52 protein-coding genes and 2 tRNA genes (1 of these 54 only partly in view) are annotated in these 57,171 nt (G+C 64.6%); 27 read left to right on the top strand and 27 right to left on the bottom strand.

Translation table 11 applies throughout. From position 1 onward, the window contains the following. On the top strand, positions 1-1,421 hold the 3' portion of the coding sequence (locus H6718_28450; protein MCB9589378.1) for an SEL1-like repeat protein. Its footprint begins 1,156 nt before the window's first position; only the last 1,421 of its 2,577 coding nucleotides appear in the window; its start codon lies off the left edge, out of view; its stop codon occupies positions 1,419-1,421. Between the two features lie 22 nt (positions 1,422-1,443). Here the strand turns inward: H6718_28450 and H6718_28445 are convergent, their stop codons facing one another. Then, positions 1,444-2,199 carry a hypothetical protein gene (locus tag H6718_28445; protein ID MCB9589377.1) on the bottom strand — a complete coding sequence of 252 codons (756 nt, stop codon included), beginning with the start codon at positions 2,197-2,199 and terminating at the stop codon, positions 1,444-1,446. Between the two features lie 202 nt (positions 2,200-2,401). On the opposite strand from H6718_28445, the gene H6718_28440 reads away from it, so the two are divergent. Next, positions 2,402-3,034 carry a penicillin-binding protein activator LpoB gene (locus H6718_28440; protein MCB9589376.1) on the top strand — a complete coding sequence of 211 codons (633 nt, stop codon included), beginning with the start codon at positions 2,402-2,404 and terminating at the stop codon, positions 3,032-3,034. 38 nt (positions 3,035-3,072) lie between these two features. Next, positions 3,073-4,641, top strand: a complete 1,569-nt coding sequence (locus H6718_28435; GenBank protein ID MCB9589375.1) for a hypothetical protein — start codon at positions 3,073-3,075, stop codon at positions 4,639-4,641. 9 nt (positions 4,642-4,650) lie between these two features. Here H6718_28435 and H6718_28430 read toward each other — a convergent pair whose 3' ends face one another. Genes H6718_28430 through H6718_28420 form a run of 3 tightly spaced genes read right to left on the bottom strand, consistent with a single transcriptional unit; the run spans position 4,651 to position 7,826 of the window. Beyond that, entirely contained in the window at positions 4,651-6,609 is a 1,959-nt protein-coding gene (locus H6718_28430; protein MCB9589374.1) for a hypothetical protein, read from the bottom strand. Next, positions 6,606-7,424, bottom strand: coding sequence for a PspA/IM30 family protein (locus H6718_28425; protein ID MCB9589373.1), 819 nt, complete (start codon positions 7,422-7,424; stop codon positions 6,606-6,608). The genes H6718_28430 and H6718_28425 overlap by 4 nt, the downstream gene beginning before the upstream one ends. Positions 7,425-7,427: 3 nt before the next feature. Then, positions 7,428-7,826 (bottom strand): YbjN domain-containing protein, encoded by a 399-nt coding sequence (locus H6718_28420; GenBank protein ID MCB9589372.1) that lies wholly within the window; start codon positions 7,824-7,826, stop codon positions 7,428-7,430. A gap of 150 nt (positions 7,827-7,976) precedes the next feature. Here H6718_28420 and guaB point away from each other — a divergent pair, with 150 nt between their 5' ends. Beyond that, the gene (gene guaB, locus H6718_28415; protein MCB9589371.1) at positions 7,977-9,428 is read left to right on the top strand and encodes an IMP dehydrogenase; all 1,452 of its coding nucleotides are present in this window, start codon (positions 7,977-7,979) and stop codon (positions 9,426-9,428) included. A 96-nt stretch (positions 9,429-9,524) separates the two neighbouring features. Here guaB and H6718_28410 read toward each other — a convergent pair whose 3' ends face one another. The 4 genes from H6718_28410 to H6718_28395 form a co-directional block, all read right to left on the bottom strand. Beyond that, positions 9,525-10,565, bottom strand: coding sequence for a hypothetical protein (locus tag H6718_28410; protein MCB9589370.1), 1,041 nt, complete (start codon positions 10,563-10,565; stop codon positions 9,525-9,527). A gap of 99 nt (positions 10,566-10,664) precedes the next feature. Then, a complete protein-coding gene (locus tag H6718_28405; GenBank protein MCB9589369.1) occupies positions 10,665-11,180 on the bottom strand; it encodes a hypothetical protein in 516 nt (171 codons plus the stop codon). A 383-nt stretch (positions 11,181-11,563) separates the two neighbouring features. After that, positions 11,564-11,800: a hypothetical protein gene (locus H6718_28400; GenBank protein ID MCB9589368.1), complete on the bottom strand. Its 237-nt coding sequence runs from the start codon at positions 11,798-11,800 to the stop codon at positions 11,564-11,566. Between the two features lie 300 nt (positions 11,801-12,100). Continuing rightward, positions 12,101-12,718 (bottom strand): TetR/AcrR family transcriptional regulator, encoded by a 618-nt coding sequence (locus H6718_28395; GenBank protein MCB9589367.1) that lies wholly within the window; start codon positions 12,716-12,718, stop codon positions 12,101-12,103. Positions 12,719-12,890: 172 nt separating this feature from the next. Here H6718_28395 and H6718_28390 point away from each other — a divergent pair. The 4 genes from H6718_28390 (at position 12,891) to H6718_28375 (ending at position 14,288) form a co-directional block, all read left to right on the top strand. Beyond that, a tRNA-Ser gene (locus H6718_28390) sits at positions 12,891-12,977 on the top strand. A gap of 106 nt (positions 12,978-13,083) precedes the next feature. After that, a tRNA-Ser gene (locus H6718_28385) sits at positions 13,084-13,170 on the top strand. A 319-nt stretch (positions 13,171-13,489) separates the two neighbouring features. Further along, positions 13,490-13,771 carry a hypothetical protein gene (locus H6718_28380; protein ID MCB9589366.1) on the top strand — a complete coding sequence of 94 codons (282 nt, stop codon included), beginning with the start codon at positions 13,490-13,492 and terminating at the stop codon, positions 13,769-13,771. A gap of 151 nt (positions 13,772-13,922) precedes the next feature. Continuing rightward, complete coding sequence (locus H6718_28375; GenBank protein MCB9589365.1) at positions 13,923-14,288, top strand: hypothetical protein; 366 nt, start codon at positions 13,923-13,925, stop codon at positions 14,286-14,288. A 31-nt stretch (positions 14,289-14,319) separates the two neighbouring features. On the opposite strand, the gene H6718_28370 is transcribed toward H6718_28375, so the two are convergent. Then, positions 14,320-15,072 (bottom strand): fumarylacetoacetate hydrolase family protein, encoded by a 753-nt coding sequence (locus tag H6718_28370; protein ID MCB9589364.1) that lies wholly within the window; start codon positions 15,070-15,072, stop codon positions 14,320-14,322. Between the two features lie 132 nt (positions 15,073-15,204). Here H6718_28370 and H6718_28365 point away from each other — a divergent pair, with 132 nt between their 5' ends. Then, a complete protein-coding gene (locus H6718_28365) occupies positions 15,205-16,140 on the top strand; it encodes a hypothetical protein (GenBank protein ID MCB9589363.1) in 936 nt (311 codons plus the stop codon). A gap of 24 nt (positions 16,141-16,164) precedes the next feature. Here H6718_28365 and gcvPB read toward each other — a convergent pair whose 3' ends face one another. From gcvPB to H6718_28330, 7 genes are all read right to left on the bottom strand, one after another. Further along, on the bottom strand, positions 16,165-17,703 hold the full coding sequence (gcvPB, locus tag H6718_28360) for an aminomethyl-transferring glycine dehydrogenase subunit GcvPB (protein MCB9589362.1): 1,539 nt from the start codon (positions 17,701-17,703) through the stop codon (positions 16,165-16,167). Positions 17,704-17,855: 152 nt separating this feature from the next. After that, positions 17,856-18,512 (bottom strand): hypothetical protein, encoded by a 657-nt coding sequence (locus H6718_28355; GenBank protein ID MCB9589361.1) that lies wholly within the window; start codon positions 18,510-18,512, stop codon positions 17,856-17,858. 10 nt (positions 18,513-18,522) lie between these two features. Next, positions 18,523-19,614, bottom strand: a complete 1,092-nt coding sequence (locus H6718_28350; protein ID MCB9589360.1) for a tetraacyldisaccharide 4'-kinase — start codon at positions 19,612-19,614, stop codon at positions 18,523-18,525. A gap of 27 nt (positions 19,615-19,641) precedes the next feature. Next, the gene (gene hemC / locus H6718_28345) at positions 19,642-20,550 is read right to left on the bottom strand and encodes a hydroxymethylbilane synthase (GenBank protein MCB9589359.1); all 909 of its coding nucleotides are present in this window, start codon (positions 20,548-20,550) and stop codon (positions 19,642-19,644) included. After that, on the bottom strand, positions 20,547-21,875 hold the full coding sequence (locus tag H6718_28340) for a glutamyl-tRNA reductase (GenBank protein MCB9589358.1): 1,329 nt from the start codon (positions 21,873-21,875) through the stop codon (positions 20,547-20,549). Before H6718_28340 ends, hemC begins: the two co-directional genes overlap by 4 nt. 19 nt (positions 21,876-21,894) lie before the next feature. Next, complete coding sequence (gene ccsA / locus H6718_28335) at positions 21,895-22,710, bottom strand: cytochrome c biogenesis protein CcsA (GenBank protein MCB9589357.1); 816 nt, start codon at positions 22,708-22,710, stop codon at positions 21,895-21,897. Between the two features lie 4 nt (positions 22,711-22,714). Beyond that, positions 22,715-23,155 carry a hypothetical protein gene (locus H6718_28330; protein MCB9589356.1) on the bottom strand — a complete coding sequence of 147 codons (441 nt, stop codon included), beginning with the start codon at positions 23,153-23,155 and terminating at the stop codon, positions 22,715-22,717. Between the two features lie 235 nt (positions 23,156-23,390). On the opposite strand from H6718_28330, the gene H6718_28325 reads away from it, so the two are divergent. Then, complete coding sequence (locus H6718_28325; protein MCB9589355.1) at positions 23,391-24,020, top strand: hypothetical protein; 630 nt, start codon at positions 23,391-23,393, stop codon at positions 24,018-24,020. A gap of 1 nt (position 24,021) precedes the next feature. On the opposite strand, the gene H6718_28320 is transcribed toward H6718_28325, so the two are convergent. Continuing rightward, entirely contained in the window at positions 24,022-25,395 is a 1,374-nt protein-coding gene (locus H6718_28320) for a LysM peptidoglycan-binding domain-containing protein (protein ID MCB9589354.1), read from the bottom strand. 70 nt (positions 25,396-25,465) lie between these two features. After that, the gene (locus H6718_28315; protein MCB9589353.1) at positions 25,466-25,888 is read right to left on the bottom strand and encodes a hypothetical protein; all 423 of its coding nucleotides are present in this window, start codon (positions 25,886-25,888) and stop codon (positions 25,466-25,468) included. 127 nt (positions 25,889-26,015) lie between these two features. Between H6718_28315 and pssA the strand changes: the two genes are divergently transcribed. From pssA to H6718_28290, 5 genes are all read left to right on the top strand, one after another. Next, the gene (gene pssA, locus H6718_28310) at positions 26,016-27,023 is read left to right on the top strand and encodes a CDP-diacylglycerol--serine O-phosphatidyltransferase (protein MCB9589352.1); all 1,008 of its coding nucleotides are present in this window, start codon (positions 26,016-26,018) and stop codon (positions 27,021-27,023) included. Positions 27,024-27,091: 68 nt separating this feature from the next. Further along, complete coding sequence (locus H6718_28305) at positions 27,092-27,901, top strand: NrdH-redoxin (protein ID MCB9589351.1); 810 nt, start codon at positions 27,092-27,094, stop codon at positions 27,899-27,901. A 27-nt stretch (positions 27,902-27,928) separates the two neighbouring features. Further along, positions 27,929-28,849: a LysR family transcriptional regulator gene (locus H6718_28300; protein ID MCB9589350.1), complete on the top strand. Its 921-nt coding sequence runs from the start codon at positions 27,929-27,931 to the stop codon at positions 28,847-28,849. Positions 28,850-28,952: 103 nt separating this feature from the next. After that, positions 28,953-29,705 carry a hypothetical protein gene (locus H6718_28295; GenBank protein ID MCB9589349.1) on the top strand — a complete coding sequence of 251 codons (753 nt, stop codon included), beginning with the start codon at positions 28,953-28,955 and terminating at the stop codon, positions 29,703-29,705. A 154-nt stretch (positions 29,706-29,859) separates the two neighbouring features. Then, complete coding sequence (locus tag H6718_28290) at positions 29,860-30,648, top strand: arginyltransferase (protein ID MCB9589348.1); 789 nt, start codon at positions 29,860-29,862, stop codon at positions 30,646-30,648. Between the two features lie 45 nt (positions 30,649-30,693). Here H6718_28290 and H6718_28285 read toward each other — a convergent pair whose 3' ends face one another. Together H6718_28285 and H6718_28280 are read right to left on the bottom strand one after the other, a co-directional pair. Next, positions 30,694-31,872 carry an alanyl-tRNA editing protein gene (locus tag H6718_28285; GenBank protein ID MCB9589347.1) on the bottom strand — a complete coding sequence of 393 codons (1,179 nt, stop codon included), beginning with the start codon at positions 31,870-31,872 and terminating at the stop codon, positions 30,694-30,696. A gap of 143 nt (positions 31,873-32,015) precedes the next feature. After that, entirely contained in the window at positions 32,016-32,417 is a 402-nt protein-coding gene (locus H6718_28280) for a hypothetical protein (GenBank protein MCB9589346.1), read from the bottom strand. A 495-nt stretch (positions 32,418-32,912) separates the two neighbouring features. Between H6718_28280 and H6718_28275 the strand changes: the two genes are divergently transcribed. The 4 genes from H6718_28275 to H6718_28260 all read left to right on the top strand — a co-directional run bounded on the left by H6718_28275 (position 32,913) and on the right by H6718_28260 (position 37,002). Continuing rightward, positions 32,913-33,587: a TetR/AcrR family transcriptional regulator gene (locus H6718_28275; GenBank protein ID MCB9589345.1), complete on the top strand. Its 675-nt coding sequence runs from the start codon at positions 32,913-32,915 to the stop codon at positions 33,585-33,587. 23 nt (positions 33,588-33,610) lie between these two features. After that, positions 33,611-34,513 (top strand): phytanoyl-CoA dioxygenase family protein, encoded by a 903-nt coding sequence (locus H6718_28270; GenBank protein ID MCB9589344.1) that lies wholly within the window; start codon positions 33,611-33,613, stop codon positions 34,511-34,513. 216 nt (positions 34,514-34,729) lie between these two features. After that, complete coding sequence (gene astB / locus H6718_28265; protein ID MCB9589343.1) at positions 34,730-36,070, top strand: N-succinylarginine dihydrolase; 1,341 nt, start codon at positions 34,730-34,732, stop codon at positions 36,068-36,070. Next, complete coding sequence (locus H6718_28260) at positions 36,067-37,002, top strand: serine/threonine protein kinase (GenBank protein MCB9589342.1); 936 nt, start codon at positions 36,067-36,069, stop codon at positions 37,000-37,002. The genes astB and H6718_28260 overlap by 4 nt, the downstream gene beginning before the upstream one ends. A 23-nt stretch (positions 37,003-37,025) precedes the next feature. Here H6718_28260 and H6718_28255 read toward each other — a convergent pair whose 3' ends face one another. Next, entirely contained in the window at positions 37,026-38,102 is a 1,077-nt protein-coding gene (locus H6718_28255) for a hypothetical protein (protein ID MCB9589341.1), read from the bottom strand. A 132-nt stretch (positions 38,103-38,234) separates the two neighbouring features. Between H6718_28255 and H6718_28250 the strand changes: the two genes are divergently transcribed. Both H6718_28250 and H6718_28245 read left to right on the top strand, forming a co-directional pair. Further along, positions 38,235-38,978 (top strand): hypothetical protein, encoded by a 744-nt coding sequence (locus tag H6718_28250; GenBank protein ID MCB9589340.1) that lies wholly within the window; start codon positions 38,235-38,237, stop codon positions 38,976-38,978. Between the two features lie 17 nt (positions 38,979-38,995). After that, positions 38,996-40,993: a serine/threonine protein kinase gene (locus tag H6718_28245; GenBank protein ID MCB9589339.1), complete on the top strand. Its 1,998-nt coding sequence runs from the start codon at positions 38,996-38,998 to the stop codon at positions 40,991-40,993. Between the two features lie 13 nt (positions 40,994-41,006). On the opposite strand, the gene H6718_28240 is transcribed toward H6718_28245, so the two are convergent. Continuing rightward, complete coding sequence (locus H6718_28240) at positions 41,007-42,353, bottom strand: hypothetical protein (GenBank protein MCB9589338.1); 1,347 nt, start codon at positions 42,351-42,353, stop codon at positions 41,007-41,009. 93 nt (positions 42,354-42,446) lie between these two features. Here H6718_28240 and H6718_28235 point away from each other — a divergent pair, with 93 nt between their 5' ends. Next, the gene (locus H6718_28235; protein ID MCB9589337.1) at positions 42,447-43,478 is read left to right on the top strand and encodes a serine/threonine protein kinase; all 1,032 of its coding nucleotides are present in this window, start codon (positions 42,447-42,449) and stop codon (positions 43,476-43,478) included. A 7-nt stretch (positions 43,479-43,485) separates the two neighbouring features. Here the strand turns inward: H6718_28235 and H6718_28230 are convergent, their stop codons facing one another. Together H6718_28230 and H6718_28225 are read right to left on the bottom strand one after the other, a co-directional pair. After that, positions 43,486-44,025, bottom strand: a complete 540-nt coding sequence (locus H6718_28230; GenBank protein MCB9589336.1) for a gamma-glutamylcyclotransferase — start codon at positions 44,023-44,025, stop codon at positions 43,486-43,488. A gap of 43 nt (positions 44,026-44,068) precedes the next feature. Further along, positions 44,069-45,337, bottom strand: coding sequence for a serine hydroxymethyltransferase (locus tag H6718_28225; GenBank protein ID MCB9589335.1), 1,269 nt, complete (start codon positions 45,335-45,337; stop codon positions 44,069-44,071). Between the two features lie 275 nt (positions 45,338-45,612). Here H6718_28225 and H6718_28220 point away from each other — a divergent pair, with 275 nt between their 5' ends. Both H6718_28220 and hemL read left to right on the top strand, forming a co-directional pair. Next, positions 45,613-49,320, top strand: coding sequence for a protein kinase (locus tag H6718_28220; GenBank protein MCB9589334.1), 3,708 nt, complete (start codon positions 45,613-45,615; stop codon positions 49,318-49,320). Between the two features lie 80 nt (positions 49,321-49,400). Continuing rightward, a complete protein-coding gene (hemL, locus tag H6718_28215) occupies positions 49,401-50,675 on the top strand; it encodes a glutamate-1-semialdehyde 2,1-aminomutase (GenBank protein MCB9589333.1) in 1,275 nt (424 codons plus the stop codon). A 150-nt stretch (positions 50,676-50,825) separates the two neighbouring features. Here hemL and H6718_28210 read toward each other — a convergent pair whose 3' ends face one another. Both H6718_28210 and H6718_28205 read right to left on the bottom strand, forming a co-directional pair. Continuing rightward, on the bottom strand, positions 50,826-51,083 hold the full coding sequence (locus H6718_28210) for a hypothetical protein (protein ID MCB9589332.1): 258 nt from the start codon (positions 51,081-51,083) through the stop codon (positions 50,826-50,828). A 477-nt stretch (positions 51,084-51,560) separates the two neighbouring features. Then, entirely contained in the window at positions 51,561-53,630 is a 2,070-nt protein-coding gene (locus tag H6718_28205; GenBank protein MCB9589331.1) for a glycine--tRNA ligase subunit beta, read from the bottom strand. Positions 53,631-53,782: 152 nt separating this feature from the next. On the opposite strand from H6718_28205, the gene yacG reads away from it, so the two are divergent. Continuing rightward, a complete protein-coding gene (gene yacG / locus H6718_28200; GenBank protein ID MCB9589330.1) occupies positions 53,783-53,962 on the top strand; it encodes a DNA gyrase inhibitor YacG in 180 nt (59 codons plus the stop codon). A 77-nt stretch (positions 53,963-54,039) separates the two neighbouring features. Here the strand turns inward: yacG and H6718_28195 are convergent, their stop codons facing one another. Beyond that, on the bottom strand, positions 54,040-55,074 hold the full coding sequence (locus H6718_28195) for a ketoacyl-ACP synthase III (GenBank protein MCB9589329.1): 1,035 nt from the start codon (positions 55,072-55,074) through the stop codon (positions 54,040-54,042). Positions 55,075-55,233: 159 nt separating this feature from the next. Between H6718_28195 and H6718_28190 the strand changes: the two genes are divergently transcribed. Both H6718_28190 and H6718_28185 read left to right on the top strand, forming a co-directional pair. After that, positions 55,234-56,133 (top strand): Hsp33 family molecular chaperone HslO, encoded by a 900-nt coding sequence (locus tag H6718_28190; GenBank protein MCB9589328.1) that lies wholly within the window; start codon positions 55,234-55,236, stop codon positions 56,131-56,133. 58 nt (positions 56,134-56,191) lie between these two features. Next, a partial coding sequence (locus tag H6718_28185) for a metallophosphatase (protein MCB9589327.1) occupies positions 56,192-57,171 on the top strand: 980 nt, incomplete at its 3' end.

Below are 57,171 nucleotides of genomic sequence, written 5' to 3'. Positions count from 1 at the left end.
ACGAAAAGGGCTTCGACCTCAGCATGGACAAGGCGCGCTCAGTGGCACTTTACCGCCGTGCTTGCGACGGGGGGTTGCCTGTCGGTTGCCTCAACCTCGGCATCTCGTATCAGTACGGAAACGGCGTCACGATAGATACGGGGCGGGCGAAGGAGCTCTACGAGGTGTCCTGCGAGACGTCCGCTGAGACGTGCGGGCTACTAGCAAACCTCTACTACGATGGTATCGAAGTTGCCCAAGACTACGGCCAGGCCGCAGCGCTATTCCGCAAGGCCTGCACGAGTGCTCGCTCCGAACGGTCGGATGAAGCGTGCCGTAGGCTTGGCTGGATGTACATCGTGGGCAAAGGGGTCGCGAAGGATGTTTCCGCAGGAATTAAGCATTTGACCACGGCCTGCGAAGATGGTCACGGACCAAGCTGCAACGCGTGGGCGAGCCTGTATGACAAGGGCGAGCACGTTCCAAAGAGTGAGCTAAGCGCCGCTGCGATCCACGAGAAGGCCTGCGAGAGGGGAGTCGGTGATGCGTGCTCGAGCCTCGGCTATGCCTACGAGCTCGGAAAGGGCGTCGCCAAAGACCGCAATCGAGCGGTCAAGTTCTATCGGCGCTCGTGTGAACTCGAAAGCGGAGTGGGTTGCCACAACGTCGCAAAGACCTCGGCGTCTCAATACTCCAAGGAGTACGAACGACTGATGGAAGCGTCGTGTTCCTACGGATACGCCAACGGGTGCTACGAGCTCGGAGTCGCCCAGTGGCGTCACAAGAAGCCGGAGGCCATCGCCACCATCGAGGACGCCTGTAACCGTGACCCATCGCGCGCTTGTACGTGGCTCGCTTGGAACCACCCAGACCCCGCCAAGCGCGCGTCCTTCGCAGAGTATGGCTGCGGAAAGGACGTCATTGATGCCTGTTACATGGCTGGAAGACTCCAGCGAGCAACGAGTCCCGTGCGAGCTGCGGTGTCGTACGACAAAGCCTGCGTCGGCAAACACGCAGGAGCCTGTGTCGAACTGGCAGCGCTTTATGAGAAGACTCCAGAGCTCGCCTCGGGTGATCGCGCCGCGGCGCTCAGGAAGCAAACCTGCTTCATCGAAGCAGAAGCCAGAAGCGCGTTCTACAACTGCAGAGCCGAGTGGGCTGAAGAACTGTGCGACGCGCGGGTGGAGAGCTGCGTCCAGTACGCGTGGAAGATCGCTCAGGGCACCCATGGTCAGCAGAAAGACCCCAAGCTCGCCTTGAAGCTCTGGCGCAAGGGGTGCGACGGCAAGAACTCCAATGGTTGCTGGGGGCTCGCGGACGCCTACGAGAAGGGCTGGGGTGTAACCAGGAGCAAAGCCACCGCGCGCAAGTACGTCAAACAGGCGGCTGAGTACGGTGCGACACCCGTCGACGTCGAGAAGCGCCTGCAGGCGCTCAAGTAGTTCCGCCAGGAATCAAGCCGGCTCAGTTGGCGTAGACCACCGCGCAGCGCTGATTGATGCACTCTGCCGAAGCGTCGCTCGGATAGCCTGGCGTCGGGCACTCCGGGCATGGAATCCCGTTTCCGCACTGGTTTTGCTCGATGGTGCCGTGGGCCACCGCGATCAGCTGATCGGGACTTGGGGCGCACGCTTCGCAACACTGGGAGCCCCAGCGCAGCTGGCAATCTTCAGTGCGCTCACAGCCCACCAGCTTGTCGTCGTCGTAGACATTCACTCGCTCACAACGCCCGGCGCGGCAGATGGCTGTGAAGTTTCCCGGTAGCTGCGTGATGCAACTTGGGCAGTCGATGGTCGAGCAGCGGTCGCCGTAGAACGCCGACTCGAAACTCGAGTTGATCGGGATGAAGTCCTCGAGCTTGGGCTCGCTGCAGTAGCCGCAGCAGTTGGACGGCACGAGGAGGCACTGACCTGGACCGGTGCAGTTGGCGTACTCACTGGGGACCCCTCCGGCACCACCGTTTCCGGAGCCGCCCGCTGTCCCCGTTCCGCCGTTGCCAGCGGCTCCGCTCCCCGCGGTGCCCGTCCCAGCGGCGCCACCACTTGCCGTCGCACCGCTGCCCGCGTTGCCGCCGTCGCCCGCGGCCGCTCCAGCACCTGCGCTACCGCCGCTCGCGTTTCCGCCGGTGCCAGCGCCGCTGGTGAAGCTATCTCCGCCGCACGCCGTCCATCCAAAAGCGGCGCCCATACACCCCGCAATCACCCAGCGTCCCAACCCCATGAGGACCTCCGATCAAGCAAAGCAACGGCTCGGCTGCGAGCCGCCTATTGCTCAAGGGTGCCACAAAACGCGCTGAAATCTCCGAGAACGCCGGGAGCACACAGTGGCAGTGGAACAGCGGCACCAATCAGGCGGTTTCAACCCCTTGCTCACACGTGCAAATGCCCCCAAAAAACTCCTCGGGAACGCGCACCTTTTGGAGATGCCCATGATCCGACGACTTGCTTCGCTCTCGAACCGCGCCATCGCGCTCAGCTTCAGCCTCGCCCTCGTGGGCACCACGGCGCTCCCCGCGTGTGGCGGGCCCCAACCCGTGCGCGGTGAGGAGGTCGAAGGCTTGGATGACGAGGCGTTCAGCACCGGGCTCGACCGCCGTGATCTCGAGAAGATGCTGAACGAGAACATGAAGGTGCTGCAGTCGAGCGCCATCATCCAGCGCTGGGAAAATGAGAAGAGCCCAACCATCGCTGTGTTGCCACTCAAGAACGAGACCAGCGAGCACGTGGACAGCGCCCTCGAGTCGCTGATGACCGATATCGAGACGCGGCTGGTGAACGCAGGTCACGTCACCGTGATCAACCGCGAGCTGCAGCCTCAGCTGATCGAGGAGATCCGCAGTCAGTACTCGGAGGCCTTCGATCAGTCGAACATCGCCCGCTGGGGCAAGCAAATCGGCGCGCGCTACTTCGTCACCGGAAAGGTGTACAGCGCCGACGAACGCAAGGAAGACGAGCGCCGTGTGCAATACTTCTTGTTCCTTCAGATCATCGACGCCGAGACGAGCGCGACGGTCTTTCAGAACAAGACATCGGTGACCAAGGCGCTGGTCAACTGAACCCTGAGCGCGCGAGTCACCTCGTGCCGCAATGAGCCATGTCGCCTCCCCTCCACTACTCACGTGGCTTGAGCCGCCTTGTCGTTGCCCTGGGGATCAGCCTCTCGGCGCTAGGCTGTGCTGGGCACTCGAGCAGGACCGAGGGCGCCCGCGACGCACTGGACGCGAATCGACCAAAGCAGGCGCTGGCGCTACTCAACGAAGAGCTCGAAGTCGACAGCGCGAAGCAGCAGCCCGACGACCTGAGCGGGGACAACGCCTTGCTCTTGCTCGACCGCTCCATGGTGCTGCAACAGCTCGGCAAGTACTCCCTTAGCAGCGCCGACCTGCAGGCGGCGGACAAGGCGGTGGACCTGCTGGATTTGAGCCGTGGCACGGCCGACGACATCGGCAAGTACCTGTTCAGCGACGACACGGGCCCGTACAAAGCGCCGCCCTACGAGAAGCTGCTCATCAACACCATGAACATGGTGAACTACCTGGTGCGTCACGACCTGAATGGCGCCCGGGTCGAGGCGCGGCGCCTGGCGGTGATGCAGCAGTATCTGAAGGAGCACGAAGGTCAGGGCGCAGCGCTGACAGGGCCCGGCAGCTACCTGGCAGGCTTCACCTTCGAAAAGAGCGGCCGCGCCGACGAGGCGCTGCGCTACTACGACGAAGCATTACAATACGGTAATTACAAGAGCCTCTACCCCGTGGTGCGCCGGGTGGCCGCGGAAGGGAGCTATCGCTCGCCGCGCATCCGCAAGATCCTGGAGACGGCTCCACAGACGTACAACGGCGCGCCGCCGCGGCAGGACGACAGGCAGCCGCGCCCGGTGCCGAGCCCGTACTTCGCCGTGGAGGTGGACCAAGGCGCCAAGCCCGATTCGCCTCCCCCCCAAGATCCAGACCAGAGCACGAGTAGCCAAGACGTCGACGCGGGTGAGCAAGCCGACGCGGGCGCCAAGCCAGAAACAGCACTCCGCCCGGAAACGCCTCTCAAGAAGCTCCCCAAGCCGACGGAAATCTTGGTCGTCATCAACTACGGCCGGGTACCCGCCAAGGTAGCCAAGCGCATCCCCATTGGCCTCGCGTTGACCTGGGCCGCAGGGCACATGGGGCCGGGTCAGGAGGCGCAGGCGAATCGCTTGGCGGCTCAAGGCTTGGTGACCTGGATCAACTACCCGGCGCTTGGCAAAGCGCGAGGGCAGTACGAAGTCCCGGAGTTCTCCATCGACGGTGAGCCAGCGCCCCTCGAAGCCGCGATTGGCATCGACCTCGAGGCACGTGCCGCGTGGAAAGACGCGGAGGGCGCGGTGATTGGTGCTGCGATCACCCGCATGATCTCCCGCGTCGTCGCAGGCGAGGTGGCCCGCACCGCCGCCGGGCGAGACAATATCTGGGGCATCTTGTTGTCCCTTGGCACCCAGGCGACGCTCACCGCGGTCGACACGCCGGACACACGCAGCTGGGCGCTGCTCCCCGCGCGCATGGCCATCGGGCGCCGCGTGGTTCGCCCTGGCGTGCATCACGTGACCCTCGGCGCCCGAGGCAACTACAAGGCCGCAAAGCTCACCCTGAAAGAAGGCGGCTGGGCGGTGCTGAATCTGACCGTACTGAACTGAGCGCTGAGGCTACTGGCGCTTGAACGCGCCACCCTCGTAGCGGTAGTCGAGCTGAGTTACCGAGCCCCAGGGCAGCAGCAACGGCTCGAGGCCACCTGCAGTTCCCGTTTCCACAGGGAACGGATAGCTGGCCTTGTCCCAGCCCACCACACGGCCCGCCTTGAGCTGCAGCTCAAAGCCCTTCTTCAGCGGCTTGAAGAGCAGGCTGCCGATCACGCGCTTGTCTTCCAGGGTGCGGCCGGTCTCCGCACCGAAGATACGCGTGAGCGACTCGGCGCCCACCTCGTAGACGAGGAATGCGTGACGCTGGACGACGATGCCGCCGAACTCTTCACTGGTCTTCGTCTTGAGCGTCGCGCGCACCAAGATCTCCGCCTTGCCGTCCCCGGTCAGGTCCTTCGCGGTGACGTGGACGATGTCCTCCGCGGCCTTGGCGGGCAACGTGATGTACGCAAAGCCCGTTCCCCCGCGGTAACCTTTGCCGAAGACGACGACATCCAGCCCGTGCACCAACACGCGCTCCATCTCCGGACCGCCGTACACGTTAGTCACGAAGTCGAAGCGCGGCTTCTCCTTACCGACCTTGCGTGACTTGCGATACAGCGCGTACACCTGATCTTGCAGCTCATCGGCGGAGGGCGGTCGCGGCGCTGGAGGAGGCGGCGGCCCGGAGGTCGTCGCGCTGCCACCCGTCTTGGGTGCGCTGCCAGCGCTGGTCAGGCGCGGCTTGCCCTTCTTCTCGTCGACTTGCTTGAACTGCTTGCCGTCCCAGCCAAAGCTGCGTTCAGCGATGCCATCCCAGGGCAAGAGGGTCGCGCCCATCTCGCTCTGCTGTGCCTCGCGGAAAGAGCCCTGGTCCCAGCCCTCGGCGGCGTCGTCGGCAATCACGATCGCCTTCTTGCCGCCGACGGTCTTGATGCTGACCTTGTTCTGGATCTTGCCGTCCCCGGTGACAATCCCCGTCTCATGCTCGAAAGCGACGAAGGGCTCGCCCTTTGCGGAGACGCTCATCACCTCCAAGTACTCGCGGTAGTCGCTATCCGTGCCGACCCGCTTGCGATACACGATTTCCGCGCGGCCATCGCCGGTCAGGTCTTCCAGCTCCAAGTAAGGCACCATGCTGGCGTTCTTGACTGAGAGGTCCTTGTAGAAGAACTGCTTCCCTCCGCGGTAGCCGGCTCCAAGAATCGTCAAGTAGCCACCGTAGAGCGCGACTTGCTCGAGCTGTGAGTCGCCGCTCACGTTGCCGTAGACGGCTTTGTCGGGGTTTGGCCCGAGAGACTTTGGCCCGAGCAAGCTCTTGTCCAGGCCTTGTTCGTTCTCGAAACGAAGGGGAGGCATCGCCATCCCACCACTCGCGTCGCTGGTTCCGATGATCGCCTTCTGTTTGCCACCGGCGTAGTCGACGTAGCGCACACTGCCGTGCAGGCCGACCCGCAGCTTCTTGGTGGCCGGCAGTGAGGACCATGGGATCGACGCCTCGATGTCGATGCCGCCTTCCGTCGCGGCTTCGACCAGCTTGGCCCCAGGCACCGCGCGGCCGCCGCGGAGCTTCACGGCGCCCGCGCTCTTGCCCGGGATCCCGCTGTAGAGCCACAGGTCGTAGCTGGTGTAGCCGCCACCGGGCTTCGGCACTGCGATGGAGAACTCGACGCGGTCCTCGTTCGCTCCCATGGTTGGGGTGCGCACGATCTCCGAGTCCTTGATGGTCACCGCAACGTAGAGCGCCTTGTCGTCGTACGCGATGCCGACCGCCGCGCGATCGCCACCCGCGCTGCCGCTGATGGTTTGGGAGAGCTTCGTGAAACTCCCCCACTCTTTCAGCCAGCCGTCGATGGAGACCTTCTTGCCCGCGGTCGAGTTGGCGTTCAGCGTCGCCCCTGCTGCCTGCGCGCTCGACGCCGTGAGGAAACAACACGCGGCACCAAGCAGCCAGGCTGCGGCGCGCCCCCGAGTACGCTGACTCATCGCTTCAACCTGAGCTCTGCAGCCTGGTGCTCCGCTTCCAGCTCTTCCAGAGCCCGCGCCAGCTCTTCGCGCTCGGCGTCGTCCAGCTCTTCGTACTCCTGCTCGACGCGCAGCGGCTGCGCCTCCTGCTCTGGTTCCTCAGGGATCAGCCCCATCTTGCGCTTGAGACTGACGAGGTCGTCTTCCGCGCCGGCGGTCATCTCCAGCTGGGCGAAGCGCTCCTTCAGCACATCACCGGAGTATTCCTCGGCGAGCTCTGCACCGGCCTCGGCCTCGGCCTCGACGCGATTGATCTCGTTTTCCATGCGGTCGAACGTCTCGAACGCGCTGGCGTTCTTCAGGCCGCTCATCGTGGCCTGGATCGCCTTCTGAGCCTCCGCGCGCCGCTTGCGCGCGATCAGCAGCGCCTTCTTGCGCTTGGCCTCTTCGATCTTGTTGTTGAGCGCGCGCAGGGCAATCTTGAGCTGGTCGACGGCCGCTTTTTGTTTCTGCCATTGCAGCTTGAACTGCTCCGCGAGGTTGTCGTGCTCCCGCTTGCGGGCGAGCGCCTCCTTGGCGAGGGCGTCGTCACTCGCACGCACCGCCATCATCGCCCGGCGTTCCCACTCCGCGGCGTTCGAGGCCTCTTGCTCCGCTTGCTTGGCGAGCTTCTTCTCGTCCGCGATGGCGACAGCGACTTGCTTCTTTGCCTCGTGGAGCTGCTCGTTCATGTCGAGCACGACTTGATTGAGCATCTTCTCCGGATCCTCGGAGGTGCTGATCATGTCGTTGATGTTGGATTTGATGAGGCGGGCGAGCCGCGCGAAGATCCCCATGACTCAGCTTTCCTTCCCCTCGACCATGCTGCGCAGGCCTGGGACATGTTCCGTGAGCGCCAGATCCATATCTGCCAAGATGGCTTCGAGCTCATTCAAGTCCATGTTGGCGAGCTCGAGCGCGGCGGTCAGCACGATGCGCTGATCCTCCAAGGCATACGAGGAATGCAGCAGGTCACTGGCGTTGAGCTCGAGCAGGTGGCGAAACAGCTTCGCCTCCGTTGGCGCATCGTTGTTCGGCGCCGGCCCAACATCGACCTGCGCGACCAACACCGGCTGAGCGACCCTCAGCGCAATGGGTGGCCGGTGCGGTCCAGCGCTCACCAAGTACGTCCCGTCCTCGCTCCGCTCGAAGCCACGCTCGAGCTTGTTGAGGTACCCCTCTAGAACCTCGTTTGACATGTGGGCGGAGCCTACCACGAGGGCCGGCCGCGCAAGGCTCGAGCGCGCCTCCGAAGCTGCTGCCGGAGACGGGTGCGGGGGTGGGGGTTAGGCGCGTTGTCTCGGCGATTTCGGGGCGGCGTGGGCCAGCCCCGTAGTGTAGGCTTGGCCATGTTTGAGACCGCTTTGCGCGAGTGTTTGACGTTCGACGACGTCATGCTCCTCCCCGCCTACAGCGAAGTGCTCCCGGCAGACGTCGACGTCACTTCGCGACTCACCCGCAAGATCACGCTGAACACGCCGCTGCTCAGCGCCGCGATGGACTCCGTGACGGAGAGCCGCATGGCGATCGCCATGGCACGCCAGGGTGGCCTCGGCATCATCCACAAGAATCTTCCGCCCCAGCTACAAGCGAGTGAGGTGGACCGGGTGAAGCGCGCGGAGAGCGGCATCATCACCGACCCGGTGACCTGTAATCCCAGCCAGTCCCTGCGCGAAGCCTTATCGGTGATGGAGCAGCACAACATCTCTGGCGTGCCGGTGGTTGAAGGCACGACCCCGGTTGGGATCCTCACCCACCGCGACATTCGCTTCGAAAAGAACCTCGATCAACCCATCAGCGCGCTGATGACCACGAAGCTCGTGACGGTGCCACCGGGCGTCGCGGCGGAGGACGCGCGGGAGCTCCTGCACAAGCACCGCATCGAAAAGCTCCTGGTGGTCGAAGGTGGCAAGCTCGTCGGACTCATCACCATCAAGGACCTGATGCAGGCCGAACGCAATCCCCTAGCCCTGAAGGACGAGCGCGGTCGCCTACGCGTGGGCGCGGCGATTGGCCCCGGCGCCGACCGCGAAATCCGCACGGATGCGCTGGTGGAGGCAGGTGTCGACCTCTTGGTGGTGGACACCGCACACGGTCACTCGAAGGGCGTGCTGGATGCCGTGCGTGAGACCAAGCGTCGTCACCCACATCTCGAGGTGATGGGCGGCAACATCGCCACCGCAGCCGCCGCTCAGGCACTGATCGACGCTGGCGTGGACGCGATCAAGGTCGGCATTGGCCCGGGCAGCATCTGCACCACGCGCATCGTCGCTGGCATCGGGGTCCCTCAGATCACCGCCATTGCTGACTGCGCCGGCATCGCCAAGAAGCACGGCGTGGCGGTCGTGGCCGACGGCGGCGTGAAGTTCAGCGGTGACGTGGTCAAGGCCATCGCCGCCGGCGCCTCCGCCGTGATGATCGGCTCGCTCTTCGCCGGCACCGACGAGTCGCCCGGCGACCTCGTGCTCTATCAAGGGCGCAGCTACAAGGTCTACCGCGGTATGGGCTCCCTCGGCGCGATGAAGAAGGGCAGCAAGGATCGCTACGGCCAGAGCGGCACCGCCGACGAGAAACTGGTTCCCGAGGGAATCGAAGGTCGCGTGCCCCACCGGGGCAACGTCGGCTCGATCTTGTCGCAGCTCGTCGGTGGCCTACGCGCCGGCATGGGCTACACCGGCGGCGCCACCATCCCCGACATGCAGGAAAAGGCGCAGTTCATTCGCATCACCGGTTCGGGCCTCAAAGAGAGCCACGTGCACGACGTGATCATCACGGAAGAAGCGCCGAACTACCACGTCTGAGCCAGGCGCCTTCCGCCACAAAACTTCAAAGGCCGCGCGGCTATGTTTCCCGAGGGAAGCAGCCAGCGCGGCCTCTGACGTGGTTCGCCGTTCAGCTCAGAAGTTGATCAACGTGCGGCGTCCGGTCGCCGTTGCGCTACTACCGCCACCGAGGTCGAAGCGGTACTGGAGCCCCAGGTGGCCAGCGAACACCGTCGCCGTGCCAGCGCCTTGAGCGCACCCGTCGAAGTCGTTCGGGTCGCTGGAGAGCTGGTGCGCCTGAATGTCAGCCTGAGCGACGAACGCGAGGTTCGGCTCGACCTCGATGTCCACGCCCACACCCGCGCCCATCGCGAGGCGCGCGTTGTCACTCGCGCTGCACTGGAACGACGTGGTCGGGTTGACGAAGACGTTGCCCTCGGCGAGCTGCGTGCCGTTGGCATCCACCGACTGCCAGCTCAGACCGAACATTGCCGCGAGGAATAGACCGGCCTTGTCGCCCCGCAGCGGGAACACGCGCCCTTGCAACCAGGCCGTGTCCGCGATGCGGTGCACCGAGAGGCTGGACGCCTGGAAGGGCGGGGTCTCCTCCGTGCCGAGACCGAGCCGCGCATAGCCAAGGCCAAAAGTCAGCATGCGGTTTGGAGCGAACCAAAGCGCGCCCCCGAATCCCAGGTCGCCACCCGAGGCGTTGCGGAAGCCTTCTTCTGCGTCCTCGAGACGACGCGCTACGGCTGCGTTCAGCTCAATGCCCAGGGTCATCTCCGGGGGCTTTTTCTCTTCAGCGTCCGCCGGCGGTGTATCCGTCATCGGTGGCATCGGCTGAGCGGGCGGCGGCGCCGCGGCAGGCGCTACCGGGGGCGGCGGCTCGGCCGCGGGTGGCGGCTCCGGCGCTGGCTCTGGCGCCGGTGGCGGCTCGGGTGGTGGGGCCGGCTCTTCAGCCGCAGGCTTATCGCACGGCTTTTCCGGGTCTGAGCAGTCCTCGCTTGGAGGCGCTGGATCCGTGGGCTCGCCCTCCGCGGGCGGCGCGTCAGCGGGCGGCGCGTCAGCGGCGGGCGCATCAGCTGGGGGAGCGGGGGGAGGCGCTGGTTGAGCTAGCACCACGCTACTCGAGGCAATCCAAGCCGCAACCGCGGCTGCACTCAGAACGTTTCGCATGGCGGGACTATCCAGCGCATCTAGCGACTTGGCAACGCTAAGCTCCGCGGCCCCGGGCTGACTCACACTGGCGCCGTAAAGTTTCTGGGTTGCGCAGAGCTATTCGTACTCCTCGAAGCGCGCCATCAGCTCATCTTCAAGTCCCTGCTCCTCGACCAGCCACATCGCCTCATCCACCGATCGCAGGCACATGCCGGGTGGGAAGCGAATCTCGGCGACGCCCCATGCGAGATCGTCGAGCATCTCGTCCTCGACGGGCCATTCCGGAAAGTGCCTGAGCACTGCAACGGCCGCGACCGCGCGCACGTCCCGGTCTTCGTGGCTGAGTAGCCCGGGTAGGAGCGGCTCGAGCTCCGCGGGAGCGCTGGAATCCTGGTAAGTGGCAATCAGCCCCGCGAGCAGCATCGCGAGCGCGGAGGGATCGAGACGCGGGGCGGTTTGCTCGCCTTTGATCTGCTGCGTCATCACCTCGCGCAAACCGCTCGCGTTCAGGCCAATGAGCGTCACGAACTCGCCCGCGGCGGCCACGACGTCGGGATCCGGATCGGTTAGGTACCTGCTCACGCGCGGCGCTGCTTCGCGCAGAGCGCCGCGCAACGCGTCCGTGATGTCCACCGTCAACTCCCCTTCGCCCCGAGCGAACCGCAGGAACTCGTGAAGGGCAACGGCGCGGTCGCCTTCCCCTGCCGGGAAGCCTTCTATTTCCACAAGGATATTAAGAAGACGCAGGAGAGGCGCGGGACGCGCGACGTTTTCGCCAGATAATTCCGAGAGAATGACTAGCGCGAGCGCGATGGCGGCGTCCGAGATCTCCCTGGTGGCGCAACGACCCGACGAGGGTATCGAACGCCTCGTCTGAGCGCGCCTCATCTTCACCGCGCAGCGCTGCATACAGCTGGGGGACATCGGTCGCAGGCCCATACGCGTCCTCTAGGCGCGTCCAATCAACGTCCGTGCACTTGAGCATCGGAACATGCTCGCCCGTTTGGGGCGGTTTGTCAGTTGTACGGACTCGACGGTAACGTTGGGCCCATGGGTGGCTTCTTGTTCGAGCGATGTCGAACCCGCCCAATCCAGGCTTTGACCTTCAGCCACCAGGCAGGTGGCGTTTGGTCTCCTGCGTGAGCGACTCGAACGGTCTCGGAAGCGGCCACGGCGAAGTAGGCCAGGACCAGCGCGAGCAGCGCGAGCGCAGACCAAGTGGGGCCAACCAACGCGAATAGTTTATCGAACACGGGAGTGCTCCTTTCTCTGAGCCAGCGTCGCGCGCTGGGTACGCGGTTTGGGCCGCGCACCAATACTGGCCAGTTGGTCTGTTTCTAACCAACTTACGCGACGTGTCAACTCAGGGATCGGCGGACTACGAGGGCCACCCAGAGTCAACTGTCAGGAATTATTAAGTTAATGCGCTGCGTAAAATCATTGCGACAACGCCATTAACTGCGACACCAAACACTGAAACGGTTGTTTCGGCGCCGTGACGTGCTCCCTCTCCCCCAAAAAAAGTAGGGGCGGAGTCGTGACGGCCGCGGATGTCAGCGCGGGTCGAGCTCGAAGAGGCTGACGACGATCATCTCGAGGGCGCGTTGGACCTCGGCGTCGTCTTCGGCTGGAGCAGGATCAAAGAAGTCATGCAAGGCCAGGCCGTCGAGGGTGCCGAGCAACAGCCTTGGGATGACCCGCGGTGGGATCTTGGTGCGGATCCCGAGCTGGGGCAGCGACTCGACGATGCCTTCGGCCACTTGCTGGCGGTTGGCTTCGAACATGCTGCGCAGGGTGCCCTGGAGCTTCGCGTCGTGGAGCCCCTGGGCCATCAGATCGGCAAGCACCCGGAGTTCCGGGCCGGCGTCCTTGCGAGTGGCGCGCATCTCGTTGAGCGCGCGCAAGATCCGCTGATGGGGGTCGCCCGGCTGCTCCCAGGCCTCGCGCACACGCTCGCGCATCACGTCGGCGCAGTGGGCAAGCACCTGTTCGATCAGCTCGTCCTTGCTCTCGAAGTGGTAGTGGACGGCGCCCTTGCTCATGCCCGCCGCGGCAGCGATGTCGCTGACGGACGTGCGGGCGAAGCCGCGCTCGGCGAGCGCGCGCACAGCCGCCTCCAGCACCTGCTGCCGGCTGACCTCGCTCTTCTTGTATGAACCGCGCGCCCGCATGCCGGGAAGACCTCCTTACCCCGGTTTCCCGCATGAACTCCAGCTTTCGCGGGCTACACGCAGGCCCCGGCTCAGATGGGTGGGCAGGCTTGCCAGCCAGCTTCCGCGGCGCTGCGCGTTACGCACACGCATCGCGTTGACAGGCCCAGATCCGTTTGCCACATTCCGCCGCGGAGAGATGACCGAGTGGTCGAAGGTGCCTGATTCGAAATCAGGTGTACCGGTGACGGTACCGTGGGTTCGAATCCCACTCTCTCCGCCGGCTCAGCATTCGCTGGCTCATTCGCGGCATCTGTACTAATCGGCTCTGGCCGATGCCACAGCAGCGCCAACCCGAGAGGGTTCGGCTCCGCGAATGAGAGCCTGGAGAGGTGACCGAGTGGCCGAAGGTGCATGATTGGAAATCATGTGTACGGGCAACCGTACCGAGGGTTCGAATCCCTCCCTCTCCGCAAACAAACCTGCCTCCCCCGATGACACAAGGGAAAGGCCGCTCACGTCCCCAGGCGTGAGCGGACCCGGGTCATGGGCCTGAAGGCATGCAGCGCGCTTCGCCAGAGGGCCGCGTCAAGGGCCCCCTGACTTCTGTTTCCGCTCGGCAAAAGTCCACGCGCCAAACCCCAGCGCTTGGGAACAGCGCTCGGGCGCCGAGCGTAAGGCAGGCTGTGTACCGGGTCCTGATGTTCTGCATCGCCGCAGCCGTGCTGCTTGGCTGCAACGGAACGGAGCGCAAGCTGGAGCGCAGCGCTGGGGCACAACGACCCAGCTCGCATGGCCCTGACGCCAGGTTACGACCCGTTCATTCGTCACGCCAGCTTGCCCGACGGCGTCCTGACGGGGCTGATTCGCTTGGGCGACGGCAGCCAAGCCAAGTTCTGGTTCCTCTCCCACCACCTGACTGAGGACAACGGCTTGACGCGCTTCGAGCTACCAGACGACAGCGTGCACTTCGTTCACGGAGCGTTCTGCTGCGAGGTGATGCTCGCGCGCCAACCGGCGGACGCGAAGGAACTGGTCGAGATGATCCGCGATCTCGATGGCGACCCCTTCTAGCCCAGGGAGCGCGCGCGGTGAAAGGGTCGCCTCTTGCCGCTAGCGTAATTTTCCACATGGTATTAATTCGACCATCGACCTAAGCCTTTCGACCGAGGGCCCCGGATGAGAAGTCGGAAGCACACGCGCGAGCGCGGGTTACACTGAGCGCATGCGCTGCCTGCTCACCGCCTGCCTCGTAGCCCTGCTCATGGTCGGTTGCGACGACGCCGACCGTGAGCGGGTCGACAGCAGCGCGAGGATCTTCGACGACCCGGATGGACTACCGGTCAAGCCGGGACCCGAACCTTTCATCCGCTCGATTCACCTCGCCAACCGCACGCTGGTTGGCGTGATCCAGCTGACGAACGGCAAGGAGGTCAGGTTCTGGCAGCTGCCCCGCGCCAACTCCAAAGGCATCGGCCTCACCCGCTTTGATTTTCCGGACGGAACCAGTCGCTACATGCGCGCGGCGGCTTTCGGGCCGACCTGCGCCTTGGCCGCCAGCCGGCAGACGAGCAGGACCTACTCGCGTTGATCCGCCAATTGGACGGTACGGAACCCGAACGCTAAGCCACGCCGAACTCGAGCACTTCGAGCCCGTCAATCTCGATGCGGATGGCGTCGCCACTCGCCAGCGGTCCCACACCGTGGGGCGTACCTGTTGCGATCAAGTCACCGGGCTCCAGGGTCATGAAGCTGGACGCAAAGGCGATCACCTGGGCGATACTGAACACCATGTCTCGAATGTTACCGTCTTGGCGCGTCTCGCCGTTTTGAGCCAGGTGTATCCGCAAGGCATCGGGCTCGAGGTCTGTCACCAACTCGGGGCCACTTGGACAGAAGGTGTCGAAGCCTTTCGCGCGGGTCCACAGCCGATCCTTCTTCTGGTAGTCCCGCGCGGTGACGTCGCACACCACCGTATAGCCAAACACATGAGCCATCGCTTCGGCCTCAGTGACCCGTGTCGCGCGCTTGCCGATCACGACACCGAGCTCCGCTTCGAAGTCCGTACGCTCGACGCCCGGGGGCAAGACGACTCTTCCGCCGGGATCTAGCACCGAAGACGGCGGCTTGAAGAACAGCAGTGGCTCTTCAGGGACTTCGCCTTGCATCTCCTTGGCGTGCTCACGGTAGTTCTTCGCCACGCAGATGATCTTGCTCGGCTCCACCGGCGCGAGCGGCGCGCTGGAGACCGGTAGCGTCTCACCGAGCGCCTTGCCGCCGCTCCACGGAGCGGCGTCCAGTAAGTGCAGCGCTCCGTCGATGAGCTCGACGAACCGCGGTGAACCTTGATGCATAACCCGGAGGAAGCGCGCCATGGCGGACTTCATAGCGCGCAGGGCCGCGCGCCGCGACGCTTGCCCGGCGAGAACCCACTGAGAGGCAGCCTTCCTGCAAAGATCGCGGAGCAGCGCTTGTCGTGAACACCCCGCTCGGCGCAGGATCCCTTCGTGGCGTTGGATCCCGAGAGCGAGCTGGACCAAATCTACCTGTTGCCCCCGGGTCAGTTCATCTCGGCGCGCAACCAGCTGGAGAAGCGCCTGAAGGCAGCGGGGCAAGCCGCTGAAGCCAAACAGGTGAAGGCCCTCGCAAAACCGAAGCTCACCGCCTGGCTCGTGAACTGGATCGCACTCAGCCAAGGCGAGGCGCTCGCGCAACTGAGGAGCGCCGGTCAGAGCGTCGCCGTGGCCCAGGCCGAAGGCGACGGAGCAGCGCTGCTCGCCGCGAGCGACGGACGCAAGCAAGCGGTCAAGCGCTGCGTGGAGCTCGCCCGCGAAGCTTGCGACGCTCACGGCGAAAAGCTCGGCGCCGCCGCGGAGCGTGAGCTCTTCACGTGCCTCGAGACGATCGCGACGCAGCCCGCAGATCCGGCGGCGCCTGATCGCCCGGGACGCATGACCCAGCCCCTCGGTGCGGCGGGCTTCGATGCGTTCGGAGTTGCCGGCTTCGCGCTGTCAGGCGCAGCGACGACCAGCGCGCCTCCCCCCAAAAAGAAAGAGACCAAGAGCGCCAAGCAACCACCGGAAGTCAGTGAAGAAGAGAAACGCGCGGCAGCCGTCGCCGCCTTGAAGCAGAAGCTCGAAGAGGCCCAGGCGCTCTTGGACAGGCTCACAGAGCGAGTGCAAGCCGCAAAGCAGCAGGTCGAGAGCGCGGAGAATCGCCGCACGGAAACGCAATCCGAACTCGAAGCCACTCAGGCAGAGTATCAGGCCATGCTCGAGGCGGCCGAGCGCAAGAAATCAGAGGTCGCGCGCAAGAAGCGCGACCTAGAGCGCGCTGAGGACGCCCTGCAGAGCCAGACCAAGGGGCTGAGGCAGCTGGTGGAGCAGCATGGCGCGGCCCAGCACGTAGTCGCTGAGATTGAGCGCAGCTTGCAGCCAACTTGAGACGATGAAGTCGACCTCCACCACCTAGCCCTCTTGCTTCGTCCAGCGCAAGCGCGGCTTCCGCGCGGCACCAGCCTCGTCCAGGCGGCGCATGCGGCTCAGGTGGGGCGCGGTCTTCACCACGTCCGGCGTCTGCTCGGCCTCGCGCTTGATCGCAGCCATCGCCTCGACGAAGGAGTCCAGGGTCTGCTTCGTCTCCGTCTCCGTCGGCTCCACCATCAGCGCGCCGCGGACCACCAAGGGGAAGTAAACGGTCGGCGCGTGGAAGCCGTAGTCGAGCAGGCGCTTGCCGATATCCAGGGTCTTTACCCCCGTGTTCTGCTCGAGCTGACGGTCCGTGAACACCGCCTCGTGGAGCGGCTGGGTCTCGTATGCCAGCGGTAGGATCTCACTCAGGCGCTTGGCGAGGTAGTTGGCGTTCAGCACTGCGCGATCGCTCACAGCGCGCAGCCCCTCCGGGCCGAGCTCCCGGATGTACGTGTAGGCGCGCACCACCATGCCAAAGTTGCCGAGGAAGGAGCGAACCTTCCCGACGCTCTGCTTGCGGTCATAGTCCAGGCGGAATCCATCTTCCGCACGGAACACGACCGGCTTCGGCTGGAAAGGCTCCAGGATCTTCTTGAACGCCACAGGGCCTGAGCCCGGGCCGCCACCGCCGTGAGGCGTGGTGAAGGTCTTGTGCAGGTTGTACTGCATCACGTCGACGCCCGCGTCGCCGGGGCGGGCGCGGCCAAGCACCGCGTTCATGTTGGCGCCGTCGCCGTAAACCAAGCCGCCCTTCGCGTGCACGAGCTCCGCGAGCTTCGGCATCGCGGTCTCGTAGAGGCCGAGGGTATTCGGGTTCGTGATCATCAGGCCGGCGACGTCATCGCCCGCGTCTTCCAAGGCGCGCATCAGCACCTCGGGGTCTACGATGCCCGCAGAACCAGCCGGGAACGCCTGGGTCTCGAAGCCATTGAGCGCGCAGCTCGCGGGGTTCGTGCCGTGGGCGCTGTCAGGGATGAAGACCTTGCGCGGCGAGCGCCCCTGGGCCGTGTGGTACGCGCGGATCATCATCAGGCCGGTGAGCTCGCCCTGAGCGCCAGCAGCGGGCTGCAGGCTCACGCCGTCCATGCCAGCGATTTCCGCAAGGATATCTTGCAGGCGCACCATGATCTCCAGCGCGCCCTGAGCGAGGCGCTCGGGCGTCTGAGGGTGTAGCCCGGCAAAGCCGTTCAAGCGCGCGGCCCACTCGTTCACCTTGGGGTTGAACTTCATCGTGCACGAGCCGAGCGGGTAGAACTGCGTGTCGATGGAGTAGTTCCACTGGCTCAAGCGCACGAAGTGACGGAATGCTTCGGGCTCGCTCACCTCGGGTAGGGCCGCAGCCTCCTGACGCGCGAGGGCACCCAGCGCCACCTTCGGATCAACCGCTGGTACGTCGAGCTCAGCGATGGATGCGCCGTGGCGACCTGGCGCACCTAGCTCGAAAATCGGGGGTTCGACGAACTGGATTCCTGAAGCTGCTTGTCCCGGCACGGGTTCTCCTCGAGCGCGGTTGGGCGAGCGCTCGGGGTCGTGCATAGCAGCCTCCGCGCCTCTCGTGGAGGGCGGCCGCGAAGAATCCGAGACGCTGACTCGCGCCCGCGTCCCATGAGACACAAAAGCAGAAACGCCAAGGGCGGTTGCTCCTTGGCGTTTTCAGCGACGCTCGCGCTGCGGCTTCGAAGCGCGCTTCAGATACCGGGCGGGCCTTCCGTGTCGCCGCCTTCGTCGCCGCCGCCACCTTCCTCACCACCGCCCTCGTCACCACCGCCGGCGGGAGGTGTGGGCGCCTCATCCCAGCCACCGCCGGAACCACGGCGCTCGAGCTCGTCGGGCATGACGGAGTCGGGATCGGGCTGCATGTTCTGCTGCTTCACCGCGTCCCAAGGGTTGCCTGCTTCGTTCGGACCGAGTCCCCACTCGCCGACGATCTTGTCGGAGTCGTTGCTCTTGGGGCGCTCGTACTTGAAGTAGCCTTTGCCGGTGCTGGTCGCCGACGGACCGACCATGCCGATCTTGTGCTCGGTCCACTCGAAGTGCATCAGATCACCGATCACTTCGCCGTGTAGCTCACCCCAAGCGTCGCCGTTTGCGGTACGCCACTTGCCGCTGATCGTCTTCCCTTCCTTCACCAGGTGCAGGTAGCCGTATAGCTGCGAGAAGTAGACGCCCGTCCAGTCAGCGCCTTCGGGCATGTCACCGGCCTTGACGTTGGCGCGCAACACGCCGTCGTCCGCCTTGGGGCCGCATGCAGCCTGGGAGAAGGCCACCGGCGCGAGCAGGCTGAAACCCAGCACCGCGCTGATCATTCGAGATTGAGTGAGACGGAGGAACTTCGAGGCCGACATGGCGCGGACTCTAACAGCCTTGCCCGGTTCGTTGGGAGTCATCAAAACGATCAGATGCGCGAACCTGCCGAGACGGCTCAACGAAGCGCGCACTCAGCGCTTCTAGCCACTGCGCAGGCAATTCCACGCGTTCCTCGAGGAGCCAGACACGGCCAGCGACCCGCCGCGCGACTGCCGGATCGCGGCCAACGGTCGCTTCCCAGCACTTCTCGGTGCACACCCAGCACTCAACGTTGCTGGATTTTTTTGGGGTGAGTAGAGCCGCGAGCCCAGCGTGATCCGCCGCGGTGCTGAGCCGTCGGGCTCTTACAGCGTGGCGTAGCAGCTGTTCGTGCACTCGCTCGGGACGCGCCACAGCGAGAGCCAACTGAAAGTCTCGTCCCGCGAGCCAGCTGAGGCTGCGGCGCTCCGCCGTCTGTGCATTGCGAACCCCCGTGAGCCGACGCCGTGCCCGCTGCGCGCGCCCCACCAACTCAGGATGGATCGGGCCACCGCGATCCATCGCAAGCCAGGTATCCGCCGTGTGCAGGCGCACCCGCTGAGCGCGCAAGTCGCCGACAGGCGGACAGAAACCGCTTCCCCACGGCACCTCCCCATCGACCACCAAGACGGACTCAGCGAAGCGCTGTGGCGTCGCTTGCAACGCACCGTCCAAGACCAGCACGGCGCCGAGCGGCAACTCCCGCGCTGCGGCGTCTATTGCAGCCTGACGCTTGTCGGCCATGAAGACAGGAACGCCTACGCAACCGAGCTGGCGAGCAGCAAGGCGAGCCTCGTCAGCAGCTTCAGCTGAAGGCCAGACACGTCGGGCGGCGCCCGCAACACGCGACCCATATGCGTGGGCGACGTAGCCCACGCGAGCCCCGCGCGAAGCCAGCTCGCGACAGAGCTCGATAGCCACCGGGGTCGCGCCCGACCCGCCGAGGGTCGCGCCGGCCACGCCAACCACGTCGTAACCTCTGGGGAGCTTGAGGCGCCGAGACGGCTCCGCGAGACGCTCCCAAGGTGCCGCGAGCCAAGCGACGCGGCGCTTTGCGGGAGCTTGGTGCTCCAGACAGGCGGAGACTCCACGCCGAAATCGTTGCCCCAGGGAACCAAGCATAAAGACCAAGCGGCAGAGCCGGAGCCTTCAGCTCTGAATGCTCGCTAGCTCCCGACCCAACTCGAGTCCGATACGGTGGGCCTCCTGGTTGTCGCTCGGCCAAGCCACGGCGACTTCCCGCTTGCGCAAGTTCGTTCCGTCGGCGTTCGCGAGCATGCCACGCAAGCGCATCCCTTGCGCCGTGCGCTCCGCGTAGGCGGCGACCGGCACCTGACAGTTGCCGTCCACCGCCAGCATCAACCCGCGCTCCGCCGCGACGGCGACGTGCGTGTCCGGGTCATCCAAGGCCACGATCTGTTCACGAGACTGCTCGTCTCTGGAAGCCAGCTCAATCGCCAGCGCGCCTTGCCCGACCGCAGGCAACACCAGCTCGGGAGCGAGCGTTTCCGTGATGCGATCCAAGAGCCCGAGGCGCGCGAGCCCGGCGCGCGCAAGCAAGATCGCGTCGACCTCTCCTTCTTGGCACTTGCGAAGCCGGGTGTCGACGTTGCCGCGCAGGGGGACGATTTGCAGATCGGGTCTCCACGCGGAAATTTGAATCGAGCGACGCAGCGAAGAGGTGCCGACCTTCGCGCCGCTCGGGAGCTCAGCCAGCGGCTTCCCGCTCTGCGTGACCGCAACGTCTCGTGGATCTTCACGCAGCGGGACGCAGCCGATTTCGAGCCCCGGCGCGAGCTCTGCGGGTACGTCTTTCATGGAGTGCACTGCGAGCTGGGCTTCACCGGCAAGGATCGCCTCTTCGATTTCCTTGATGAACAGCCCCTTGCCCCCGATCTGGCTCAGGGCGCGGTCCTGGATGCGGTCCCCCGTGGTGGTGACGTGTAGCTCTTCGCACGTGAGTCCGGGGCGAGCAGCTTCCAGGGCGCGCATCCAGGCGCGGGACTGGGCCAGCGCGAGCTGGCTCTTCCGCGTGGCGACAATCAGCGTCAGGCTCATTCGCCCTCAGTCGCACGCCTGTCCGACGCCTGCAACGGCTCTTCCACATCCAGCGCGTCCCCGAGGTCGAACAGCTCGCGGGCGCCGGTCACCAGCTCTTCCAGTCGCGCGCCGTCATCGCCAGCCGTAGCAGCCTCTCGCAGGCGCTGGCTCGGGGTGTGGAGCAGCTTGTTCAATGCCGCGTCGAGCATCTTTTCGACGGAGCGCCGTTCGTCTTCCCCGAGGTGCTTCAGCTTGCCCTTGAAGGAGCGCTCTAGCTCTTGGTTCAGCACCCCGCCAAACGCCGCGCGCATCGCCACGATCAGCGGTGTGACTTGCGCGGCCTCCGCCCAGCGGTCGTAGCCTCGAACGGCGTCCTTGATGATCTCCTCGGCGCGCTCGGCTTCTTTCTGACGAGCGCTCTGCGTCTCGGCAACCACGCGCGAGAAGTCATCCACGTTGTAGACGAAGACGTTGTCGACCGACTCACACTCCGGGTCGATGTCGCGAGGTACTGCGAGGTCGATGAAGAACAAGCTGCGGCCCTTGCGCGGCCTGCGGAGCGACTTCACCAAGTCGCGGGTCACCACATAGTGCGGTGCGCTGGTGCTGGAGATCACGACATCCGCCGCGATCAGCGACTCGGACAACTGATCCCAGCTCCTCCCCTCACCCCCAACGCGATCGCACAGCTCTCGCACGCGCTCTGGGGTGCGTCCAACGACGAGAATCCTCGAGCCGCTCTGACGCAGCAACTTGGCGACCGTCTCCGCCATCTCCCCGGAGCCGATCAGCGTCACCGTACGCTTGCTCAGGTCCCCGAAGATCTGCTGGGTCAAATCCACGGCAACGCTGGGAACGCTGACCAAACCCGCGCCGATGTTCGTTTCCGTACGGACCCGTTTTGCGGCCCTCAACGCCCGCGGGAGCACCTGGCGTAGGTGCACACCCACGGTGCCAGCGGACTGCGCCACCTCGAAGGCGTCCTTCACCTGCCCGAGGATTTGCGGCTCACCCAGCACGAGTGAATCCAAGGACGATGCCACACGGAACAGGTGCCGTACGGCTTCGCCTCCCAGAAAGGAGTAGAGATGAGGTTCGATGCCGCTGGCCCGCGTCCCGAGGGAGGTTTGGATAGCGCGGGCTGCAGCCTCGGCGTCCGCTCCTCGTGCAACCGCGGCCACGACCTCCAGGCGGTTGCAAGTCGAGACGATCATCGCCTCACCGAGCACGGGCGAGGCGCACAACGACTCGAGCACCTCAGGTAGATCCGCCTTGCCAACCGCTAGCTTCTCGCGAACGGCGATGGGCGCGGTGCGGTGGGAGATCCCAACGACGACGATCACGAGGCGTCTCCCGAACGCGTCACAGCCCACCTCGCGCCGCACTGACGACATAGAGCAAGATCACGAGCACCAGACCGCTGACACCCACGAGGGTGCCGTACGCCGCCCGCTTCCCACGCCAACCCGCAACCGCCCGCATCACCAACACTCCAGCGACCACCAGCCACGTGACATAAGCCAGGCCAGCTCGAACCACTTGGGTCGAGCTTTCCGCGGAGAGCGAGGTAGCGAACGCCGCACCACTCACGATGCCGAGCGTCAGCAGCAAGAAACCCGCAACGAGTAAGCGGTGCTCAGTCGTGTCGAGGGTGTCCAACGCGGGCATGCGTCCCACACTGCCGAGGCGCCGCTTGTCCTTCAGACGTCGTTGCTGCAGCAGGTAAAAGGCAGCAGCAGCGCCGGCCATCAGGAAGAACCCGAAGCCGAGCAGGTTCGCCGTGACGTGGAGAGCCAGCAGCGACCGCGGCACTTCCTCGGTCGGGCTGCCAGCGCGGACGAACTGGGCGCCAACCATGAACGCAAGCCCCAGGGGGGCGACGATTGCACCGATCGCGTTGATCCGATAGCGCACTCGCAGCCCAAGGTAGACCCAGCTCGCGATCAGCGCCGAGGCGCTCAGCGCGAACTGCAGAGATTCCACAGGGCAAACATTGGTCAACAGACTCGCGCCCACGATGTGAGCAGCGTGAGCAACGCTCGCCAAGGCCAGCACGCCCGGCGCACCACGGGTACTGGGCGCAGGCTCCGCACGTCCGAGATCGACGAGGAACAACGTGGCTGCAACCGAGTACAGCACGACGCCAACGTAGAAAGAGATGCTGGCGATCCAGCTCATGAGTTCACTCGAGGTTCTGCATCAAGAAGCTGGCGAGCAAGTCTTCGTCGCTCGCCGGTTGGGCGCCAGGCATACCACCCGAGTGCGCCTCTGCGTCAGCTAGCGCTCTCCGGCGCTCGCGGCCAGTCAGGTGGGCTACGAAACTTCCGATCGGTAGCCCCAACCAACCCGGCACCACCTCGTACGCGTTTTCTCCCAGGATGAGCGATGTCTCGAAGAGCTCGCCTCCTGCGGACTCCAGCGCCCCGCGCTCCTTCACTTTGCCCACCAGGTTGTAGCGGTCACTCGAACCGGTCACTTCACCGAGGACCCGCACTCCCTCCGTGATGTCATAGCGGCGCCCCTCCGCCTTGATCACCAACTCGCGACCGTTGAACTCGACACGATCCTCGGCGATCCACTCATCGAGCGCAGCTTGGGGGAAAAAGACGCGGTTGTAGCCCATGGAAGCCAGACCCTTAGCTTCGCACCCGGTAGGCGCGAACAAGCAACAATACACGCTCCGGCGCCAGGGGGGCGACCTCTAGGAGTTCATCGAAACTCACATCCGAACGGCCGGCATCCAAGCTAGGGTTCTAGCTTCTGGAGGCTTCTCTCCAGTCTTTGGCAGCGCCACCCATAGGGGAAACACCACCGGGCCTTGCAGAGTCCTGCGTGGTCGGGCACACCCCAGCGCACACATGACTCCCGGACTTCGCGCTGTGTATGACGAGTTGGTGTCGCGCGCGGTGAGTGAACGCTGGCAGGGCGAAACGACTCGCCTGCGCCGGGAACTGAGCACGCACTGTGGCGCCTTCGAGCGCGATCACCCCGCCGCTGCGGCAAGGGACGCGGCTTCAATGGAGCACGCGCTCCTCGAAGGAGGTCTGGCGCGAGACATCGCTAGCGGCCTCGAGGATCCCGGCGAGCGTGGGGAGGCAGCGGAGATTGCCGGAGCCGTAGCAGGGATCCTGACCTTCAGTGAGTTGGAAGGGCTGCTAGTTGCCGATGACCTTTGGACCGGCGCTTGCTGGTGGATCGCGCCTCAGGACGACGTGGGGCGTGACGTGAAGCTTCAGCTCCCCGACTCTCCGGTTGCCCAGTGCCATGTGGTTGTTCAGGAGACGGGGTGCGTGCTGCTACCCGGCGTCACGTTTCACCCCGCCGACGCGCTGGAGCCCATCCGCCAGACGCTTGCTCGCGCTCGCTCGCTAGGCCTCACCACCAACCAAGTGCAGCTCGCCCTGCTGAAGATGGAACACAGCTGGCAGACGCTGAGCCGCGTCAAGGTCGGCTATGCCTACCGCCCGGACGCGCTGCGCACAGCGTGAGCTAGAAGCCCTTGCGCGCCACTGCTCGATCGCCTGGCACGAGCTCACGATGCGAGACGGTCACCAAGGCGACTGAGCTGTCGTCGCGAACGCGCAAGATGCGAAGCTCCCCGATGATTTCCTCAGGGAACTTATTTTCGTCACCGTCGAGGGGAGTGCGTTCGATCTCCACGTCATCGTTGACGTCCTGACGCACGCGGTCACGGGCCATTTTGGTCGCTGTCTTGAGCGAGCGTCGCCAGCTGTCTCCCCGGCGCACCACGAACAGCCGATTGCCAGCTTCCAGGCCGTCCTTCTTGCCCTTGTCGATGAAGACGACTTGGTTCTGCGCCATGAAGACGTGGGGATAGACGCCTGTGAGGATGCGCGCCCAAACGTCCGTGTCGTTGCGCTTTGGGGGTACCACGTCATAGCGACGCCCGATGGGGCCGAGCTTCATGCCGCGCTCGATGACGTCCAAAGACTCGACGATCTTTCCCCGAGCAATGCGCGTCTTCGGATCCCACTGTTCGATTTTCACGCTGCCCTTGATCGCCACGATCGACCCCTTGGGCTTTCGCGCACCAGGGACCTTCTTGGGCTGCCGAACCTCGGTAAAGAGCGTGAGCAGCTGCCCCAGACGGAGCTCCACGCCGGGACGCATGATCATATAGACGTGATTGCCCTCGGCGAGCAGCATCTGATCTTCACGGGCGCCTACCAGCTGCCCCCAGACGTCGCGCTTGGGATCGTCGATGTAGCCCTGGTCGCGCAGGAAGATCGTGTCGTGGGGGACCTGCGGTCTGCGATCGATGAACGAAGCATCGCCGCTGATCGGCACGCTCCCTCCACCATCCAGCCGCATGCGCAGCTGATCGCCCGGATAGATCCAGTGCGGGTTCTGGATCTGCGGGTTGTAGCTCCAGAGCTTGGGCCACATGTACGGGTTTCGGTAGTAGTGAGAGCTCAAGTCCCAGAGCGTGTCGCCCCGCTTGACCATGTGGATCTGCGGGACGGACATCGCGCGGTTTCCCGTGATCGCTTCCGCGCCTTTATTTCCGCGCAGCGTTCCACCGCCCCGCCCACTGGGCAGCAGGTCAAAGCCGTCGCTGGAGCGAGAGATGTCGCTGCTCGCGTGGCTGCTCGAGGGCAGGTGCCCTTCGAGGTCGGTACCTGGTGCGGGGTAACCGGGCGGAGGAAGGGTGGTCTCCGTCGAGGTAGTCGAGGACGGGGGCGTGACTGTGATGGTGGTCGTCTCCCCCCCACCCGCGCTGGCGCCCCCCTCATCCTGGGCAGCGGCGTCCACCGCGTACAGTGACGAGCTCGCTCCGCCCAACAAGAGCAAGCTTGCCAGGTGGACGATCCGCCGGGAGCCTCGATTGCTGCTTTGGCTCATGTGTCGTCTTCCCATCGCGAGTTCTCAATCTCGAAGCGCACGTGACCGAGCACGCCGGAGGCGAGGCGTGTCACTTCCGTCCCTCAGTGTGACTTACGGTGCTGGCGTCCGCCTGTCCCCCAAAGCCGCTCTCATCTGCAGGCGGTTCGGGTGCCTCAGGAACGAGGCGAACGGTCTTCAAGCGCGGCCGCTCCTCTGCTTCGGGCTCCGCCGCAACCTCGGCAGCGACCTGTCGATCGTGACGCTGGGCTTCCATCGCCATCAGGCGTTCTTCCAAGTGGTCCTGGCTCCCCTGTAGCTGAGTCACTTGCTCCCGCAGCTCGCTGACCTCCTTCTTCAGAGCGTCCGAGCCGCCCCCACACGCCATGGCGGTCAGCGCCAGGCCGAGCACCGGCAGGCGCAACACCCAGCGCCGCGAGCGTCGCCCCCGGGCGGATGCGCCACGAGGCGCAGAAAATCGGGAAAGCGAGCGCAGGTCGAGAAAGGTCCACATGGCCCTACCAGCGTAGAGCGGCTGATCGGCCTCGGCCCACTTTCCTGCGGTTCGCGCTGACGCCACCTGAGGCGACCACGCAAGCTCAGGTGTGCGGGGCGACCAAGCGGCCCCAGAAGGACCCCCGATGCCGGAAGTGGCCGTGCGGTCTTTGCTGCGTCAGGCCGTTCGCGCCTCGCGGAGGCGAAAATGCGCCGAAATCACGCCTCCAACCAGCAGGCCAGAGAACGTCTTCCGTGCCCAAGCGCCGACTGGACTGCCGCGCCGCGCAAAGCTAGCTTCAAAGGCCGTGGGGTTACGCCGTAAACAACCTGTCAGGCGACGCCGAAGGCGCCGTCTCGATCTGAAGAAGACGCTCTTCGTGCTTCCCAACGCGATCACGTTGGGCAGCATCTTCTGCGGCTTCAACGCGATCCTGATCGTATCGACCGGCTCCCCGAGCGGCGCGGACTTCTACAAAGCGGCGATGCTGCTGATCTTCGCGATGTTCTTTGACCTGCTCGATGGTCGCGTCGCGCGCATGACCAAGACACAAAGTGCGTTTGGTCTGCAAATCGACTCACTAGCCGACATCGTCAGCTTTGGAGTCGCCCCGAGCGTGCTGGTCTACAAGTGGTCGCTCTACCGTTTCCCCACGGCTGGCGTACTGGCTGCCTTCATGTTCGCAGCGTGTGGTGCAATTCGTCTGGCCCGTTTCAACGTCTTGTCGTCGGACTCCTCGGGGACTCCGATCAAGCCAGGCAAATACGTGACGGGGCTCCCCATCCCACCCGCCAGCGGCGTGCTGATCACGCTGGTCGTCGCGAACCACGCGGTCAGCGGCGCACTTGGACAGGCGCAGTACAGCCTGCTCATCATGGTAGTGACCATCGTGCTCAGCCTGCTGATGGTGAGCAACGTCCAGTTCCGGTCATTCAAGGATCTCAAGCTGAACACCGGCACGGTGTTGTTCGTGTTGTTCATCATCGGCTCCAGCGCCGTCGTGTGGCAGAAGTTCGAGCCACCTTTCGTGCTCGTGTGGTTGCTCTCGATGTACATCGCGATAGGCATCCTGGAGTGGATCCGGTCCATTCCCGGTAAGGTGAAGCGCGCACGCGAGCGAGCGGAGATGGACACCTTGCCACCTGCGGAGTAGGCCTCAGACTTTCGAAGCTTGCTCGCCGCGCGAGAGCGTTGCTTCCAGCGCCACCGCGCTGACTGACGATGAAATCGAGTTCCCAGTTTCCCATTGCGACGCACCAACGCTCCCTGCGGGCGGCGTTCTGGCGACGCTTCAACGGGGTGTTCTCGCGCATCCTGGTGGTCACTCTGTTGAGCGCCTCGGCCACCACTCTGATCGGCTGCGATCGCGATCCGAGTGATCCCCACCGCAGCACAGAGCCCAAAGCCAACGAACTGCCGCCGTTGGAGCTTCGAGATGACACGCCGAATCTGCTCTTGACCTGGCTCGACGAGAAGGGCGAGTTCCACGTCGTTCAGAAGGTCGCAGACGTCCCTGAGAATGCGCGGAGTCACGTGCGGGTCGTGCAGACCACGGCTACCGATGGCTCCGGTGATCTGCTTTACGTGGCTGACCTGACGAAGAAGGAAGCCGGCGGGAATTACCATGTAGAAACGATGGCTCGCTCACAATGGGATGAGCTCGGGGCGAGCCGCCGCCGCAAGCGCATGGAGGCTCTCGCTCCCAGCGCCCGCGCGGAGTTCCCCCCGGTGCCCAGCGCAGCGCGGGCCGAAGCAGCGGGCGCTCTGTCAGCGATCATCTACGGGGCCGAGTGGTGCAAGCCGTGCCATCAGGCTGAGGCGTACCTGAAGAGCCGAGGCGTGAAGGTCGTGCACAAGGACATCGAGCGCGATCCAGGTGCGGCTAAGGAAATGCAGGCAAAGCTTGCCAAAGCTGGGCTCGGCGCCGGCTCGATTCCAGTCATCGACCTCGGCGGACAGTTGTTCAAGGGCTTCAGCCCGAGCGCGCTAGACCGCGCCATCAGTTCCCAGCGCAAATCCGAGACGCTGTAGCGGCTCAGCGCGTGGTATCCACGCTTGGTGGACCCGAGCAAGAAAGCCAGCGAGATCTGGCAGTGGCTGCCCGTGTTCAAAGTGGTCGCGGAGACGCAGCACTTGCCGACGGCAGCGCGCCAGCTTCATGTATCGGCGAGCGCAATCTCGCGCACCATCCGCCTGGTCGAGGAGGCCCTGGGACAGGAGCTGTTCGTCCGCAGTTCGCGGCGCTTGATCCTGAACGCCGCCGGGGAACGTCTCCTCGCGGCAACGCGGCGCTCGGCGAACAGCCTGGAGCAGGGCCTCCGCGAGGTCTTCGACCAGAGCTTCAGTGGACCGTTCCGGGTGAGTAGCCTAGGCGTGCTGACGGATGGCTTCGTCTTGCCCAGCCTACTGGAGCTCCAAGCAGAGCACCCCGGGTTGGTGCCACATATGACGACGCGCCTGGCGAGCGAAGCGAACCAGTCCTTGGTCAGCGGACTCTTGGAAATCGCCTTCTACTACGACGCCACCACGTTGCCTGGCATTCGTTGCGAGAGCCTGGGCGAACTGACGAACTCGATTTACTGCGGGCGCGGGCACGCCCTCTTTGGGAAACGCCGGGTGGAAACTCAAGAGTTGCTCGAGCACCCGTTCAGCGTGGCCGCAATCGGGGACAAGGGAACCCCGATGGACAGCTGGCCGGTGGATCTCCCGCGGAAAGTCGGCTTCCAAATCTTGATGCTCTCGACCAACTTACAGGTCAGCCTCTCGGGCAGCTTCGTAACCGTGCTGCCTGACGCGGTCGCCGCGCCCCACGCGGAGGCTGATGAGCTGTGGCGCCTGGCGCCTGACCTGATCCCAAACACTCAGGTTTACGCGGCCTTCCGTGAAGACGACAAAAACCAGGCGGTAACCCAGACTCTGGTCTCCAAGGTGAGGGAGCGCATCCAGCGCGCACCTGCGCGGCGTCGGCGGAAGGCTTGAGATTTCGCCTTGAGCGGCACTCCCGAGTCGTTCCAGCCTGGTTCACGATCCATCTCAATCCTTCTAATGGTTCTCAGCATGCGTCGCCGCTAGGCTGATGGATATGGGGCAGCAAATCGTTAGTCGACGGAACGTCTTGGGGTTGGCGCTGGGGTTGCCGCTGGTCGCCTGCAGCAGCTCTACGGAAACCGCCGGTGGCGGTGCCGCGGGGAAATCCGGCGCTGGAGGCACTGGCGGCGTGGGTGGCGCTAGTGCTGGCAGCGGCGGTAGCGTTGGTGGCAGCGCTGGAGCCAACGCCGGAACCGGCGGCATCGGCGCCGCCGGCAGCGGGGGCATCGGCGGACAGGACTGCCAGGGCCCCGACGCCTGCGCCGTCACCGAAGACAACATCGAGGGTCCCTTCTACAAAGCGGGAGCACCCATGTCGCCCGGCGCAATCGCGAACCTACGCAGCGGCGTAACGGGAGATCTGCTTCAGGTCGCGGGCGTGGTCTACGCCGCGGACTGCGTGACGCCACTCGAGGGCGCCGTGGTCGACGTCTGGCAGGCTGACTCGGGAGGCGTGTACGACAACACCGGGTTCACCCTGCGCGCACGGATGCGTACAGAAGCCTGCGGCCGCTATTTGTTCGATACGATTCTACCGGGGAACTACGACACGCGCCCGCGTCACATCCACTACAAAGTCAGCCACCCTGACGGCATTAGCTTGACCACGCAGCTCTACTTCGAGGGTGAGCAGTTCAACGATACGGATCCCTATGTTCGCGCGTCGCTGATCAAGCCGCTCGACCGCACGGCTGGGGGCGACGGTCCGCCCATCTGGTTGTGCCGGTTCGACATCGTGCTCGCCTGACGCTGCGCGCGTGAGAGCGCCTGCCGCATGCGACGGTCGCGCTCGGGGTCCGCGCGGCTTTGGCGCTTCCGAGGAGCGCCCGGCGAAAGAGCCCCCAAAACAGGGCCCGACCACCCCCATGCGCCCTTAAAAAACCTGAGCGCGATCCGCGCTTATGGCCCAAGGGTTTGCGCGAAACCTCTTTGAGGTATCCTTTGTGGATTCCGTGAGCGTCCCGCGCATCATCCCAGGGCATCCCGCCGAGGTGGTCGTCTACGACCAACCGTCGCGTTGTCCTTACCTGCCCGATCAGGTCGCGCGCATGCCGATGCGCCTACCAACGCGCAGCTTGCGGCGCAGCGAGTTTCACGCACGGCTCGAGCGTGGCGACCGTAGACAGGGACTGTTTCTCTATCGCCCGAGCTGTCCAAGCTGCAGCGCCTGCATTCCTATCCGACTCAACGTCGCCGAGTACGAACTCAGCCGCACCCAACAGCGGGTGCTCAAACGCGGCGACCAAGTACTGAAGGTGGAGCTCGGCCCACTGATGGCGGACGCCCGTCGGGTGGAGCTCTACAATCGCCACAAATCCCAGCGTGGACTCGAGACCCATGGGCCTAGCACCGAGGATGACTACCGGGAGTTCCTGGTTCACACCTGTTGCGAGAGCTTCGAGATCCGCTATTTCCACGAGGATTTGCTCGTTGGTGTTGCCGTCACCGACCGTGGCACCGACGGGCTCAGCGCGGTCTACACGTTCTTCGACCCCGACTATTCGAAGCTGAGCCCTGGCGTGTTTTCGATACTCACGCAGCTGTCGCTGTGTCGCCACTGGGGTCTCGAGCACCTCTACCTGGGGCTCTACGTCGAAGGCTGCGCTGCGATGCGCTACAAGGCAGAGTATCTGCCCCACGAACGCCTGATCGATGGCCGCTGGGTGCGCAGGGAAAAAGAGCAGGCCTAGCCGCCGCCGCTCAGCACGCTGCCTGTCTGGCGAACTTCAGAGACACTAACCAAACACCGCGGGGCACTTCTCCCGCGCCAGGTCCCAGGTGAACGCGTGATCGAAGCGCCCTTCGGCGCGCTCCGGTTTGCCACCGCCGCGACCGCCAAGCGCCACGGCGATTGCCTTGAGCGTCGCGCCAGCGTCCAGGCTCGACTGCCCAGCGCGCGCGATCATCACCTGGACGGACTGCTTGTCTGGTATCGCCACCGCCAGGAACACCTCCGCATCGGGCCGCGACTGGAGCAAGCGCTCGGCGAGCGACCGCCCAAGTTCGAGTTCCGACTCGAGCCAAACCACGGCTCGCGCACCTTGCCACTCTACGCTGGAAGCCAATGCATCAGCCAAGCGGCCACGCAAGAGCCCGGCTTCCTGACGGGCGTCCTTCAAGCTCTGCTCGCTGCGCTCGAGGGCAGCAGGAACATCCGCAACACCAATGCTGCGCGCGCTGGCCATCCCGCCAAGCAGCGCCGCGCGGTCGAACAGCTCACGGCGCGCGCGTGGTCCAGCGCTGAAGTGGATCCGAGTTCCACCCTTGTAGCGCTCGCTTCCTGTGATCCAAACCACGTTCACCTCTGCGGTGTTCGCCACGTGGGTGCCGCCACAGGGCGTGTCATCGAAGCCCTCGATGCTCACGACCCGGATCCCATGGCTCACCTTGGGCGCGCGCCGCAGCTCGAGCTGCGCGAGCTCCGCGTTGGTGGGCAACCAGGCGCGGACCGGCCGTGCTTCGTCGATCACTCGATTCACCAGCGCTTCCGCCGCGTCCAGCCAGCGCTGACCGAGGTCTGCACGACTCACATCAATCGTGCAGTCCGTGGCGCCCAGGCGAGACGAGACGGTCTCCGCCTTCGCCACATCGAGCAGCGCCTTGCTGAGCATATGCTGCCCGGTGTGAAGCGCCATGTGCTCTCGACGGCGGCCCCAGTCAATTTCCGCAGTGTAATTCTCACCAACTTCGGGAGCTGCGCCTTCGAACAAATGGTGAACCGTGCCGGCCTCGTCCTGCTGCACATCAACGATGCGCACCTCCCCGATGCGCCCCGTGTCGCCGAGCTGGCCGCCGCTCTCCGGGTAGAACGCGCTGGCCTCGAGGATCAAGCTGGGTCGCCCGCCGAAGGTTCCAATCGACTGAACGTGGGCGTCGAACGTTCGCAGGTAGGAGTCTTGCTGCTCGAGGCGCATGCCCAGGTTCTATGCGCTGAATGGCTCTGCGTCCAACGGTGCCAAGCAGTGCCTGCTTCATTGTGTGTCTCCCTAACCCTTCTGCTTTGCGTCGCCGCGGGTTGGGCGCCCCGCATGCGCCCAACCCACTCCTCCAAGCTTCACTACTCGCCGGTCGCCGGACAGGCGGTGTTGTTCAGCACAATCGAGACCGGCTCGATCGTGTCGTCGTCTTTGACCTCCGCCTCTACCTCTGCCCAGGCCTCCCCGGTTGAGCAAGCACCGTCGCCATCGCGATCGTTCACCGCGACGATGACGATCTTGGAGCCCTCGACCGAGATCGTCTCGGCGAAGTCCCCCAACGCTGACAGCTTGCGGTCGTCGATATGAATCCGCACGGTATCATCCTCCGCATCGAACTCGTAGAACGACAGCAAGATCTCGCCATCAACCGCAGCGCTGGACGCTGCCGAGACATTGCCGTTGACCTCGACGTCACGCCCCGAGCTGCAGCCCACGGTCGCCATCAGTGCAATCCCAATCATACCAAGCAGTGCCTTGTTCATTTTCACGTCTCCTGAGGTTGAGCGGGGCGTTCACCGCGGGGTGTCTTTCCCAGTGGAGCGCGCCCTCGACATCCCCATCAGCAACCGGCGTGCCACGGCGGTCCTTCTGGGCCTCCCAAGGTGACGGATGTAGCTTGGTTCCGCGCGTAACCAGCAACCGCTGGGGTGCATTCATCGAGGTTTCTCGCCGCCCGCGGCAAAGCCAAACGCGAGCAAGCGGCGCCTCGGCGAGCGCACCGACCGCGTCGGCCAACACCCGCGAAGGTTCACGGCTTCGGCGACTGACTCCGGAGCGCCACACTTCTCGCAGGTGGACTGCTGTCGAATCACCACACCGCGTTCACACTCGCGTTTCAGCTCACCCCGGAGCCGCGCTTCGTCGCCCCAGCTCCCCAAGCGACCCGGAGAGCGAAACCTTAACTGTTTGAACTTGTTGGATTCTAGCGAAGAATCCTTTCCCTTGTAATCGAACGTTTGATTAATTAACCTTCGCACATGGCTCGACCCGCTGGCGCCAACGCTGAGCTCACTCGCTCCCGCATCTTGGACAGCGCGAGTTCGCATTTCGCGAACCTCGGCCTGGGAGGCGTTTCCGTGCGCGACATCGCGCGAAGCGCTGGAGTCAGCTTGGGCATGGTTCACCACTACTTCGGTAGCAAGGACGAACTCTACCAGGCGTGCGTGGAATCCATGTACGAGGAGCTGCACAACATGCGCGCTGAGCTGATGAGTCAGCTCAAGACCGCTAGTTCAGTGGAGCAGCTCATGAGCGAGGCGGTGCGCGTCTCCTTCCACTTCGCGCGCGAGCACCAGACCAGCATTCGGCTCTTGATGCGCACCGTGGTGGAGCACGGAGAGCTGGGGCCGGTCCAGCAGCAAGCGCTGCAGTTGCCATTCCTCGAGGAAATATCCGGCGCACTGGCGAACGCAACCGGCAAGAGCCTAACCGAGCTGCGACTCGCGGCCCAAAGCACCACCTTCTTGGTTTCACGCTACGCGCTCAGCAGCGATCATGAGCTGCGGGTGCTCACGGGGCTGCCCAAGGGCAGCTTCAAGGCGGTGCTAGCCGAGGTCGAGAACCACCTGGCGCGGGCGGCCCTCGCCCTGCTCGGCCTTCCGCAACCGAACGGCGGACCCATGACGCAACTCGCCGCAACGGGAGCCAGCTGAACGGCAGCTCCTAGGAGTTCATGATGCAAACCCAGACCACTCAAGCTTCATCCCCTCCGGTCTCCGCTGCGGCACGCCCAACGGAGATCCTACCGATCACCACCCGCTTTGAGCTGGGTGCGGAGATCACCCCCGAGCAGCACGCCTTCCTGGATCACTACGGGTTCATCATCTTCTCCCAGGTCGCCAAGCCGCATGAGGTCGAGCGAATCGCCGAGGAGCTCAACCAGATCGAAGCCAAGTGGCTCGCAGAAGGGCGCAAGGAGGTCTACGGCATCCCGATCTTCCGAGGCAAAGGCGTAGAGGGGCAGCCGTTCTTGCAGCGCCTGCCCTTCACCTCATGCTTTAGCGAATATCTACACGGATTTTTGCGAGACTCTCGCTTCGATGCAGTGCGCCGCATGATTGGTGAGCAGACGCATATCGGTGATCACGAGATGGACGGCCTGGTAGCGAACCGCAACCTGAACGTGGCGGGGAGCGCCTATCCACGCCTTGGCTGGCACACCGACGGCCTGCGTGATCTGTTCTACCTGCGCATGCCAAAGCGCATGCTCAACGTCGGCCTCCACCTCGACCGCGTGCAGCGGGAGGACGGCGGGCTGCGGGTGATTCCCGGTAGCCACAAGCAGGGACCGCTCGGCTTTCTTTTCCGCAAGGTTTACTTTCTTTCTCACGGCGAAGACGCACACGAGATCGCCATCGAGACGCAGCCCGGCGACCTGACCTTGCACGACGGTCGCACCTGGCACCGTGTCGAGCAGTCGCCCCACAGTGGGTTACGCAGCCTGCGGCGGACCCTGTACTTTCCTTTCCTCACGGAACAGTTCCCGACCAAGGACGAGCATAGCAAGACACCGCTCTACCACTATCTGGGCCGGGCGCTGCGCGCTGGCAAGCGCCTGACCTCACGCATCAAGCGCTGACTCAATCGCCAGTTTTGGGGGTGAGGTCCGCCGGTTCTGCCAAGCGCGGTGCCGGCTCCCCCCCGAGCAAGCCAAGCACCCGGAAACACTCGGCCGCCTGGACCGTGGCAGCGGAAAGGCCGTGACGCTCTGCGCCAGTTGCGAGATACCCGCAGAAACCACGCTCGCTGACGCAGGGCTTGAGCCCTTCGCGGCGCTCATGCGAGACCCGCACCCGTGAGTACTCAAGCAACCCGCGAGCTGAACTTCGACGGCCTGCCTGGTCCAAGCCACAACTTCGCTGGCTTGAGCCCGGGCAACATCGCATCGACGGAGCACGCGGGGCATCTGTCGAACCCCAAGAGCGCTGCGCTGCAGGGCCTGGAGAAGATGCGCTTCGTTCGCGACCTGGGGATCGCTCAAGCGGTGTTGCCGCCCCAGCCGCGGCCGGATGTCGGCGCCCTACGTCGCCTTGGCTTCGTGGGCGAAGCCAGCGCGGTCCTGCGCCAGGCGGCAGAGCAAGACGAACAGCTGCTGCGACTTTGCTCCAGTGCGTCCGCGATGTGGACGGCGAACGCGGCTACCGTCGCGCCGAGCACCGATGCGGCAGACGGGCGCACACACCTCACGCCCGCCAACTTGAGCGCGATGTTTCACCGCAGCTTGGAGGCGCCCACCACGACGCGAGTTCTGCGACGCATCTTCGCGGACGAAGCGCGCTTCGAAGTTCACGACGCGTTGCCGAGCGTGAGCCACTTCGCAGACGAAGGCGCTGCCAACCACACGCGGCTCTACACTCCTCAGGGCGCAACGCATCTTTTTGGCTGGGGCCGCCGCGCTTACAAGTCCAGTGACGACCAGGAGCCGGGGCGCTTTCCCGCGCGCCAAACCTACGAGGCATCCCGCGCCGTCGCTAGACTGCATCAGCTCGGAGACCGAGCGCTGCTCTGGCAGCAAGCTCCACGCGGAATCGATGACGGCGCGTTTCATACCGACGTGCTAGCGGTGGGCAGCGCGAACCTGTTGCTGCTCCACGAGCTAGCCTTCGTTGACACTCAAGAGCTCTTGGAAGAACTCAAGCGACGCCTGGGCGACAGCTTTCAGTATTGCTTGGCGAAGCAAGGCGAACTGCCGGCTGCGGACGCCGTCGCCGCCTATCCATTCAACTCGCAGCTGCTCGAGCTACCAAACGGCGAGATGGCGATCGTCGCCCCTGAAGAAGCGAAGCAGAGCGCGGCCGCTCACCGCTTCCTGGAGCGCGTCGTAGCCGAGGACAATCGGGTCAGCGCGGTGCACTACCTGGACGTGAATCAGTCGATGAAGAACGGCGGCGGTCCAGCCTGCCTGCGCCTGCGCGTGCCCCTCGAGGACGCTGACGTCGGCAAGTTGGGTGCTCGGGTGCTACTGGATGACGCCTTGTACTCGGATCTAAAGAGCTGGGTGGAACGTCACTACCGGGACCGCCTGAGCTTCGAGGACTTGCTCGACGTGGCGTTCCTGCGTGAGGTGGAGACCGCCCTGGACGAGCTAACCCAGCTCCTCGGGCTGGGTTCGGTCTATGATTTCCAGAACCCGTGACGGACTACCCAAAACCTTTCGGCCCTGAGCAACGCTACGAGCTCCTCAAACAGCTCGGAGAAGGCGCTGGCGGGCGCGTCTACCTAGCGGTGGACCATAAGGAAGGCCGGGAGGTCGCGCTCAAGCAGCTGACCCGCAGGCGCACCCCCGAAGAATTCGAGCGCCGCTTCGCGTTGCTGTCGAAGCTCAAGCACGAAAACCTTGTCGAACTCTACGCAATGTACTCGACCTGGGAGCCGCCGTTCTACACCATGCAGCTCGTACCCGGGGTGGACATCGTGCGGTATATCCGCGAGGAGTCACCGTCGGGTATCGAGGCGCTGGGCATGGAGGCGGAGGAGGATCTTGAGGGTAACCTGCTGCTCGGCGAGAAGAGCCGCGCGGCGAACCGCTCCGTTTTCACTCCTCCTGAAAGCGGCGGTATGGACCGCGCGCGCAACGCTCTGCGGCAGCTTTGCGCTGGCCTCGAGTACGCGCATCGGCAAGGGCTGATCCACCGAGACATCACCCGAGGCAATATCCGCGTGGATTCCAGGGGGCGCCTGGTCGTCATGGACTATGGCCTGGCGGCTGAGCAACTGCCAACGCCGGACGCGGCGCCCGCTAGCCAGGCCCCGAACAGCGATGGAGAGCTAGTGGGCACTGCCGCCTACATGGCGCCAGAGCAATGGAACGCTCGGGAGCTTTCGCCAGCGGTGGATTGGTACTCGATGGGCGTGGTGCTCTTCGAAGCCCTATGCGGTGCGCTTCCCTTCGTCGGTTCGGCCCACGAAGTCTTCGTGCGCAAGCGCACCGTCGGCGCACCTAGCCCGTCGCTGTTGTTGCCTCAAGTTCCCGACGATTTGGATGCGATCTGCAAGGGACTCATGCAGAGTGACCCGAAGCGTCGCTGGAACGCGGAGCGTGTGATTCAGCGCTTGGATCGCGGTTAGTCGAGAGACAACTCGCGGCGCACTCAGCGCGTGAGGTGGTTACACACGCCCGTCTGAGAGCCTGCGTTGAAGTGCATGCAGAGGTCGAAGCCGTTGCTCGGATAGTAGTACATCCAAAGGAAGCACATCTCGTCGCCGAAGCCCTCGCCGAAGCCGACCTGAGAGTCCGTCGTGTTGTCCCACGCGCACTGATACGCGAGGCCCTCACCTACATCGAAGAGCTCCGGAGGATCGAGCATCTTGAGCGGCGGCTCCGCCCAGTCCGTCGACTCGATGAGGAGCTTGTCGTCGCTGACGTTGGTCCCATCAGCTTTCCAGATCTTCATGTTCGTGCCGAGCTGGTGCTGATGGGTGGTGACGGCGAAGCCTTTGGTGTCCGCCATCGCCTTCTGGAACAAGACGGGCGTGGTGAATTGAGAGTGAGGCGGGATGTCGATGGCCGTGCTGCCCCAGAAAGCAAACGAAGACTCCATCACGTCTTCGTCTTCTCCGGCTACATCGAACTCCACGGTACCGGTCACTTGCTGAGCCTTCGGCGTCGTATTGAACCAGTGCAGCTCGATGCGCAGCATCTGATTCTCTTCCACACGGAAACCAAGCGGTTTACCGGTCTCGGGATCACTCGGCAGGTTCAGTTCGGCCTCGTGCTGCTGGGCGATGAACACGGGGATGTCGACGGAGTCGAGGCCGGGGATTCCGCCGTTGAGGTTGAAGATGCCGCTGAAGCCGCCACAGTGCTTGGGCTCGAGTTGCTCCTCCGTCTCTCCAGACACGTAGACGATCATGTGATGTGAGCCATCGGTGAGATGACCACGGATGTTCCGCACGAAGCCCGCGGGGTTCTGCATGCGTTTGAAGATGCACACGGTGTCTTCATCGCCCACGGCCGCAGCCACTGGGCCAATGGCTGACTCGACGGTGGTGAGCACTTCAACACTGCCCCCGGTTCCGCCGCTGCCGCCCGCGCTTGCCCCAGCGGCGCCCGCCGTGCCGCCGCTCCCGCTACTTTCCGTGCTGCTTTCTCCGCAGCCGACCAACGCGGGGCCGCTCAAGAGCGCACACGCCACAGCCAGCATCGGGCGCCGAAGATTGCCGCCCAAACGGGAGGCTAAGAGGACAAGGCCAGCGCCTTTCGACGCGGTGGAAGGCTTTAGGTGTGTTTGGAGTGACATCGAACGACCGCCCGAATATGGCATGCTGACCGGGTCGCGGGTAGTTTCGAGGCGCCAAGCATGGCGACCATCCGCGCACAGCAAACGGATACGCTGAGGCTGTGTCCGCAGTGGATCGATGGCGTTTCGCATCGGCTCGTGCGAGGTCGCGAAGTGAGCAGTCTGATGAGTGGCACCGTGAACTACCTTGCAGCTGTTTGTGTTCTGATGTGTGCTGCGCTGGTCGGGTGCAGCTCGGATCCTCCGGGCGGCGAGTCCAGCGATGCAGGGGAAGACGTGCAGGCGGATGTGGTTGCGTTGGGCCCGATGGAGCTGCGGGCAGCCGCGTTCATCGACGAAGGCCTGCCGCTCGTCTTGCTGCAAGACGGAGACGTCGTGGACCTCTCCGCCGCGATTCAAGGCGGGCACGTGATGTACGTCGCCGCACAAGTGAAGAACCTCCAGTCGACGACTGCGGAGCTCCAAGCGCAGCTCCACTTCCCGGACAACGGCGCGATCTTGGCGCGCGAAGCGCGCACCGTCGCCATGCGACCCATCGAAGGAGAAGAGGGCTGGTGGCAACCCGATATTCGCTCGCGCAGTCAGGTCGATCACATCCCCGCGTGCCCGAACTACGAAAAGTCCCGCAGTGTCCGCGACGAGGTCTGGCGTCTCGACATCACCGTGATTCGTCTCGAAGACAACGAGCAAGCCACGACGAGCCTCAACGTGATCCCCAAATGTCGTTTCCAGGACCCGACGCTGCAGGCGCGCTGCGAATGTGAGTGCCGGGCTGGCTACGAACTTGGCGACACCTGCCAATGAACACCCGAGATGCAGCCGTGACCCAGAGCAGCCCTCCCCCAAGCAATCACCTGAGCCCCGACAGCATCGAGCTCGGCGCCTTCGGGGGCAGCTTGGTGCCGTCCCAAACCCAGAACGGGGTGAACTATCGTCTGGAGTACGTGATCGGCGAAGGTACGGCGAGCGTGGCCTTCTTCGGCATGCGCTTGGGACCGGAGGGCGAGACGCCGGTAGTGCTCAAGGTGACGCGCCCATCCTTTCTATCGCGGATGGGCGAGGCTGCCATGATGATGATCCGCAAGGAAGCGGTCGCGCTGGGGCGTTTGAACGAACGCGTGCCAACGACCCCATTCGTTGTGCGGCTGCTCGATAGCGGAAGCGTCGCGGCGCCGACCCGACGCGGGAACTTCGAGGTCCCCTGGAACGCCGTAGAGTACGTCCACGGCGGCGTTGAAGGCACCGCGCTGCACGAACGCGTGGACAGCTCCCTGCAAGTCTCGGGCTACGCCTTCGATTTGAGACGAGCGGCGCACTTCGTTCATTGCGTGTCGGAGGGCCTGGAAGCCATCCACGCCGTGAGCGTGATCCACCGCGATATCTCCCCAGGCAACGTCCTGTGTTGCGGGGCTGACGCGAACGAGGTGTTCAAGATCGCCGACTTCGGTATCGCGCGCCCCGTTGGCCTCGGGCAGACGTTTGGCGAGAACGCCGCGCTTGGCACTCCAGGCTATGCGGCCCCGGAACAACTTTTCCCCGGGGAATCACAGATCGGACCCTGGACCGATGTGTTCAGCTTCGCCTGCCTGGTGTACCTGGCGCTGACCGGAGAAGATTACTTTCAGATCGATGGGCCAGTGGAGGCGATCATCGCTAGCCGCGAGCCAGCGCGACGTCGGCTCACCGACACCGCGGGGCTCTGCCCGGAACTCAAGGCACAGCCTGATGCGTGTGCTGCCATCGATCAGTTGCTCGCGCGAGCGACCAGCAATGAGATCCAGGCGCGCCCCCAGAGCGCCCGCGAGCTCGCGGCACTCTTGAGTCCCCACCTGGAAGAAGCTCCGATGTCCCACGCTGGCGGGAGGCGCTTCCAGTCCCTGATGTTGCTGTCACGGCAGGCTGAGGCTCCAAGCTGGAGCTGGACGCTGCGTCAGAGACCGCAGGTGGGCTTCATCGCGCGCGAGGTTTCTTGGGATGGCGATGGTCGCTGCCTGGCGCTAACCACCAGCGGGCTGTGGTTTTGGACGGGTAGCGAATGGCAAATGGCCCCGACTCACGGCCTCGATGCGTCGCGCTTACGCTTCGTGAGCCGTCAGGCGGCGGGGCGCTGGTTGCTTGGCGGGGAGGAGGGGCTGCTCTGCACCTACGACGCGAGCGGCGCGCGCAAGTTCGGCGAACAGAGCCGCAAGACGGTGTTCGAGCGCGCCCATGGCGACCCCAACGACATCGCGGTGGTCGCGGGTTCGCGAGACGACAGCCCGGCGCTGTTGTTCTGCGTGATCGCGGGGCGCTGGCTCAAACCAGCAGCGCTACCCAAAGCAGCGAACATCACCGCCCTCGCCCGAGTCGCTGACGAGGAGTGGCTCGTCACCGGACGCGACGTTCAAGGCGAGGGCTTCGTCGCGCGCTACCGCCCGCTGATGTGGGAATCCGCACGGATTCAGTGCCCTAAGGTGCGTGCCTACTTGGGTGCGGCGGGGCATCCGGTGCTCGGTGTGGGCCTGGCGGTCGGCGCTGCTGGGACAGCCGTAACGCTGCGGGGCGAGCTGATTGAACAAGAGACGCTGGACGCGAGCGCAGACTTCTCTGTCACGGCGCTAGACTCCGTGGGCGGCGCCTGGACGGCCTCCCGAGGCGCGCTGTGGTATCGGGCGCACACTCCCGGCGCGGGTTGGGTGCGAACCTGGGGAGACAACAGCCTGCAGACACCGTTCGTCAGTCTACTCGCCCACGAAGGGCAAGTCGTCGCCATGACCGTGGACGGCGCAGTTCTAGAAGGTCGCCGCACGCTCGAGGGTCGCCGCGAACAGCGCCGCTGATCGATCCCCAGCCTCAGTTACAGAGGTTGTTGCAGAGGGAGGTGTCGCTGCGCCAGCGCAGGCAGACCTCACCTTCCGTCGCTGCCCTTAGCTCCTGCCAGCTTCCCGCGGAGTAGCTCCACACATCGTCGACCACGCCGCAGTCTGTCTTGCCGCCGACCACCAGCATCTCTCCGCACGCCTTCGCGAAAGCGACACCTTGAGCGTGGCGCCGTTCTGGTGCAGCAGTGTCCACATCAGTGAAATCCACTGGGAAATCACAGACACCGGTATTCGTATTCTGCAGCGTGTCGCCCCCGGTGAGTTCGATCCAAGACCCATCGGTCGGCGACATCGCCCACAAGTCGTTTCGATTCCCCAGAGTCTGATCGTCGTGGCCTCCGAAGATCAGGTAGCGGTCACTGGCTTCATCGAAGCCCAGCGCCGGCCAGAAGCGCCCAGTCGGGCGAGCCGTGATGGCCGGCGCTAGCTCCTTCCAGCTCAGGCTCTCCAGATCGAGGCTCCAGAGGTCCTGGAAGTAGCGCGCCGTGGGGTTGAACAAGGTCTCGTCGGCGCCCCCGTAAATCACCAGGGCGTCACGCTTCGAGTCGTACAGCGCCGCGTGGAACAAGCGTGGAGCGGGCCCGTCGCTCGAGCTGTGCTCGGCCCAAGAGTTCGTTGCAGGGTCGAAGCTCCAGACGTCGTTCTGAGGGGTATAGACCGCACCGCTAGCGCTGGTATTGCCGCCAAACATCCAGAGCTTCGAGCGCTTCGAGTCCCAGACCAACGAAGCGTTGCTGCGCGCGGCCGGGGCGTCGCCGTTCGTTTCCATGCGGGACCAGCTCCGCGCCTCGACGTCGAAACGCCAGACGTCGTTGAAAATGGTGTAGTTGCCCGACGTAGACCCATCAGCGCGGTACCTCCCACCGAAGATCCACACCGCTCCGTCGCCGTACGCCGATGCATGACGACCTCTGGCGTCTGGTCCTACCCCAGAGACGCGCTGCCAAACATTGCACGGACGGTCGTAGACCCAGGTCTCTGCGATGTAGGCGGGCGGCGGCGTTTGGCATTGCACACTCACCCCCTGAGTCCCACCGAACAGCACCAGCTCTGCGGTGTTCTCGGCAAACGCAATGCTGTGCTCGCTTGGTCTGAAAGGACGCTCCGTCTCACTGAGAGCATCACAACGCGCGCTGCTCGCCTCACAACTGGCGATGCCACCGGTCCCAGCACTCCCACCAGCGCCCCCGCCGGAGACGCCCGCAGTACCGGCTTGTCCACCCGCACCCGACTGACCGCCACTGCCAGCCGCGGAGTCGCTCCCCGAGTCGCCACACCCCGCCGCGCACAGCGCAAACGCGAACACCCAGCGCTTCATCCCCCGATCATAGTCGGTGCGCCGAGTTGCCGCAGCAGTGCCCGCGTCTTCGAAGAGGGTGTTTTTTCTGCCGAGGCCACTAGACTTCGCCGCGTGAAGGGACTCGCGCCAGGAGAAGTGTTGCTCGACCGCTTTCGTGTGGTCGAGACCCTGGGCCGCGGAGCCATGGGCGTCGCCTATCGAGTGGACGACCTGCAGACCGGAGAAGCGCGGGTGGTGAAGGTGATGGCCAAGAGCGCCAGGGACAACCCGCGGGGTGTGCAGCGTTTCGAGCGCGAAGCGTCGCTTGGAAAGTCCCTCGACCACCCGGGTATCGTGGCTGCGCTGGAGTCTGGAGAACTACCCGACGGTGGCCGCTACCTCGTCATGGACTACGCACCGGGTGAGGATCTCGGAGAGTGGCTCGAGGCGCATCCAGACCTCCCAAACGAGCAGCGCCTAGCACTCTGCGTGCAGTTGCTTTCCGCTGCGGCTTCCGCACACGCCGTGGGTGTCGTGCATCGCGATCTCAAGCCCGACAACATCCGGGTCAGCAACAACGCGGACGGCCCCTGCTTGAGGATCCTCGACTTTGGGATCAGCAAGAACGTCGCGCTGGTGGCAAGCCACACCGAGGCGGGTCTGGGGACGCCGATGTGGACAGCGCCGGAGCAAGGCGCTGACGGCTACGTGCCGACGAAGCGTGATGATGTGTGGGCGCTCGGGCTCCTGGCGTTCTACATCCTGAGCGGCAAGATCTACTGGCGAAGCGTCGCACGCCGACAATCTGCGGCGGGCGTGGCCCTGGAACTTATCCGCTCGGAAATAGAGCCTGCGAGCAGCCGCGCCATCGAGCTCGAGGGCAACACGCTGGGCGCAGGTTTCGACAGCTGGTTCGCGCGCTGCGTGAACCGCGATCCCGCGCAACGCTTTGCTGATGCAGGCTCAGCGCTAGAGGCACTCATGGACAACGAAGTAGAACCTCGCACAGAGAGCACCACGGCCTCGGAGTCGGCGCCTGTCGCCGTGGATCAGGATCGACCCCGCAAGGTCGGCCTACCCTCTCCGCTCGTGGTCGCTCTACTGGTGGGAAGTGCGGGACTGATGGCCTACGCGATCTTCTGGCTGATCAGTCGCACGCGTTGACTCTCGCCTAGTCCCCGTCAGGAAAACCACGTCTCCGGTTACGGCGGGCTTCCTGGGTGGCGGGAGAGTGGCTGCGAACCCACTCCACCGAGCTGACCACGAAGTTCAACGCGTAGGCGGCGCCAGGAGGCGCCCACGCCGCCGGATGGGACTCGAGCTCGGCGACGTAGCTCGCTGGGAGGTCGTGTTCCACCGCGCCCTCCCGCAACAACTCCAAGTAGCGGCGGGAAGGCCGCTTGCCCTGGATCACCCGACAAGCCACATACGCAAAGGCGTCTTGGACGCCGCTCTCACGGCCCTCGACCTCCACCTCGATCAGGCGGTAGTTCGGCCCCTCGAAGCGGTCCAGGCAGGCGAACTCGTCCGCGGTGAAGTGGTAGAGCACGCCCCAGACCTCGGACGATGATTCCTCGCGGATGCTCGCGAAGGCGGGCTCCAGCAGCGGGATACCCCGGTCCTCGAACACCAAGCGGTAGCCCGGCAGACGAGCGGCCTCGGCGCGCGATGGGTTCACACGCCGTCGCGTGCGCACCACGCGGCTAGCCATGTTCGCGCCAAAAGCGAAGTAGCGGAGTTCGGCGCCTCCCACGCTAGTTGACTGGGATCCCCGGGGGCGGGAAGTCGGCGCAAAGTTCTTTGACCTCTGCCGCAACCGCCTCCACGGCGGCGCTGTCCTCCGGTGCCGCGACGACGCGGTCCATCCACTCGGCGAGCTTCTTCATCTCCTCAACACCCATACCACGCGTAGTGATTGAAGGCGTGCCGATGCGCAGACCGGAGGGATCGAACGGCTTCCGAGGATCGAAAGGAACCGAGTTGTAGTTCGCCACGATGCCCGCACGATCCAGCGCCTGCGCCGCGACCTTGCCCGGTACTCGCTTGCTCGTGAGGTCGACGAGGATCAGGTGGTTGTCCGTTCCGCCAGTGACCAGATCGAAGCCGCGGCCCTTCAGGCCTTCGGCTAGGGCCTTCGCGTTCTCAACCACCGCGTGGGCGTAGTCCTTGAACTCCGGGCGCAACGCTTCCCCTGCGGCAACGGCAATACCAGCAGTCGTGTGGTTGTGAGGGCCGCCTTGTAGCCCCGGGAACACCGCGCGATCGATGGCCTTGGCGTGCTCGGCCTTGCACAGAATCATGCCGCCACGCGGCCCGCGCAGGGTCTTGTGTGTGGTGGTGGTCACGACATCGGCAATCCCGACTGGGCTCGGGTGAGCGCCGCCGGCGACGAGTCCTGAGATGTGCGCGATGTCGGCGCACAAGACTGCGCCCACTTCATCGGCGATCTCCCGGAAGCGCGCGAAGTCCAACGTGCGCGGATAGGCGGTGGTCCCACACCAGAGGATCTTCGGCTTGTGCTCGCGCGCGAGCTTCACCACCTCGTCGAAGTCGATGCGTTGGTCCTCACGCCGCACGCCATAGCCAACGCTGCTGAAGTACTTTCCGGTGATGCTCACGTTCCAACCGTGGGTCAGGTGGCCACCGGCTGGGAGCCCGAGACCGAGCACTGGATCTCCTGGCTTGCAGAATGCGAGGTACACCGCGAGGTTCGCGGGACTGCCGCTGTAGGGCTGCACGTTGACGTGCTCGGCACCGAAGAGCTGCTTCACGCGCGAGATGGCGAGCTCCTCGATCTGGTCGATCAGTTGCTGCCCCTCGTAGTAGCGCTTGCCGGCGTAGCCCTCCGAATACTTGTTGGTGAGGATGCTGCCCGTCGCATCGAGCACCGCGCGGGAGACGTAGTTCTCGCTCGCGATGAGTCGGAACTTGTCGACTTCGCGTCGTTCTTCCGCCGCAATTAGCGCGGCGATCTCGGGATCAGCTTGGGTGAGCGGGGGATCGTTCAACGTACGCCTAGCCATGGCGTCCCCATAGCGCCTCCGCTTCCAAGAGCCAACCAGCGTATTGCGGCGCTCGAGGGTCAGCGGACTGAACGGCGATTCACGCTGGATTGAAGCGCGTTCTCTCCCCCAAGAAACACGAGCCTTCGCAACCACGAAGGCGTCGCTGGAGCAAGGGCGGCATACGCACACGTGCCCCACGCGACGATTGGCGTCCGAGCGTCCGACACGCTCCAACAAATGCGGGCGAGTTCTTATCGACGGCGCGCCCCGGCTGACTACACTCTCGCGCCGTTATGGCCGAAGGGGGCGAAGAGCGAGCCCAAGCGAAGGGCGACGCCGCGGAAGCATCCGTCGAGCAGTCAGGTGAAGCCGGAGGCGCAGGCGCGCCCACTGCTTCGGAAGCGAGCGAGATCGAAGAGGCGCCGCAGACCATCGACGCGGAGCCGCTCTCTGACGAGGCACCACCAAGTATCCCGTCCGCCGCGGTGCTCAGCGATCGTTCCCGGCCGGAGCCTGCGAAGGAGCACAAGCTCGCGGTCCTTCCAGGCCACGTGATCGCTCAACGCTACGAGGTGTTGAACGTCCTCGGCGAAGGCGGCATGGGCATCGTCTATCGTTGCCGTGATCAAGCCACGGGTGAAGACGTCGCCATCAAGCGAGTGATCCCGCCAGAGGGCAAGCTCGCCGACGAGTACATCGCGTGGTTCTACAAGGAGGCGCGCGCCCTCGCTGCGCTGAACCATCCCGCCATCGTTCGCGCCCGTGACTTCGGTCAGTTGATGGATGGTTCGCCGTACCTCGGCATGGAGCTCGTGGCTGGCGCGTCGCTGCACGACCTCAGTCAGGTTCGTCTCAGCTTCCCGATCATCTGGATGATCGTCGATCAGGTGCTCGGTGCGCTGGCGCACGCTCACGCCCGCGGCATCGTCCACGGCGATCTCAAGCCGTCCAATGTGCTCGTGGAAGAGGTCGAAGCTTCACCCCCGTTGGTGCACATCCTCGACTTTGGTCTCGCGTGGCTGAAGCAAGATCCCCACGACGAACGCCTCGACGGCGAGAAGGCCATGGAGTTCGCGCCTCACGCAGGCGCAGGCACGCCGGGCTACATGGCGCCCGAGCAGATCCAACACGAGATGCACCACGTGTGCGGCGCGACGGATCTCTACAGCCTGGGTTGCATCCTCTACAAGATGCTGTGTGGCCGCTCGCCGTTCCGCGGCACCTCGAAGGAACTGCTGAAGAAGCACGCATTCGAGCCACCGCCCGAACCGAAGCTGGTGATCGATGCCCCGAAGGAAGTCAGCGACTTCGTCATGCGCCTGCTCGCGAAGCGGCCTTGGGATCGCTACGAGTACGCCAACGAAGCACGCATGGTCTGGTCCCAGTGGCGGCCCAGCATCGATATCCCCACGGATATGTGGCGCTTCCCTGAGCTGCGCTCCACCAGTGGCAAGCCGATCACCACTCGGCGTTCGGGGGGGAGAGGTCCAACGCGCGAGCTCGGTCGAGCGCCGGAGCGTGCCCCTGGTCTGCTCAGCATCCGCCCGAGCCCAATCGTCGGCCGGGAAGAGATCCGCACGCACTTGCGGGAGATTTGCGACCAAGTCGTAGACGGACATGGTCCGCCTCACCGCCTGGTGATCCTGGTCGGCTCTGCCGGCGTCGGAAAAAGCCGCATCGCCGAGTGGCTGTGCGAAGCCGTGCACGAAGAAGGCACGATGGTGCCCTTGAAGGCGCGCTATCGCACGGTGCGTGGTCCCCTCGACGGCATGCTCGGCGCGACCATCACCCACTTCAATTTCGAGCGCACGGATCGCGACACCATCGAGCGCTCGCTGCTCAGCCGCTGGAAGGTTGGCAAATCAGACAAGAACGGTCGCGCCTGGGTAGCTGGCGCCGCCGAGTGGATTCGCCCAACACCGGCAGACACCGAGCGCCCCCTTGGCCCGAGCGGTGTGCGCTTCACCTTGGACACCCTCGAGGTGCGCCGGTTGGTGATCCGCTACACCTTGCGTCGCATCGCGCGCAAGCGCCCGCTGCTCTTCTGGCTGGACGACCTGCACCAGGCCAGCGAGGCGACCTTCGACGGCTTCCATAAGATCCACGCGGAAGAGCCCGATCAGCGCATCGTGATGGTCGCCACGGTGCGCAGCGAAGACGTGCAAATCGGTGCGCCCGCGGCGGAGCGCATTCGCCAGCTCCGCGAAGCGATGGACGGCGAAGTGATCGAAGTCAACGCGATGGACGCGGACACCACGCAGTCCTTGCTGCGCGCAGCGCTACCGCTGGACGACGCCGCAGTCGCCGAGGCCGCCAAGCGCAGCCGCGGCAACCCGCTGTTCGCGCTGCAACAACTCCATGCGTGGGCGCTGGGCGGCGAAATGGAGTTCACCAAGAGCGGCTACCGGGTGTCGGAGCAGGTGCTTGCTCTGCGCCCCAAAACGACGGCCGAGCTGTGGGATCAACGCTTGTACGCGCTGCCTGAAGAGCACCGCTTGGGCGCGCTTGCGGTCGCAACCCTGGGCAGCGATCTGAGGCGTGACATCATCGGTCCGCTGCTCAACGACTTGGGCGTGCCTGCTGCTCCGGCAATGACCAGCATGCAGAACGCGGAAATCATCTTGCCGCGCGGAGCCGGTCGCTACAGCTGGCCCCACGCCTTGTTGCAGGAGCACCTCCTGACACGCCTGCGCGAACGCGGCGACGCGCGCATTGTTTTCGAGACCGCCGCACGCGCGCTGGGACATCACCCCCAGGCGGGCACTCGACGCATCGTCAGGCTGCGCGTCCACAACCTGCTCGAGGCAGGGCTACCCGATGCCGCCGCCGGGCTGCTCTTCGATTTCTTGGGTCGTGCGTGGAACGGCGCTCGAGAACCCAAGGCGACTCTAGCAGACCTCGACCTGCTCAAGAACGTGACCGGGCGCTCCCTAGCGCTCAAGCATCGCTGGCGCGCAGAAGCGCTGCGCCACGTTGGGCAGACCGAAGAAGCTAGTATCCACGCAGAAATAGCGCGCACCAGCTTCGAAGAAGCGGGCGACGAGATCAACATGGCGCACTGCCTGCGCCTCCTCGGGCACCTCGCGAGCGAGCGAGGTCAAAGCGCAGAGGGCCTGCTCTTGGTGCAGCTCGCGCGTGAGCTCTTCGAGCGCCAAGGAAGCGTGCTCGGCCAAGCGCAGTGCGAGGCGGTGATCGGGGAAATCGAGTACCTCCTCGGCAACTACGAGCGCGCGCGGGAAGTTGTCTCTCAAGGCGAGCACCACTTTCACTCCGTCGATCAGCCCCTCGGCCGCGGGCAGTGCCTATTGCTGTTGAGCTGGGTGGACCACTCGGAGGGTCATACGGAGCGCTCGCGCCGCTTGACCCTCGAAGCGCGCAACGAGTTCGAGCGTGCCGGCTACCGGCTGGGTATCGCCCAGGCCGATGCATCCCTGGCGCACCTCGAGCATCGGCTGATGAACTTCTACTCGTCGGAGGTGGGCGCGGTAGACGCGCTCAGCGCCTTCGAGGCGCTCGGCAACGTGCGTGGTCAGGCGGCTTGCGAGCGCCTCTTGGCGATGATCGGCATCGACACCGACGACCTGGACATGGCAGAAATCCACGCGGATTTAGCCGAAAGGCTCTTCACCAAGATGAGCGACCCGTGGGGGCACCTGGAGTCGAAGCTCTTGTCCTGTCAGGTTGCACTGGCGCGACATGACCGCGACACGGCTCAGCGTGTGCTCCTGGAAGCCGAACAAATCCACGTGGAAGAAGCCGAGCCGCGGCAACACTTCTTGCTCACCCGGGCCTGGTTGCAGTTGGAGCTGGGCGAGCTGGATGCCGCGGAGGACTCCGTGGAGGCGGCGAGCGAGGTGTTCGGGGAGCGCTCGCGAGGGGGTGACCACACACCCCACCTGCTCGGGCGCATCTCCCGGTTGCGCTGGCCGGCGCACGTCTTGGGGCGCATCGAAGCCTGGCGCGCCCAGCTGGTCGACCGCGCACGTCGCCACGTCGACTGAATGCAGCACCTGGGCGGCTGACGACGCCGCTTCGCAGGTTGTTGTTGATTGGCAGGGTGTTTTTCAACACCCTGCTGGCAATGACCAGCTCGGAACAACTCTTCAAGGACTCCGCCGCGCGCATGCCAGGCGGCGTGAACAGCCCCGTACGCGCCTTCCGCGCAGTGGGTGGGCACCCGATTTTCGTGGCGAGCGCCAAGGGCAGCAAAATCACCAGCGCCGACGGGCGCGAGTACGTCGACTACATCGGCTCTTGGGGCCCCGCGTTGCTTGGTCACGCCCACGCTCCGACGATCCAGGCCGTCCAGGAAGCCGCCGAACGTGGTCTCTCCTACGGCGCGCCAACGGAGCTTGAGCTGCGCTTCGCAGAGCGGGTGATGGAGCTGTACCCGAGCATCCAGATGATGCGCTGTGTGAGCAGCGGCACGGAGGCAACGATGAGCGCGCTGCGCGTCGCGCGGGGGTTCACGGGCCGAGATGTGATCGTGAAGTTCAACGGCGCCTACCATGGTCACGCAGATTGCTTGCTGGTGCAGGCTGGCAGCGGGGCAGCGACCTTCGGAAACCCCGACTCAGCGGGCGTGCCGAAGGCCATGGTGCAGAACACGCTGAGCATGCCTTACAACGACCTCAGCGCGTTGGAAGCGCTGTTCGACAACCGTGCTTCGGAGATCGCCGCGGTGATCGTCGAGCCGGTCGCTGGCAACATGGGATGCGTGCCTCCGGAGCCCGGATTCCTCGAGGGCCTGGTCTCGTTATGTACCGACGCTGGCGCGGTCTCCATCTTCGATGAGGTCATGACAGGTTGTCGGCTGGCTCCCGGGGGGGCGCAGGAGCGCTACAAGCTCAAGCCCGACATGACCTGCCTCGGCAAGGTGGTCGGTGGCGGGATGCCCTTGGCCGTGTACGGCGGTCGACGAGAGATCATGGAGTGCGTCGCTCCGCTGGGGGCGGTGTATCAAGCGGGCACGCTCAGCGGTAATCCGCTGGCGGTCAGTGCGGGTCTTGCCACGCTCAACGCCCTGACGCCGGACGTCTACAAGCAGCTTGAGGCGTCCTCGGCGCGGCTCGAAGCAGGGCTCAAGCAGGCGCTCAGCGACACGAACATCAAGGCGACCGTACAGCGCGTCGGTGCGATGCTGACCCTGTTCTTCCACGACGGTCGGGTGACGAGCTGGGACCAGGCTAGCCAGTGCGACAAGGAGCGCTTTTCCGCGTGGCATCAAAGGATGCTCGCAGCGGGCGTCCTTTGGCCGCCGTCACAATTCGAGGCAGCGTTCATCTCGGCTGCGCATGACGCGAGCGACATCGACCGCACCATCGAAGCCGCGCGCCAGGCGTTGAAGGCGCTCTGAGACGCAGCCATAGAGCCCAGCCCTCAGACGCACGTAAGCCCCGCTACCTCAACGAGGTGCGGGGCTAGCAGCGCTTCTGGTAGTGGCTGCCTCAGTCGCCCCTGGTGCTCAGCTGCCAGGAACAACTAAACGCAGCGACTGCAGATCCGACTACCAGGAACCGTGGCTGCCGTGAGAGCCGTGACTGCCGTGAGAGCCGTGACTGCCATGAGAACCATGGCTGCCGTGGCTACCATGAGACCCGTGACTGCCATGACTGCCATGAGAACCATGGCTGCCGTGGCTGCCGTGGCTGCCGTGAGAGCAATGCTGGGCGGGGATCACCCCACCTAGATCATCCCCCAGGACATCCTCATCGCAGCTCGACTTAGCCTTCTCGATGACGGCGTCTTCAGACTTACTAAGCATGCCTCGCGCACTCTTGGTGAACGAAGGCAAATTCCCCGGTCCATTTTGCTTAGGCGGCACGAGACTGAGTCTACATCACTCTCCTGTTTCGAGCGAGAGTCTGTCCGGCCGATCGTGCGAATCTGACAAGCAGGTGGGAGATCCGCTCAGAGCGCCGCACCCGATGGCCTGCGAAGGCGGGCGAACCGCTGTGTTTTCCGCGCACTTCACACACCCCAGACCGTGGGTAGCCAGCTATTGCGATCAAAGCCGGCGCGGCTCCAAAGAGCCTAGGCGGAGCCGAGCGAAAAAAGCCGCCGGGAATTTTGCTGCTTCGTCGCGGCTGCCGGGCGCGCAGTTCTGCTGGTTCGCGCCTACGCAGCACGAACTCCTGGACCGCCCTCCGCGGCAAATCGGCGGTGATCGCAGGCTTTTTCCGGATGCGAACGCCCCCCCAGCTCTCAAATCCGAAGGCGTACGCCGCGGTGCGCCAGCCGGCTACTTCTTCGCGAGGAGATTGAAGTTGGCGATCGCTGAGCAACGGGTCTCGATTTCCCGCATCAGCCGCAGTCGATTTTCGCGCAGGGGAAGATCATCCGTCATCACGAAGACGGCCTCAAAAAACGCGGCCAGCGTGGGCGCAAAGGCGGCAATCGCCGCGATACCGCGGCCGTAGTCGGCGCCAGCTTCGTCGAGCGCTTTTCCGAGGACGCCAAACGCGTCAAAGAGCGCCAGCTCCTCCGCTTGGACGCTGTCCTGGAGCTCACCGGGCGATTTGATCGCACCACTCGTCGCGTCTTTTGCGATGTTCGCCGCGCGCTTGAACACCTCGCCGGCTGTAGCGCGGAGCGCCGGATCCATCGCGGCCAACGCCGCGCAACGCAGCTCGACATCATGCGCATCGTCCGCTCCGGTCGCCAACGTCGCGTCCACGACATCCTGAGGGAAGCGGTCAACCAGCAGCCCACGCAGGCGGTCACGGAAAAAGTCGGCGAGCTTGCTCGACGTTTCTTCTGCGTTCTGACCCAGCTTGACCCCAGAGTATCCAGCATATGCCGCGCGGAAAGCCGTCGCCAGAGACATGGACCATCTTTTGTCGAGCAGCGTGCGCAGACAACCCAAGGTGGCTCGACGAAGCGCCAGTGGATCCGCCGCTCCGGTTGGGATGAGTCCGACGGCAAAGCAGCCAACCAACGTGTCGAGCCGATCCGCGAGCGCCACCAGCGCGCCCGCGTCGCTCGGCGCCGTTCCGTCGTCAGCACCGCGCGGCAAGTAGTGCTCGGCGATCACCGCTGCGACCTCAGGTGATTTGCCCTGCTTGAGCGAATAGGCCATGCCCATCTCGCCCTGAAGCTCGGGGAATTCGCCGACCATCAGCGTGACCAGATCGCATTTGGCGAGGCCAGCACCTTCCACGGCGACATCGCTCACGGCGGTTGCTCCGACCAGGTTCGCGAGCTGAGGCACCAGCGCCTGGATCCGCCGCACCTTGTCTCCCACGCTGCCCAGGGACTTGTGGAACACGACAGCGTCGAGCTGCTGCTTCCGCTGTTCGAGGGGATGCTTCAGGTCTTCGTCGTAGAAGAACTTTGCGTCGGAGAGGCGGGCGCGCATCACTCGATCGTTTCCGCGCCGCACGTTCCCGGGGTTCTCGGCAGTATTTACTACCGCGAGGTAACGCGGCAAAAGCTTGCTGTCCTTGCCACGCACTCCGAAGTAGCGCTGGTGGTCCTTTGCAACGTCCAGCACGACGCGCTCGGGCAGCGCGAGGAAGCTTTCCTCGAAACCGCCCGCCACGATGTGCGGCTCTTCCACCAGAGAGAGGTTCTCACCTACCAGGAACTGATCCTCGATCAGCTCGCCGCCGATCTCCTTGGCCGCCGCGCGCAGCTTCTCCAGCATGCTATCGGCGCGCTCCTTGGAGTCGACCAACACGTGTTGCTCCCGAAGCTCACCGACATAAGCGCCGGGCGCTGCGACCTCGAACTGCTTACCTAGAAAGCGGTGCCCCTGGGTCGTGCGCGCCGAGTCAACACCAGCGAAACCGAGGGGGAGCGCCTCTTCCCCGAACAACGCGACCAGCCAGCGCACGGGGCGCCCGAAGGCAACGTCCCCGTCCGACCAGCGCATGCTCTTGCGAAAGGGGATCGCGCCGCAGACCCGAGTCAGCGCGTCTGGCAGTAGCTCAGTCGCGCTTGCACCCTGCTCTTGCTTGCGTGCGCAAAGGTACTCACCCTTCGGCGTTTCCTTGCGGCTCAGCGCAGAGAGCTCGACGCCAAGTTTCTTCGCAAAGGCCTCGGCCGCTCGCGTCGGCTTGCCATCCGCGTCAAACGCAACGCGCGCCGGCGGCCCCAGCACCTCTTCGTCTAGATCTGGCTGCGACTCCGCGACCTCGCTCACGATGACAGCCAGTCGGCGCGCAGTGCCGCCAACCCACACCCCGCCGTGCTTGAGCCTCAAGCTCGACAGCTCATCCTTGACCAGCTTGGGCAGTGCCTTGAGCGCGCCAGCAACGAACGAGGAGGGCAGCTCCTCTACGCCAATTTCCAGTAGCAAGTCTCGTGTCATTGGGTCCTTGGTTTCTCAGCCGTTAGCACGCCGCCGCTCTGGCCACTGGCTGCGTTTTGGTCCGCGCTTCCGGTGCCCCGCGTCATAGCTCAGGCGCTGCCCTCACCCAAGCCCCCCTTGCCACGGACGGCGGACTGGCTCAGAACGATCCCATGCGCATCGAATGTCCCCACTGCCAGACGGTGCTCGAAGACGTCCCGCCGGACTTCCCGACGCGCCCATTTTGTAGCGCCCGCTGCAAGCTAATCGACCTGGGAAACTGGCTGGATGAGCGCTATCGCGTCTCCACTCCCGTGACCCCAGAGCTCATGGACGAAGAGCTCTTGAACTGAACATGACGCGTCTGCGCCGCCCGAACCGACCCGAAACGGGTGCAACCGGACGGCGCTGCGCAGTGAGTCCCTTCGGCCTACCAGTCGACGACTGCGGCACCCCAGGTGAAGCCCGAGCCGAAGGCAGCCATCGCTACCTTCATGCCGCGCTTCAGCTTGCCGTTGCGCTCGGACTCGGCGAGCAGGATCGGGATGGTCGCCGCAGTGGTGTTGCCGTAGCGCATGATGTTGTTCACCAGCTTTTCCTCGGGGATACCGAGGACTTCCTTCGCGAGGTACTGGTTGATGCGCAGGTTGGCCTGGTGGAACACGAACAGGTCCACGTCGTCTCGGGTGAGATTCTCCGCAGCGAATACGCGCATCAGGCTCTCAGCCATGCGTTGCACAGCGTTCTTGAAGACCTTGCGGCCCTCCATGTGCGCCCACATCAGCTCGGGACTCACGATACCGTTGCCGTCCGCATCCTGAGGAATGAACGGCTTGTTGCGCATGTCCCAGACCTTCTGGCACAGCGCTTCGGCGTAGCGGCCATCGGCGCCGAGGTGCCACTTGCGTACGCCCCGATCCTCGTCCGTCGCGCTGACGACGCAAGCGCCAGCGCCGTCGCCAAACAGGCAGGACACGGTGCGCCCGCGGGTCGTCAAATCCAAAGCCGCTGAGTGGGTCTCGGAACCGACGACGAGCACGTGGTTCAGGTTGCCGGACTGCACCATCGAAGTCGCGGTGCCCAGGCTGTAGAGGAAGCCAGAGCATTGGTTGCGCACGTCGAGAGCGGGCACGAAGGTCGCGCCATCCCCGTCGCACAAGCCAAGCCTCTGTCCAAGCAGCACGCCAGACCCAGGAAACGCAAAGTCCGGCGAGAGCGTGGCGAGCACGATCATTCCAATGTCTTTGGGCTCGAGGCCGGCAGCTTCAATCGCCTGCCGTGCGGCGTGCTCGGCCATCTCTCCGGTGCCTACGCCGTCGGCGGCGAAGCGGCGCTCCTCGATTCCGGTGCGCTCGACGATCCACTCGTGGGTGGTGTCGATCCCGTACTGCTCCCGCAGGTCGTTGTTGGTGACCACTCGCGGTGGGACATAGAAACCGGTTCCGGAAATGTACGCGTTGGGCAAGAGGCCCTCCTCTCGAGTCGACGGCGCCGCCAGTGGTTTGGCCGCCCGCCTCACAGCTGGATCGCCCACAGCGAGGCCCGTGTCAGGACCAAGCCGGGGGCGAGTTGTTTCACCTGGTTGCCTCGACGGCAAGAGTGCCAGGGCGTAGGCTCGACGGAAATGTCCGACTCCCCCTCCGGTCCAAAGCCTGGCACCCCCCTTCATAGCGCAGCGGATAGCGTGGTCCGCGCAATCACCGATGACGGCTCATTTCGGGTGATTACGGCTTCGACGACCCACACCGTGCGTGGCGCGTGCGCCGCTCAGGGCACGACTGGTAAAACCACTGAGTACCTGAGCGACATGCTCACCGGAGCAGTGCTGTTTCGCGAGACGATGTCGCCTTCCTTGAGGGTTCAAGCGATCCTCAGCGGAAGTGGTTCAACCGGTCGCATCGTGGCGGACTCGCATCCATCGGGAGACACCCGTGGGCTCGTCCAGTTGGGTAAGAGCCAGACGGAGGTGAGCCTGGGCAACGGCGCTCGCATTCAGGTCATGCGCTCGCTCTCCAGCGGCAAGCTGCAACAAGGCGTCGTCGATGCGTCGTCCGACGGTGGCGGGATCTCCACGGCCTTCATGGCGTACATGCAAAACTCCGAGCAGGTGGTGAGCATGATCGCTCTCGACACCATCATGCATGGAGAGGATGTAGTCGCCTCGGGTGGTTACATGGTTCAGCTCCTCCCGGAAGTGGGGCGGGCACCGCTGGCCGTGATGACTGAGCGTCTCGAAGACTTCCGCAGCATCGCGAAGCAAATTCAGCAGCCGGAGTTCTCTCCAGACTACCTGATGCAGGAGCTGCTCTACGGCATGCCGTTCACCCGCCTCGAGGAGAGCGAAGTGCGCTTCAACTGCTGGTGCAGCGAGGCCTCGATGATGGGCGCCCTAGCGAGTCTCCCTCACGCCGACATCGAAGACTTGGTGAAGGACGGCGAGGTGCTCGAGATCCAGTGCGATTATTGCCGCACGGAATACAAGGTCGCGCCCGAGCGCCTGCGGGGCATGCTCGCGGAAAACTGAGCTGACGCTCGTCGTTTCAAGCTAGTCGAGCACGCAGAGACACAGGAAAGGTCCGCGCATGAGCCGCAAGTTTTGGTTTTTGGGGTTAGGGTGCAGCGTCGCGCTTTGCGTCGGCGCTGTCTCGGGTTGTGGCGGCAGCCAGGCACCGGGGAAACGCGTACTGAACACGACGGCCCCAAGCAGCCCTCCGGCGGCGCCGCCGGCGCCGTTTCAGCTCAGCCTGATCGGCACCAACGACATGCACGGCGCGGTCGAGCGGCTGCCGCTGTTCGCGGGCTACGTCGACCAGTTGCGTAACCAAAAGCGCGGCACCCGCGAGCTGCTCTTGCTCGACGCCGGCGACATCTTCCAAGGCAGCCTCGAGTCGAACTTGGGCGAAGGCGACGTGATGATCCAGGCGATGAACCGCCTGGGCTTCAGCGCAGCCGCGGTTGGCAATCACGAGTTCGACTTTGGACCGCTTGGAGACGCGCGCAGCGGCGATCCTCAGGGTGCGCTCCGAGCCCGCATCGCTGAAGCGAAGTTCCCCTTCCTGTCCGCGAACATGGTGCAGAAGGGCACCACACGCCTCCCCGAGTGGAAAAACCTCCAGTCCAGCGTGATGATCACGGTGCGCGGCACGAAGATTGGTCTGGTCGGGCTCTCCACTCCCGAGACGTCGAGCATCGTGCTGCCAGCTTATCTCGAAGGCCTCGACTTCCTCGATCCGCTCCCGGCGATCACCGAGCAAGCCACGCGGCTCCGCAATCAGGGCGCTGACGTCGTGGTGGTCACGGCGCACATCGGAGGCAAGTGCACGGCGTTCGAGCATGCGCAAGATCTCGCGAGCTGCGACATGAGCGGCGAAGCAATTCAGCTGCTGCAGAAGATGGAGCCTGGGTTGGTCGACGTGTTCATCGGTGGGCACACCCACCAAGCCGTCGCGCATGAAGTCAACGGCATCGCTCTAGTGGAGAGCTTCTCCAAGCTCGAAGCGTTTAGCCGCGTCGACCTCACGATACAACCTCCCGGAAACGGAGAGCGAGGCAAGCTCCTCGA

Source organism: Polyangiaceae bacterium (assembly GCA_020633205.1).
Classification (GTDB): domain Bacteria; phylum Myxococcota_A; class Polyangia; order Polyangiales; family Polyangiaceae; genus JAHBVY01.
Note: the sequence above shows the minus strand (reverse complement) of the source record. Positions and strands in the feature narration are given on the sequence as shown.

Excerpts from the sequence above, each read along its gene's own strand:
- H6718_28445 (MCB9589377.1), bottom strand. The coding sequence starts at position 2,199 with ATGGGGTTGGGACGCTGGGTGATTGCGGGGTGTATGGGCGCCGCTTTT.
- H6718_28440 (MCB9589376.1), top strand. The coding sequence starts at position 2,402 with ATGCCCATGATCCGACGACTTGCTTCGCTCTCGAACCGCGCCATCGCG.
- H6718_28435 (MCB9589375.1), top strand. The coding sequence starts at position 3,073 with ATGTCGCCTCCCCTCCACTACTCACGTGGCTTGAGCCGCCTTGTCGTT.
- H6718_28430 (MCB9589374.1), bottom strand. The coding sequence starts at position 6,609 with ATGAGTCAGCGTACTCGGGGGCGCGCCGCAGCCTGGCTGCTTGGTGCC.
- H6718_28425 (MCB9589373.1), bottom strand. The coding sequence starts at position 7,424 with ATGGGGATCTTCGCGCGGCTCGCCCGCCTCATCAAATCCAACATCAAC.
- H6718_28420 (MCB9589372.1), bottom strand. The coding sequence starts at position 7,826 with ATGTCAAACGAGGTTCTAGAGGGGTACCTCAACAAGCTCGAGCGTGGC.
- guaB (MCB9589371.1), top strand. The coding sequence starts at position 7,977 with ATGTTTGAGACCGCTTTGCGCGAGTGTTTGACGTTCGACGACGTCATG.
- H6718_28410 (MCB9589370.1), bottom strand. The coding sequence starts at position 10,565 with ATGCGAAACGTTCTGAGTGCAGCCGCGGTTGCGGCTTGGATTGCCTCG.
- H6718_28395 (MCB9589367.1), bottom strand. The coding sequence starts at position 12,718 with ATGCGGGCGCGCGGTTCATACAAGAAGAGCGAGGTCAGCCGGCAGCAG.
- H6718_28380 (MCB9589366.1), top strand. The coding sequence starts at position 13,490 with ATGGCCCTGACGCCAGGTTACGACCCGTTCATTCGTCACGCCAGCTTG.
- H6718_28375 (MCB9589365.1), top strand. The coding sequence starts at position 13,923 with ATGCGCTGCCTGCTCACCGCCTGCCTCGTAGCCCTGCTCATGGTCGGT.
- H6718_28370 (MCB9589364.1), bottom strand. The coding sequence starts at position 15,072 with ATGGCGCGCTTCCTCCGGGTTATGCATCAAGGTTCACCGCGGTTCGTC.
- gcvPB (MCB9589362.1), bottom strand. The coding sequence starts at position 17,703 with ATGCACGACCCCGAGCGCTCGCCCAACCGCGCTCGAGGAGAACCCGTG.
- H6718_28355 (MCB9589361.1), bottom strand. The coding sequence starts at position 18,512 with ATGTCGGCCTCGAAGTTCCTCCGTCTCACTCAATCTCGAATGATCAGC.
- H6718_28350 (MCB9589360.1), bottom strand. The coding sequence starts at position 19,614 with ATGCTTGGTTCCCTGGGGCAACGATTTCGGCGTGGAGTCTCCGCCTGT.
- hemC (MCB9589359.1), bottom strand. The coding sequence starts at position 20,550 with ATGAGCCTGACGCTGATTGTCGCCACGCGGAAGAGCCAGCTCGCGCTG.
- ccsA (MCB9589357.1), bottom strand. The coding sequence starts at position 22,710 with ATGAGCTGGATCGCCAGCATCTCTTTCTACGTTGGCGTCGTGCTGTAC.
- H6718_28330 (MCB9589356.1), bottom strand. The coding sequence starts at position 23,155 with ATGGGCTACAACCGCGTCTTTTTCCCCCAAGCTGCGCTCGATGAGTGG.
- H6718_28325 (MCB9589355.1), top strand. The coding sequence starts at position 23,391 with ATGACTCCCGGACTTCGCGCTGTGTATGACGAGTTGGTGTCGCGCGCG.
- H6718_28320 (MCB9589354.1), bottom strand. The coding sequence starts at position 25,395 with ATGAGCCAAAGCAGCAATCGAGGCTCCCGGCGGATCGTCCACCTGGCA.
- H6718_28315 (MCB9589353.1), bottom strand. The coding sequence starts at position 25,888 with ATGTGGACCTTTCTCGACCTGCGCTCGCTTTCCCGATTTTCTGCGCCT.
- pssA (MCB9589352.1), top strand. The coding sequence starts at position 26,016 with ATGCCGGAAGTGGCCGTGCGGTCTTTGCTGCGTCAGGCCGTTCGCGCC.
- H6718_28305 (MCB9589351.1), top strand. The coding sequence starts at position 27,092 with ATGAAATCGAGTTCCCAGTTTCCCATTGCGACGCACCAACGCTCCCTG.
- H6718_28295 (MCB9589349.1), top strand. The coding sequence starts at position 28,953 with ATGGGGCAGCAAATCGTTAGTCGACGGAACGTCTTGGGGTTGGCGCTG.
- H6718_28290 (MCB9589348.1), top strand. The coding sequence starts at position 29,860 with ATGGCCCAAGGGTTTGCGCGAAACCTCTTTGAGGTATCCTTTGTGGAT.
- H6718_28285 (MCB9589347.1), bottom strand. The coding sequence starts at position 31,872 with ATGCGCCTCGAGCAGCAAGACTCCTACCTGCGAACGTTCGACGCCCAC.
- H6718_28280 (MCB9589346.1), bottom strand. The coding sequence starts at position 32,417 with ATGAACAAGGCACTGCTTGGTATGATTGGGATTGCACTGATGGCGACC.
- H6718_28275 (MCB9589345.1), top strand. The coding sequence starts at position 32,913 with ATGGCTCGACCCGCTGGCGCCAACGCTGAGCTCACTCGCTCCCGCATC.
- H6718_28270 (MCB9589344.1), top strand. The coding sequence starts at position 33,611 with ATGCAAACCCAGACCACTCAAGCTTCATCCCCTCCGGTCTCCGCTGCG.
- H6718_28250 (MCB9589340.1), top strand. The coding sequence starts at position 38,235 with ATGGCGACCATCCGCGCACAGCAAACGGATACGCTGAGGCTGTGTCCG.
- H6718_28240 (MCB9589338.1), bottom strand. The coding sequence starts at position 42,353 with ATGAAGCGCTGGGTGTTCGCGTTTGCGCTGTGCGCGGCGGGGTGTGGC.
- H6718_28230 (MCB9589336.1), bottom strand. The coding sequence starts at position 44,025 with ATGGCTAGCCGCGTGGTGCGCACGCGACGGCGTGTGAACCCATCGCGC.
- H6718_28225 (MCB9589335.1), bottom strand. The coding sequence starts at position 45,337 with ATGGCTAGGCGTACGTTGAACGATCCCCCGCTCACCCAAGCTGATCCC.
- H6718_28220 (MCB9589334.1), top strand. The coding sequence starts at position 45,613 with ATGGCCGAAGGGGGCGAAGAGCGAGCCCAAGCGAAGGGCGACGCCGCG.
- hemL (MCB9589333.1), top strand. The coding sequence starts at position 49,401 with ATGACCAGCTCGGAACAACTCTTCAAGGACTCCGCCGCGCGCATGCCA.
- H6718_28210 (MCB9589332.1), bottom strand. The coding sequence starts at position 51,083 with ATGCTTAGTAAGTCTGAAGACGCCGTCATCGAGAAGGCTAAGTCGAGC.
- H6718_28205 (MCB9589331.1), bottom strand. The coding sequence starts at position 53,630 with ATGACACGAGACTTGCTACTGGAAATTGGCGTAGAGGAGCTGCCCTCC.
- yacG (MCB9589330.1), top strand. The coding sequence starts at position 53,783 with ATGCGCATCGAATGTCCCCACTGCCAGACGGTGCTCGAAGACGTCCCG.
- H6718_28190 (MCB9589328.1), top strand. The coding sequence starts at position 55,234 with ATGTCCGACTCCCCCTCCGGTCCAAAGCCTGGCACCCCCCTTCATAGC.